The following is a 41,798-nucleotide window of genomic DNA, read 5'->3' as shown; positions in this document are numbered from 1 at the left end:
AGGGCCTAGTACTTTTGGAATGGAAATACTTTCCAACACCAAAAATTCTAGACCCGTAAATGACAAACGTTGCTATAACAGCGTCTGTCATTTTTTTATTTGCTGTAAAACGCCCTGACAGGCGGATCTGTTTTGCACAAATTTTGCACTATCTTGACTACTGATGTTAATTAATAAAAACTGCCAAATAATGTTTCAGAGAAACACTTTGGCAGTTTTTATATCATGATTATATTGTAATGCAGTTATTATTGGTAACTGTTGCTAACGACATTCCAAGAAGCACCTGCATCAGGGGATTTTAATAATTGACCTTGACTGTTGACTTTGAACCAGCCAATTGTTGGAGAAGTATTAGGGTCAGCACCTTGGTTTTGCATGTTGGTGCTTTGATGATTTTCTTTTACTTGAATCAATAACTCACCATTTTGATCTTTATTCATAGTATAAGTTAAATCACCAGTTTGGTAATTGCCATCTAAATAACGAGCAACCCAATTTTGTACTTGTTGTGAAGTCAAATTTTGTGCATTAGCAGTTGTTTGATTGCTGGTTTGCTGTTGTGTCTGACTTTGACTAGTGGCTGAATCACTGGTACTAGAAGTTTGTTTACTACTAGAAGCATCACTAGTTGTTTTGTCAGAACTTTCTGCAGCAGCCGTTTTTTTACTAGTATTGGAACTTGCCTGTTTTGATTGAGCATTTTTGCTTACTTGGCTTGTTTCCTGCTTTGTTGACTGCTGTGTTTTGCTACTGTTATTACTTTGACATCCCGCCAGTGTTAAGGTAGCAACACTAACTAATAACACACTGAAGACTTTTTTCATACTGGTGTACCCCTTCCATTTTTAGCTACCTATCATTTGCTATTCTAACAAATAAGCGATACTGAACTCAAGATTTACTCAGTTAGCTGATTAGATAAAGGCTGCTAAAGTGTTGTTTAAAATGTGTAGTAAAATTGATGCTTTTAAATTTTTAGTGTGATTATACACTAAGACTAAAATGAAGCCTAATAAAATTTTTGAAAGCCAGTAAATTGGATCAATTTGTCCGTTGGTAAAGTCGACGTGAAATGTCCCAAAGATAAGTGCACTCAGTATCATACTAATGTTGCGGTGTCCAGTAAAAAACCAATTTAAAAATAAACCGCGAAACAACACTTCTTCTAAAACTGGGCCAATAAAGGCAATGAAAAATAGCATAAAAAACAAAAAGCTTTGCAGCAAACTCAGTAAACTGTTGACGTTGCCGTTACCCGTTGTTTTGATAAATGGAACTGTTACTAGATTGATAACCACCATGGCGCCAAAACCTAAAGCAATCATCAACCAATCAGCTTTGTGTAAAGGCTGTTGGAATTCATTATGATTATCATGAACAGCTTTTAAATAAACTTGCCAAAATAAAATGGCGATTAAAATGGTGATGCTTAAAAATAAGCTACCTATAAGAAGAACTAGCTGATTTTGGCCTTGTTTAATAAAAAGACTGGCTAAACTAAGACCAGCTAGTGGTAATTGTTCTGCAATTAATAGACCAATAAAATAACATAAGTGGCGCACAAGTGCCCACTTTGAATTTTTGACATTGATAACGGTCACCTCGTGAATGAAAGTAAACTCATCATAACACGGAATAGCCGGTTGTTATTAATTTTTAGCAATAAGGCTATCTTTTTGCTTGCAATCCGATACTAACACCTTTATAATGACATATTGTCATTTAAACGACAAGGTGTCATAATTGAAGGAAGGTGGTACTAAATGCCGACTAAGACCTTTTTTAATTTGTCGCAGGCAAAACAGCAACGTTTATTAAAAGCCGCGCGACAAGAATTTTCACGTGTGCCATTATATGATGCGTCGATTAATAAAATTATTGCGACTGCTGGTATTCCGCGAGGGAGCTTTTACCAGTATTTTAAAGACAAAACTGATCTTTATTATTATTATTTTGAAAAATTGAATCAGGAGCATAAAAATTTGTGGTTAAAAACCTTAAGAGATAATCACGGCGACTTATTTATTTCTTTTCGCCAGTATTTCTCCAGATTGATCGGTGAAATTACCGCTGGGCAAGATGCACCATTTTATCGTAATCTTTTTTTGAATATGAGTTACAAAAACGGCCATAAAATGAGTTTTGCAAGTCATAAAGCTCATCATGATCGTGAGTTTTATTCTTTGGTTGATACGTCATGCTTGCGTATTACTAATGAGCATGAATTGAAAATGCTGATGCGGATCTTGATGGCGACAGTTTTTCAAACTTTAGGTTCTTATTATTTTCGTCAGCAACAAGGTCAGAAAGTCTCGGTTACGCAATTAAAGCATGAATTTACGCGTACTTTGGATTGGTTAGAACATGGTGTTGCGGTTAGACCAGCAAACCAGCATTAATTTTAAATTTGGGAAGTGAGTAAATGCTTAAAATAGCACGTGGGCGGATGTCCATTTGGGCAGTTATTGGTGCCTTTTTATTTATGATTTTGCAGGTGATCAGTAACTTAAATTTGCCCAGTTTGACCGCTAATATTGTTAACAATGGTGTTGCTAAAGGCAACATTAATTACATTTGGGAAGTTGGCCTAGAAATGATTGCCTTTGCGCTACTGAGTGTTGTTGCAGCAGCGGGAAATGTTTTCTTAGCTGCTCGTACATCACAAGGCTTGGGCCAAAAATTACGTTCAGATATTTATCGTAAAATTATCAATTTTTCAAATGATGAATTTGATCAAATTGAAACGTCGTCATTGATTACTCGGACCACAAATGACGTGGTGCAAATTCAAAATGTGGCGATGATGGCGCTACGAATGATGATCATGGCACCGATTATGTTAGTTGGTGCGAGTTTTTTAGCTTATAACAAAAACCATCAATTAACGATGATTTTCTTGGTAGTATTGCCAGTTTTGGCCATCTTCATCGGTTTAATTATGCGTTTTGCCGTACCGTTGTTCCGGGCGATGCAAACTAAGACGGATCGAATTAATTTAATTTTTCGTGAAGGTCTAACAGGGGTGCGGGTGATCCGTGCTTTTCGGCGTGATCATTTTGAACAGCAGCGTTTCGAAGACGCTAACCAAGATTATACAAAAAATGCCATTAAAGTTTTTAGCATTATGGCGTTGATGTTCCCGATTATGACATTGATGATGAGTGTCACTAATATTGGTATCACTTGGTTTGGTGGTAAATTAATCGCTGATTTTTCAATGCCAGTAGGGAATTTGATTGCCTTTATGACTTACGCTATGCAAATTTTGATGAGTTTTATGATGCTATCCATGGTATTTGTCTTTATTCCTCGAGCACAAGCTTCGGCTTTGCGGATCCAGGAGGTCTTGGCGTTAAATTCTAAGTTGAAAGAGCCAAAAACAAAAACAGCATTGCCTGCTAATTTTGATCACAGTCAACTTGATTTTCAACACGTTGATTATCGTTATGCAGGTGCTGAAAAAAAAGCATTGCAGGATATTGATTTTAGTGCAAAAAGTGGACAAACCGTGGCTATTATCGGAGGAACTGGTTCTGGTAAAACGACACTTGTTAACTTATTACCGCGCTTTTATGATGCAGAGTCCGGTAAAATTATGTTAAATGACACAGATATTCGACAGTTTAGCCAACATGATTTACGTGCCGCTGTTTCGTTTGTGCCGCAGACTGCAATTCTTTTCACCGGCACTATCCGCGAGAATATGCAGTATGGCGATCCTAATGCTAGTGATGATGCCATTTGGCATGCACTGCGAATTGCGCGGGCAGATAAATTTATTGCCGCAGAAGATGGTTTAGATACTTATGTTGAACAAGGCGGCGGTAATTTTTCTGGTGGTCAGCGGCAACGGTTGGCCATTGCCCGGGCTTTGGTTAAGGATGCAGCTGTTTATGTGTTTGATGATTCATTTTCCGCATTGGATTTCAAAACGGACTCGCAGTTACGACAAGAGTTACGCGAAGATAGCCGCATTCAAAACCGAATTGTGGTTATTGTGGCACAAAGAATTGCGACTGTTGCCGACGCTGATTTAATTCTCGTCTTAGATGACGGTAAATTAGTTGGCAAAGGCACTCATCAGGAACTGAAGGCACACAATCCAATTTATCAGGAAATTATGGCGTCACAATTAGGAAAGGGGGAGCAACATGAGTAAAAAACCAACCAATCAGCCCGCGGTTAATCACGGCCCAGGTGGTGGGCACGGTGGTTTAGTTGAAAAGCCGCATAACTTTTGGCGAACCACTAATCGTTTGCTGCGCTATATGTCTAATCGCTTATGGGCGGTAGCTTTTGTTTTGATTCTTGCGATTGCTTCCGTTATTTTTCAAATTCGCACGCCTAAAATTTTAGGGGAAGCAACGACAGAGATTTTTAAAGGCGTGATGCAAGGTGCTGCAGCCAAAAAAGCTGGCGTTACCTTAAATAAACTTCCCATTGATTTCGATAAAATTAAACAAATTATTTTGATTGTCTTTTTGATGTATTTGGCTGCTGCAGTCTTCAGCTTTTTCCAGCAGTTTATTATGACAAGAGTTTCCCAGCAAACAGTTTATCAACTTCGTCGTGAATTAAAACAAAAAATGCAACGCGTTCCTATCAGCTACTATGATACGCATACCAATGGTGATATTATGTCACGGGCAGTAAATGACATGGACAATATTGCCAGCACGTTGCAACAAAGCTTAACGCAGGCAGTTACAAGTATTGTCACGTTTGTTGGAACATTGTGGATGATGCTGACAATTAGTTGGAAGCTGACATTAATTGCACTAGTGACAATACCGTTAAGTTTAGTGGTAGTCGGCTTTGTGGCACCTAAATCACAGCGTTTCTTTGCCGGACAACAACGTAGTTTAGGCTTGCTCAATGATCAAGTAGAAGAAAATTATAGTGGTCATGTTGTTTTAAAAAGTTTCAATAAGGAACAAGAAGCAATTGCAACTTTTGAAAAACAAAATGGCAATTATTATCAATCAGCTTGGAAAGCACAATTTATTTCTGGAATTATTATGCCATTGATGATCTTCTTGAATAATATTGGTTATGTTTTTGTGGCAATCATTGGTGGTATTCAAGTTACTCACGGAACAGTAACATTAGGTAATGTCCAAGCCTTTTTACAATACATGAATCAATTTTCACAACCTATTTCACAATTGGCTAACTTGCTAAATACAATCCAATCAACGATTGCTTCAGCAGAAAGGATTTTTGAAGTGTTGGATGAACCAGAGATGAATCCTGAACCAGCAAAACAACCAGTACTGCAATCAAACCCTACTAATTTGGTTACCTTTGACCACGTTCAATTCGGTTATGAGCCTGATCAACCGTTGATGAAGGATTATAATTTGAAGGTTAAAAAAGGCCAACGCGTGGCGATTGTAGGACCTACTGGTGCCGGCAAGACCACTATCATTAATTTGTTGGAACGATTTTATGATGTCACTGGTGGTACTATTCGCTTGGCTGGTGTTGATACAAAACAATTGAAACGGGAATCGTTACGGAGACATTTTGCGATGGTGCTACAGGATACTTGGCTATTTAGCGGTACCATCTATGATAATTTGAAATATGGTCGAGAAGACGCGACCCATGACCAAATTATTGCAGCAGCTAAAGCCGCTCATGTGGATTCTTTTGTTCGCCGGTTGCCCAATGGTTACGATACTGTTTTAAATGAAGCAGCATCTAACATTTCACAAGGACAGCGGCAATTGATCACTATTGCGCGTGCATTTGTTGCTGATCCTGAGATTTTAATTTTGGATGAAGCAACTAGTTCAGTTGATACGCGAACTGAAGTTCACATTCAGCATGCCATGGAACGATTGTTGGCTAATCGGACAAGTTTTGTTGTCGCTCATCGCCTGTCAACAATTCAGGATGCGGACAATATTATTGTGATGAATCACGGATCAATTGTGGAGACTGGGACACACGCTCAATTGATGGCCAACCATGGTTTTTATGCTGATTTATATAACAGTCAATTTACTGGCAACGTGGCAATTTGATGATCAGTTGTATTAGTTTTAAAACGATAATTGATTAAAAGTGCTATAAAATGATTAGTTTTTGAATAATAGCCGAAAAATTAAGGGACAATTCACGTGAGTGAGTTGTCCCTTAATTTTTGTTGTATGTCAGATATTAAACATACTGTTAGCTGTTCTCGTGGCTGTTATTTAATCTTGACAGACTAAATATTGATTGTCTTGTTAAATTGTTGCGATCCTTTTAGAATAAAGCTTAGCGAGTCAAATTGGAGTGGACATGATGTATGCTAAAACGCAGCAACAAATTAAAGCATTAGTTACGAATAAAATAGTTCCCGGTGTTAGTTACGGTTTTATTGATCACCAGCAAACTTTGACAAATTACGTTGGCGCTAGTCAATTAATACCAACATGCCAGCCACTTTATGCCGGACAATTGTATGATTTGGCTTCTTTAACTAAAGTTATTGCGACTACAACATTAATTTTAAAATTAATAACGCAGCATCAGCTGGCACTTGATGACCCCATCCAAAAATTTTTGCCGACATTTAAAGATCAACGCGTGCAGATTCGTCATTTACTGACGCATACCGTTAATCTAGTTGGTTACATCCCACACCGAAATCAATTAACAGCACCAGAGCTTAAACAAGCATTGTTAAATTTATCGGTGGGGCCTAACTTTGGTAAACAAGTACATTATAGTGATACTGAATTTCTCTATCTAGGCTGGATTATTGAGCGATTATTACAACGGCCAGCCCAACAGGCCCTATTTAACGAAGTGATCCGACCGTTGCATTTAACGACTATGACTTTTCATCCAGACGCTAAGCGTTGCGTTCCGGCCAGTTACCAACCTCATGGCAGAGGCTTGATTAAAGGCGTTGTTCATGATCCCAAAGCTTATGTTTTAGGCGAACATGCTGCTTCAGCCGGATTATTTGCTAATTTAACTGATGTTTTAAGCTTTTGTCGTTTTATGTTAGGTGATTGGCAATTGACTGAGCCACTGCTTGATCGGACAACGATTCAACAATTATATCACGATTATACGGGCTGCAATGGTCAGCGTAGCTTAGGTTGGGATTTAAAAATAGGATCTAACGGCCAGTATTGGTTGTATCATACTGGCTACGTTGGACATTTAATTTTAATTAATCAGCAAGCACACCAAGCGTTTGTTTTATTGTCAAATCGGATTCATCCTACTGAACCAAATACTATTTTTTTAGGTTTACGTGATCAAATTGCAGCAACCTATTTAAAAGAAGCAGCTGTACTCTAAATCCTGAAAGCGGTAAGATAATGAGTGTACGATAATAATTATTAGTGTAAATAAATGATGGCAAATCGGCATCATTAAAGATTGAATTTTAACAAGGAGTGGTATTTTGGTAGAACCATTATTTTTAAAACCATATTTTCGAGAAAAAATTTGGGGAGGAACTAAGTTACACGACGAATTTGGTTACCAGTTGCCTAGCGATCGTACTGGTGAATGCTGGGCTATTTCTGGACATCCCCATGGGCCTAGTACGGTTGCTAATGGCCCTTACACAGGAGAATCTGTTATTGACTTGTGGCAAAATCACCGTGAACTTTTTGGCAATGCTAAGGGAGATGTCTTCCCGTTACTGACTAAAATCTTAGATGCTGAGGCTGATTTGTCTGTTCAAGTTCATCCAGATGATGCATATGCAGCGACTCATGAACATGAATTAGGCAAAACAGAATGCTGGTACATCATCGCCGCTGAACCAGGTGCAAAGCTAATTTATGGACATCATGCGCAATCTCGTGCTGAACTAGCGGACATGATTCATTCTGAACAATGGCAACAATTATTCCGGTACGTTCCTGTAAAAGCAGGTGACTTCTTTTATGTGCCAAGCGGAACGATTCATGCTTTGGGAAAGGGCATTATGGCGTTGGAAACGCAGCAAAGTAGTGACACAACTTACCGGTTGTATGATTACGATCGAGTAGATGCCAAGACTGGGAAAAAACGGCAGCTGCACATTCAGCAGTCAATTGATGTCACTAATGTACCGTTTACTACGCCGCAACTATCAGTTACCAGTCAACAATATGGTGATTCTAAAGTTACTTGCTTTGTGAAGGCACCTTATTTTAGTGTTTACGAATGGCAAGTTAAGGGAGAACTTGCATTAACTAGGCAAGCGGCACCTTACACATTAGTTTCTGTCTTAGCAGGAACAGGCCAATTAGAGGTAGCAGGTAAAACCTATTCACTTGAAAAAGGACAACATTTCATGTTGCCATTTGCAATCAAAGAATGGCGCTTAACCGGTGACCTACAAATTATTGCTTCTGAACCAGGACAAAGGGCCTGATCTAATAGTTTTGAACAAAAGCATTACTAATTTTGACAATTAGTAATGCTTTTTTATAAATTAAATTAGTGAAAAAAATTCAATTTAAATCACTGTCTAATCAATAATTTTATTTAATTTTAGTTTTATTTGTGAATGTTTTATCAAATTTCTATTGTGATTTATTGGTAGACATTTTATAATGAGTGGTGAAAGCGTTTGTGCTAAAGGAGGAGATCTGAAATGAAAGCTGCCGTTGTTCGGGAAAATGGTGATGGGTATGTTGATGTCAAAGACGTTAAGCTAAGATCATTAGAACATGGAGAAGCATTAGTTGATGTTGAATATTGTGGACTCTGTCACACAGATTTACATGTTGCCGCAGGTGATTTTGGCGCTGTACCAGGTCGAATTATTGGTCATGAAGGTGTGGGGATTGTTTCCAAAATTGCACCGGATGTGACCAGTTTGAAAGTAGGGGATCGGGTTTCCATTGCATGGTTCTTTAGTTCTTGTGGTCATTGTGAATACTGCTTGACGGGACGAGAAACTTTATGCCGTAATGTGAAAAATGCAGGTTTTACAGTTGATGGGGCAATGGCACAACAAGTGATTGTCGATGCTGATTATGCTGTAAAAGTACCAGCCGAATTGGATCCTGTTGAAGCGACTTCTTTAACTTGTGCCGGAGTGACTACTTATAAAGCATTAAAGGTTGGCCACTTAAAGCCTGGACAATGGACTGAAATTGTTGGTGCGGGCGGTTTAGGTAATGTAGCAATTCAATATGCTAAGAATGTTTTCGGTGCCCATGTTGTTGCTGTTGATGGTAATCATGATAAATTGAAAGCCGCCAAGGATCTTGGAGCAGATTTATTGATTAACCGACATGACCCAGACGTGGCTAAGCAAATTCAAGAAAAAGTTGGCGGCGTTCACAGTTCTATTGTAACAGCTGTCACCACTGCCGCTTTTGATCAATCTGTTAATGCGTTACGTCCGGATGGGCGTTTAGTTGCAGTTGCTTTACCACAAGGAGATATGAACTTAAATATCGGCAAAACTGTTTTGGATGGCATTCAGGTTGCTGGATCGTTAGTAGGTACTAGACAAGATTTAGCAGAAACTTTCCAATTTGGTGCTGAGGGGAAAGTCCATCCGATTGTTCAAAAAGTACGCTTAGCTGACATTAATGATGTTATTGATGAGATGAAAAACAATTCAATTGTCGGACGGATGGTTTTTGATTTTACGCAAGAATAAGCATTAATTTTACATTGGCAAAGAAGGCTGACCTTAACACTAGCTAATTTGTTAAAGTCGGTCTTTTTTATTTAAACTATAAATGTTAAATAAAGCGTTTTCATTTATGGTGAAATGAGCTAAAATAGATTTGTGTAACAACAAAAAAATTATGGGGAGGCAACGATAATGGCAGAACGTTTAGCAGGAAAAGTTGCGTTGATTACAGGTGGTACTAAGGGAATTGGCTTAGGTTGTGCCCAACACTTTGTTGCTGAAGGGGCAAAAGTCGTGATTACTGGGCGTAATCCTGATACAGGGAAAAAGGCGTTGGCTGACATTAATGCACCAGAAGCTGCAGTTTTCATGCAGCAGGATACTTCAGACGACCAGCAATGGCAGCAAATTATTAAAGCTGTGCAAGACAGATTTGGTCATTTAGATATTCTAGTTAACAATGCGGGTATTTGTTTTTTCAAAGACGTTGAGCATACCACAACTGAAGAGTGGCGCAAGTTATTGGGAATTAATTTAGACGGTGTTTTCTTTGGCACTAAGTATGCGATGATCGCAATGAAGGAACATGGCGGCTCAATTATCAATATGTGTTCGATTGAAGGACTGATTGGAGAACCGATGCTTGCTGCTTATAATGCTAGTAAGGGTGGTGTGCGATTATTTTCTAAATCTGCTGCACTTTATGCGGCTAAACAAGGTTACAATGTACGCGTTAACACCGTTCATCCGGGCTACATCCATACACCATTAGTTGACGTTGCACCAGATGTAGTGGAACATGAGGAACGTTTAACGCCGATGGGACATTTAGGAGAACCTAGCGATATTGCTAACATTTGCGTTTATCTTGCTTCAGATGAAGCTAAGTTTGCAACTGGTTCGGAATTTGTCGTCGATGGTGGTTACACCGCACAATAAAAATAGTTTGCCCATTCATTAAAAATGGACCAATAAACAGCGTTCAAAGTTTAATTAGACTGAATTAAGCTTTGCAAAATCACTGTTTATTGGTCCATTTTAATTGGAAGAATGGTAACGGCACAGTTATTTAAATGTGCCTGATTAATGTTTCCGATTAGCCGCTGCAATGAAGCCTTGAGCAGCTAATTTTTCTCGTAATTGTAGAACAGCAGTGTAAGTGGCGAGCACATAAACTTGTTGGGTAGGTAAGTTCTTAATTTTTTCCGCGACTTGGTCTAAATCTTTAATTTGAATCAAACTGTCTTTTGGCACACCCGCAACTTGCCAGCGAAAAGCAATGTCAGTCACTCGTTCGCCACCTGCAATGTAACAAGGTAATTTCTGTGCTGCCATTTTTTCAAAATCACTATCCCAAATCCAACTTGTATCAATACCGTCTGCATAATTAGCATTTAATAATGTAACTAATGAAAACGGCTTGTGGTTTAATGAAATTAAATTAAAGACTTGATTCAACCCAACTGGATTTTTAACTAAGATTAACGTCACAGCCTTAGTACCTACTTGAATCACTTCTTGACGACCAAAGACTTTTTCATCTGCGTCTAGTGCTTGGGCGATTTTATCAGGAGCGATATCAAAATAACGGCCCACGCTATAAGCTGCTAAAGCATTATAAATGTTATAAGTTCCGCCGATATTAATTTTAAGTGCTTGTTGATCCACAACAAATTGTGATTGTGTTGGCGTTAAATGAGTTAATGCGGTGACGCTGTGTTGTAATTTAGGCCGAGAAAAACCACAATGGGGGCAATAATACTTACCTAAATTACTGTAGATCAAAAATTTATAATGCAAAATATGGTTACAAACAGGGCATAACACACCGTCAGTGTTGTAAGGCGCTTTACGTTCACCATCTTGCTGGTGGTTAAAGCCATAATAAATGATTGGATTAGGTAAAGACTGGGAATTAAAAATCGGTGCATCACCATTAGCAATGATAGTAGCATCAGGTGCTTTGGCAACCCCAGCGAGAATTTTTTTATAGGTAGTATAAAGTTCCCCATAGCGGTCCATTTGATCACGAAAAATGTTGGTGAAAACAAATGCAGTGGGTTTGATGTATTTTGTCACTTCAATGACGTTAGCTTCGTCAACTTCCAAAACGGCAATTTTTTTACCGCTACGGCCTGTTTTATGGGTCAAAAAAGCAGTGATAATGCCTTGTTTCATATTGGAGCCAGTTGGATTAGTTAAAATGTTGTGGTATTTAGCTTGTAGCACTTTTACCGTTAAGGCAGTGGTCAAAGTTTTACCATTGGTACCCGTGATAATGACCACTTCATAATCACGGCCTAGAGTTGCTAAAATATCTGGATCGATTTGGTTGGTCAGTTTCCCAGGCAAAGAACTACCACCCTTCATAAAGGTGTGTAAAAACCAATAGGAACTGCGGCCAACTGCGACTGCAAAAGAACTTTTAACTGACATAAGTTTGCTCCTTTTATTTATTGACCAATTTATCAATATGAATTGAATATAACACAGTTAAATTATAAAATAGATTAAAAATGTGCAAAAATCATGTGTTGTAGTTTTTGCAATGATTTGCAGATGAATTTTTCACTAAAATCGATTATACTGAATAAGAGTGTTTATGAAAAGGGGTATTAACGCGTATGGCCCAGTTGTTCTTTCACTATGGTGCAATGAATAGCGGTAAAACGATTGATATTTTAAAGGTTGCTCATAATTATGAAGAGCAGCATAAAAAAGTGATTATTATGACTTCCGGGTTGGATACCCGGGATGGGGTAGGCTATGTTTCCAGCCGAATTGGTTTACGGCGACAAGCACAGCCTATTTTTGCCAAAACAAATGTTTATCAATTTGTTAAGCAAAGCGCACCAGATGTGGCTTGTATTTTAATTGATGAAGCCCAGTTTTTACAAAAGCACCATGTGGTTGAGCTGGCTAGCATTGTGGATGAGTTAAACATTCCGGTGATGACTTACGGTTTAAAAAATGATTTCCGTAATGAGCTGTTTGAAGGCTCAAAGTATTTATTATTATATTCTGATAAAATTGTCGAAATTAAAACAATTTGCTGGTTTTGTAATAAAAAAGCATTGATGAATCTGCGTTTTGCTAATGGTAAGCCAGTTTATCATGGAGAACAGGTCAAAATTGGCGGTAATGAAGCTTACTATCCGGTGTGCCGCAAACATTATTTTCACCCCTTATTAGACCGTTTAAAATAAGTAAACGAAAGGAAATCAATCATGGATGAAATGTTTGAACAATTACAAGCAGTGGTTGATCGCCATGAAGAGTTAGAAGGCTTGTTATCTGATCCTGAAGTGATCAAAGATACTTCACGGTTTATGAAGCTATCAAAAGAAGAAGGCGAAATCCGCGAAACTGCAGCAAAATACCAGCAGTATAAAGAAATTAACCATCAAATAGCTGAAAATGAACAGCTGCTACGTGAAAAAGTTGATCCTGAAATGGAAGAGATGGTTAAACAAGATTTAGAAGATTTAAACCAAAAGAAAGCTAAATTAGAAGATATCATGACAAAACTAATGCTGCCTAAAGATCCTAATGATGATAAAAATATCATCATGGAAATTCGCGGTGCAGCAGGTGGGGATGAGGCCAGTCTATTTGCTGGCGATTTGTTAGATATGTACATGCGTTACGCAGAAAAACAGAATTGGAAAGTTGAAACTGTTGATGAGACGCCCACAGAAGTTGGTGGCTTTAAAAACGTCGTTATTATGATTTCAGGTGAAAATGTTTATTCTAAGCTGAAATTTGAAAATGGTGCACACCGGGTACAGCGTGTTCCCCAAACAGAATCCCAAGGTCGAGTGCACACTTCAACGGCAACAGTTGCAGTGATGCCAGAGTATGATTCAGTGGACATCGAAATTGATCCAAAAGACATTAGAACTGATGTCTATCGTTCCTCTGGCGCTGGGGGACAACACATTAACAAAACATCCTCTGCTGTTCGGATGACGCATATGCCAACTGGAATTGTAGTTGCCATGCAAGATCAACGTTCACAACAACAAAACCGCGAAAAGGCCATGCGAATTTTACGAGCACGTGTTTATGACTACTATGAAAGTCAAAATCAAGACCAATATGATCAAAACCGTAAAAATGCTGTTGGTACCGGTGATCGTTCGGAACGGATTAGGACCTATAATTATCCGCAAAACCGAGTGACGGATCATCGCATTGGGTTAACGTTAAATAAATTAGATCGCATTATGAACGGTGACCTAGAAGAAATTATTGATGCGTTGATCTTACATGATCAAACTGTTAAATTGGAACAATTACAAAATGGCTAATCCAACTTTTTTTTCAGCTTTACGTTGGGCAACGCATTTTTTGGCACAACACCAGCAAGAAGATGCAGGTCGTTTTTTGCTATTGGCGCGGCAGGGATGGACGACAACACAGTTGATGCTGCATTATCGGGATTTAATGCCCGATCCAGTCTGGAAACAATTTCAAGCTGATGTTCAGCGGTTGGCAAAGCATGAGCCAGCGCAGTACATTATCGGGTACGCGCCATTTTTTGGCCACGATTTTAAAGTCACACCAGCAACCTTAATTCCCCGAGTTGAAACGGAAGACTTGGTGGAATGGTGTTTAGCGTTAAGCTCTACGCGCCATTTAAAAGTATTAGACTTAGGCACTGGCAGTGGTGCAATTGCAGTTAGTTTGAAACTTGCGCGCCCGCAATGGGAAGTTTGGGCCAGTGATATTTCCAGTGCTGCTTTAAAGGTTGCCACGACTAATGCGAAACGCTTAAAAGCGCGGGTTCGCTTTTACCAAAGTGATGTATTTGCGGCTTTTCAAAGTGAAAAATTCGATCTGATCATCAGCAATCCACCGTATATTGCACCTGCTGAACGTGCTGTGATGGATACAAGTGTTTTGCAATATGAACCGAGTCTAGCTTTGTTTGCGCAAAACCAAGGGCTTGCAATTTATCAACAAATTTTTGCGGACTTGGCCTCACAGTTGGTGTCTGGCGGCTGCTTTTTTGGTGAATTTGGCTATCAGCAGCGTCCTGCATTAGCTAAATTAGCAACTCAGATATTGCCCCAGGGTCAAGTTACTTTTCGGCGTGATTTAGCTGGGCACGAACGCATGTTGAGAATTAAATTATAGTTTGGAAGAAGGAGTTAAGTTGCAAACAAAAGTTTTTAAGGCAAGTCAATTGCCAGCAGCAGCTGCAGCATTGGTAGCTGGTGAGTTGGTTTCTTTTCCGACTGAAACAGTTTATGGCCTAGGTGCTGATGCTACTAATGAAGCAGCGGTTAAAAAAGTTTATCAAGCGAAGGGACGGCCGAGTGACAATCCCTTGATTGTACATGTTGCTGATGTTGCAACTGTAAAAAAATATGTTTCAAATTTTCCAGAAACGGCGGCAAAATTAACTGCTGCTTTTTGGCCCGGTTCCTTGACACTAATTTTACCTTTAAAACCGGGTGCGTTTTCTAAAACTGTTACTGGTGGGCTCAGTACTGCTGCCTTTCGTAATCCAAATAATCAAGTGACATTAGATTTAATCAAACAGGTTGGGCACCCACTTGTCGGACCTTCCGCTAACACATCAGGAAAGCCTAGTCCCACCTTGGCGTCTCATGTACTACATGATTTATCTGGGAAGATTGCTGGTGTTGTTGATGATGGGCCAACTGGCGTTGGATTAGAATCAACGGTTTTAGATTTAAGTACGGCTACTCCGGCTATTTTAAGACCTGGTGCTGTCACACAAGCCCAAATTGAAAGTGTGATTGGGCCAATTGCGACTAATCATCATCAAGTTAAAGCTGATGAAGTTCCTAAAGCACCGGGGATGAAATATAAGCACTACGCACCAAACGCTCAAGTTTACATTACACAAGCGAAAGATTTTGAAGCAGCTGTTAATTGGGCACAAAAAAAGCAACAGCCTTTTGGCTTATTAGCAACGGATGCTGTTTTAGCTCAATTTACTTCTTTGCCGGACAACTACCGGTTTTCATTAGGTGATTCGATTGTTAGTGCTAGCCAGCATTTATTTGATGGATTACGGCATTATGATCAATTGCCAGAAGTCAAACTGATTTTGGCGCAGGCTTTTCCTGCTGAAGGCCTAGGTGTCGCTTACATGAACCGGTTGGGTAAATCAGCTGGACAGGCGCATTTTAAAGCTGATCGTTAACGATATTGTTAAATATGGTTTAACCACAATGATTGTTTATTAATCATTGTGGTTTTTTATTTAAAAATGTCAGCAGTAATTTGACAGCTGTGCTGTGCTATAATCTAAGTCATATTGATTAAAAGGGGGGGGCTGGTCAATGGATTTTCAGGTGCGTGATCCAGAAGTTTGGCAGGCAATACAACGGGAAGTAAAGCGGCAAGAACAGACGATTGAGTTGATTGCTTCAGAAAGCATTGTGTCTGATTCAGTACGTGCTGCTCAAGGAAGTGTTTTAACTAATAAGTATGCAGAAGGTTATCCGAAACACCGCTTTTATGGTGGGTGCACCTACATCGATCAGGTAGAACAATTAGCGATTAAACGAGCAAAGCAATTATTTGATGCAGAATATGCTAACGTTCAACCGCATTCAGGCTCGAATGCGAATATGGCAGTTTACGCGGCACTTTTAGAACCGGGAGATCATGTTTTGGGGATGAATCTTGCAGATGGTGGGCACTTAACCCACGGTGCAGCAATTAGTTTTAGCGGGCAAACCTATCAGTTTAAAGGTTATGGTGTCGATCCAAAAAGTAGTTACATCGACTATCAGCAGGTCCGACAGTTGGCGCATACTTTTCATCCGCGCTTAATTGTTGCTGGTGCTTCGGCGTATAGTCGGCGGATTGATTTTAAAAAATTCCGCCAAATTGCAGATGAAGTTGATGCTTATTTAATGGTAGATATGGCCCACATTGCTGGTTTGGTAGCTGCGGGATTGCACCCTAATCCGGTGCCTGAAGCGGATGTTGTAACCTCTACGACACATAAGACATTACGCGGTCCACGCGGTGGTTTAATCTTAGCTAAAGAACAATACGCTAAAGCCATTAATGCAGCTGTTTTTCCAGGAATTCAGGGTGGTCCGCTTGAACATGTCATCGCTGCAAAAGCAATTGCGTTTAAAGAAGCACAGCAAGCGATGTTTAAAACTTACATGCGACAAGTTGTAAAAAATGCTCAGGCAATGGCAGCAATCTTTAATCAAGAGAAGCGGCTGAAAGTTATTTCAGGCGGGACTGATACTCATTTGTTATTGGTGGATGTGACTGGTTTTGACATTACCGGCCGAACTGCGCAAGATTTATTAGATACAGTTAACATTACTTTAAATAAAAATGCGATTCCTGAAGAGCAAAATGGGCCGTTTAAAACTAGCGGTATTCGTTTAGGAACACCTGCAATGACAACTCGCGGTATGAAGGAATCGCAAGCTGAGGCAATTGCAAAACTTATTATTCAAACTCTTAAACACCATGAAGACCCACTGGCGCTTGCGCGGATTAAACAACAAGTGATCGAAATAACAAAACGGTTTCCAATTAATGCAAAAAGTTTTGAAATACACTAGCCAATGTAGATTTAATTAGGTAAAATATAGGTAATCAAATTGATGAAGGCGGGACACATTGAAATCAGTGTGTGCCGTTTTCTACAGTCTGGTGACTATATCAAATAGGGGAGCGAAATCATGGGAGAACTACACGTAATTGATCATCCATTAATTCAGCATAAGCTGACGATTATTCGTGATAAGCGAGTCGGTACGCAGCAATTTCGGCAGGTAGTCAATGAAATTGCAACGTTAATGGCGTATGAAGTGACACGAAATATGGTAACGGAAGATGTTGTGGTTGAAACACCGATTGCAAAAACCACACAAAAATCTTTAGCAGGTAAAAAAGTTGCCATTATTCCCATTATTCGTGCCGGTTTGGGAATGGTCGATGGTTTCTTAGAACTAATTCCAGCAGCTAAAGTTGGACATATTGGTATGTATCGGGACCAAAAAACTTTAAAGCCAGTTGAATATTTTGTTAAAATGCCTTCTGACATTGAACAGCGTGAATTATTTGTCGTTGATCCGATGTTAGCAACTGGTGGTTCTGCCATTATGGCAATTGATGCTTTAAAGAAGCGCGGTGCTAAAAAAATTCGGTTTGTTGGGTTAGTTGCCGCACCTGAAGGCGTCAAAGCAGTCCAAAAAGCGCATCCTGACGTTGATATTTACGTTGCCGGATTAGATGATCATTTGAACAAAGATGGTTATATCGTTCCTGGTCTTGGCGATGCTGGTGATCGGTTGTTTGGGACTAAATAATTAAATTGGCGGGCCCAGCTTAATTGTGTTGCTGCCTTTAAGCTGGGTACCACTATTTTTTATTTGATATTTCGGTTAATTCTTAGTTTAAATTAAATGGTGATTTAAGCATTGTGGACATTTAATATAAAAAATAAATTTAACTGATTTTCTTTCGTGAAAATGCTTTGATATCAGGTTGATCGCGGTGAAAAATTTAATGTTTTTGCTGACACAAAATTTTGTATTTTTGACTTATTGGTGGTATCATAACTTTTGTATTTTAGGCGGACGCGGATAGTGATTTTTCGCTTAAAATCTTTCTGCAAATGTGTTTTGATGCGGCCCAATATCTATGATACACTCTGATTATGACAGCTCGGTGTACATAAATTACCGTGCAACACTGTAGAAGCAATTAGTCGCGAAAAGAGGTGAGATTCTGTGAATGAAGAGAGTTTCGTTGTAAAGTTTTTAGGGCTTACCTTTAACCTTACAAACGTTGTCTCCGGATTGGTGGCAATGATTATTGTCTTCTTCTTAGTGTGGTATTTATCGCGTAATTTAGCATTAAGACCTAAGGGCAAGCAAAACGTGCTTGAAGCAATCATTGATTTCACTAATGGGATTGTTTCGTCAAATATCCCGGGCGAGCAGGGAAAACGGTTCAATTTACTGGCTTTTGTACTGTTCCTGTTTATCTTTGTTTCCAATCAATTGGGTCTAATGATTGAGTTCATTATCGGCGGGAAAACATTGATTAAATCGCCGACATCGGACGTCATGGTTACAATGTCATTGGCATTGATGGTATTATTGCTATCGCATTATTTTGGTGTTGTTGTCTTTGGCGCAAAAGGTTATTTGGTTAATTCCTATCTCAAACCAGTAAGTTTTATGCTACCAATAGAATTAATTGAGGAATTCACTAACTTCTTAACGTTAGCATTCCGTCTGTATGGTAACATTTTTGCCGGTGAAGTTTTGTTGACTTTAATCGGTGGTGTCGCAAAGTCTCACGGGTTGCTAACCGAAGTGGTCGCATTGCCACTTGCACTTATTTGGCAAGGCTTCTCAGTCTTTATTGGTAGCATCCAAGCTTATGTATTTGTTACATTATCCATGGTCTATATTTCACGTAAAGTTGAAGTGGAAGAATAGATTAAACAAAACCCTAGGGAGGAAATTTTATTATGAATTTTATTGCAATAGCTATTATCGCCGCAGTTGCAGCCTTTGCTGCTAGTTATGGTAATAGTAAAGTTATCTCAAAAACACTTGAAAGTATGGCTCGTCAACCTGAATTAGCTGGTCAATTACGTAGTACAATGTTTATCGGTGTTGGTTTGATTGAAGCCCTCCCGATTATCGCTATCGTTATTGCCTTCCTGTTGATGTAGTGTTAGTCGCTCTAGGCAGCATTAAGTCTGCCTTTTTTAATTAAGCGAAAAAGAACATATTATGAAGGAGGTGTCAATAGATGCTTTCACAATTTGTTATTGGTGCAGCTGGTGGCTTGTATATTGGTGATTTACTATTTTATGCCATTTCGTTTATTATTTTGGTTGCGTTGGTCAAGCATTTTGCTTGGGGACCGATAACTAAAATGATGGATAAACGGGCAAATAAAATTTCTGGTGACTTAGATTATGCAGAAAAATCCCGTAATGAAGCTGAACAATTAGCTGCTAAGCGACAGTCAGAATTAGATAAATCGCAAAGCGAGGCAACTAAAATTGTCAGCACAGCGCGCCAAAACGGTGAAAAACAACGGCAGACGATTGTCACGCAAGCACAAAGTGATGCAGACAATTTAAAAGACAAGGCTCAAAAAGACATTGCCCAGGAACGGGCGGATGCCTTAAAGGGTGCTCAAAAAGATATTTCTGCCTTATCTATTGAAATTGCTTCTAAGATCATTCAAAAAGAATTAAATGCTGCTGATCAAAAAGCATTGATTGATTCTTATATCGAAGGGTTGGGGAAGCAAAATGGCGCTAGATAAATATATGATCGGGCAACGTTATGGCACGGCTTTATTTGATCTGGCGACTGAGCAAGATACAGTAAGTACCGTTTATGCCGACGTTGCTGCGTTACAAAAAATCTTTGCTCAAACACCTGCAGTTGGTGCTGCGTTAACTAATGTGACATTGTCAAAGTCACAAAAGCAAGCAATCTTAGCTAATTTAAAGCAAGGGGCTTCCGCTAGTGTTCAAAACTTGATTCAAATGGTTTTTGATTATGGGCGGATGCAAGAAATGCCTGATATTTTAGCGGCATTTATGCACCAGTATGATTTAGCAAATGGGATTGTACGTGCCGAAGTGACTTCTGCTGTTGCACTAACTGAAGCGCAACAAGAAAGTTTAGCTACTCAATTAGCCACTCGACTAGGTGTTAAGCAAGTTAAAATTAAAAATAACATTGATAAAACAATTATTGGCGGTGCAATTGTTAAGGCTAATAATTTAATTATCGATGGTAGTGTTCAGAAGAAATTATTAGAAGTACGGCAGCTTTTATTAGGATAGCTGTTGTTAGTTAAGTGATTTTAAAAGAGGTGAACCCTATGAGCATCAAGGCTGAGGAAATCAGTTCTTTGATTAAACAACAGTTAAAAGATTATTCAGATGATCTTTCTGTTGAAGAAGTTGGTACCGTTACTTATGTTGGTGATGGTATCGCAAGAGCACACGGTCTTGACAATGCCATGGCTAACGAGTTATTAGAATTTCAAAATGGCTCTTACGGTATGGCACAAAATTTGGAAACAAATGATGTCGGGATCATTATTATGGGTTCATTTGACGATATTCGTGAAGGCGATACTGTAAAGCGTACCGGCCGGATCATGGAAGTCCCAGTTGGGGAAAACATGATGGGTCGTGTCGTTAATTCGTTAGGCCAGCCAGTTGATGGCCAGGGTGAGATTAAGACTGAACAAGCCCGGCCAATCGAATATAAAGCTCCAGGCGTTATGGATCGTCAGTCCGTCAATGAACCACTACAAACCGGTTTAAAAGCGATTGATTCATTAGTTCCGATTGGTCGTGGCCAGCGTGAATTGATTATCGGTGATCGTAAAACCGGTAAAACCTCCGTTGCGATCGATACAATTATTAATCAAAAAGATCAAAATATGATCTGTATTTACGTTGCAATTGGGCAGAAGGAATCTACTGTCCGGACACAGGTTGAAACTTTGCGTCATTATGGTGCGATGGATCATACTATTGTGTTAACTGCCGGTCCGTCAGAGCCAGCACCAATGCTTTATTTAGCACCTTATGCTGGTGCAGCGATCGGTGAATATTTCATGTATAAAGGGCAAGATGTTTTGATTATTTATGATGATTTATCAAAACAAGCGGCTGCTTATCGTGAAATTTCGCTATTACTTCGGCGTCCACCGGGCCGTGAAGCTTATCCTGGTGACATTTTCTACACGCATTCTCGTTTGTTGGAACGTGCCGCTAAATTGAGTGATAAGTTAGGTGCAGGCTCAATGACTGCATTACCGATCATTGAAACACAAGCTGGTGACGTTTCAGCTTACATTCCGACTAACGTTATTTCCATCACCGATGGACAGATTTTCTTGGATAGTGATTTATTCTATTCTGGTACACGGCCAGCAATTGATGCTGGGACTTCTGTTTCTCGTGTTGGTGGTGACGCTCAGGTTAAAGCAATGAAAAAAGTTGCCGGGACTTTGCGTGTTGACTTGGCTTCTTACAATGAGTTGGAAAGCTTTGCACAATTTGGATCCGATCTAGATGCTGCCACGCAAGCTAAATTAAATCGTGGTCGGCGGACAGTTGAGGTATTAAAACAGCCTGTCCACAAACCGCTACCAGTTGAGAAACAAGTATTGATTTTGTTTGCGCTACGACAAGGATACCTCGATAGTGTTGCGGTCGATGATCTATCCCGTTATGAATCTGAATTATTTGATTTCTTTGATGGCAATCATGCAGATGTGTTAGCTAATATTGCTAAAACAGGTGAACTACCAAAGGATCATGCGCTAGAAGCAGGAATTAAAGAATTTGCAGCAACATTTAAAGCTAGCAAAACTGCATCAACAGCGAACTAAAAGGAGATGAGATTATGGCTGAATCATTAACTGAGATTAAACGCCGGATCGATTCGACTAAAAGTACAGAAAAGATTACGCAAGCGATGCAGATGGTGTCTGCGTCTAAACTCAATCAGATTGAGAAAAAATCGACTGCTTATCAGCTGTATTACTCCAAGATTCGCGAGATTGTTACTCACATGGCGGCAGCACAATTGTTGGCATTGGATAATGCAAAAAAATTAGCTGAAAAGGATGCGGATGAAAAGCAGCCTAAAGGCAAAATTGAAGTTAGCAGTTTAATGCAGCAACGGCCGATTAAAAAAACAGGCTATTTAGTTATTACTTCTGATCGTGGTTTAGTCGGCAGTTACAATAGCAATGTGATTAAAGCTGTTACAGATATGATTACATCAGATCACAAATCATCTGATGAGTACGTCTTCATGGCCGTTGGCGGCACTGGTGCAGATTTCTTTAAGAATCGGGGCATGAATATTGCCTATGAATATCGTGGTGTCAGTGATGTACCAACGTTTAATGAAGTTCGCGAAATTGTGACAACTGCTGTTTCAATGTATGATTCGGGCGTTTTTGATGAATTGTATGTTTGCTACAATCATCACGTTAATTCATTACGTTCTGAATTTCGTGCAGAAAAAATGTTGCCGATCAATGATCTCGATGTTTCTGAAGTAAAAAATAAAAATATTGAATACATTGCGGATCCTTCTAAAGAAAAAGTGCTTGATGTCATTTTACCGCAATACGCGGCTAGCTTGATTTTTGGTGCATTGATGGATGCTAAAGCAGCGGAACACGCAGCTGGAATGACAGCAATGCGTAGTGCGACTGACAATGCCAATGATTTAATCGATAAATTGACATTAAATTATAATCGGGCGCGTCAGGGTGCAATTACGCAAGAAATTACTGAAATTACTGCTGGTGTCAGTGCTTTAGAATAACTGTAATGGGATCAATATTTTTGATAGTAACAGTTGTCTTTTGATTTTTTGATTATGAATGACGGGAGGAACAAAACAATATGAGTTCAGGAAAACTTGTCCAAGTTATGGGCCCTGTTGTCGATGTTTCGTTTCCTTTAGATGATTCACTCCCTGATATTAACAACGCACTGCTTGTCCGTAAAAGCAAGGACGAAACAGTAACGCTGGAAGTTGCTTTGGAATTAGGTGATGGCGTTATGCGGACCATCGCAATGGAATCAACTGATGGTTTGCAACGTGGCATGACTGTCGATGATACTGGTGGTCCGATTTCGGTCCCAGTTGGCAAAGCAACCTTAGGGCGTGTCTTTAATGTCTTAGGCGAAACAATCGATTTTGGTGATCAATTTCCTGCAGATGCTGAACGCAGTAGTATCCATAAGGACGCACCAAGTTTTGAAGATTTAAGTACATCTTCAGAAATTCTTGAAACAGGTATTAAAGTAATTGATTTATTAGAGCCGTACCTTCGTGGTGGTAAAATTGGCTTGTTCGGTGGTGCCGGTGTTGGTAAAACTGTTTTGATTCAGGAATTGATCCATAACATTGCCGAGGAACACGGCGGAATTTCTGTTTTCGCTGGTGTTGGTGAACGTACGCGTGAAGGTAATGATTTGTATTATGAAATGAAAGAAACGGGTGTTATCAACAATACGGCCATGGTCTTTGGTCAGATGAACGAACCGCCTGGTGCCCGGATGCGAGTTGCCTTAACTGGTGTCACATTAGCCGAATACTTCCGTGATGTCGCCGGCCAAGACGTACTTTTGTTCATTGATAACATTTTCCGGTTTACACAGGCCGGTTCTGAAGTGTCTGCCTTACTTGGCCGCTTACCTTCAGCTGTTGGTTATCAGCCAACATTAGCGACTGAAATGGGCCAATTACAGGAACGGATCACATCGACTAAAAAGGGTGCGATCACTTCAATCCAAGCCGTTTATGTGCCAGCCGATGACTATACGGACCCAGCACCAGCAACAGAATTTGCCCATTTGGATGCCACAACTAACTTGGAGCGTTCATTAACGCAGCAAGGGATTTATCCTGCTGTGGATCCATTAGCTTCTTCTTCCAGTGCATTGGATCCTAGTATCGTTGGTGAAGAACATTATCGCGTTGCGACTGAAGTACAACACGTTTTGCAACGTTATCGTGAATTGCAAGACATTATTTCAATTTTAGGGATGGATGAATTATCTGATGAAGAAAAAATCGTCGTTGCACGTGCTCGTCGGATCCAATTCTTCTTATCCCAAAACTTTAGTGTTGCGGAGAAATTTACTGGTCAGCCTGGTTCTTATGTTTCCGTTAAAGATACAGTTAAAGGCTTTAAAGAAATTTTAGCTGGTAAATACGATGATCTACCAGAAGATGCTTTCCGTAACGTTGGTAAAATTGAAGAAGTCGTTGAAAAAGCCAAGAAAATGGGTTATGGCCAAGACGAGTCAACGACAAAACCGAAAAAAGCAGCAGCTAATTAGGAGGTGTGCAAATGGCTGACAAACCAGTTTTGACAGTTAATATTGTCACTCCTGATGGCATTATCTACGATCATAAAGCAACCATGTTAATCGTGAAAGCATTGGATGGCCAATTAGGTATTATGGCTAATCATTTGCCGCTTGTAGCGCCCTTGCAGATTGATGAAGTTCGGGTTAAACGGGCGGATAATCCTGAAAAAGAAGATGCAATCGCCGTTAATGGTGGTTTTATGGAAGTATCAGATAATGTTGCATCTGTTGTTGCCGATTCAGCTGAACGTGAACGCGATATTGACGTTTCACGGGCAGAATTGGCAGAACAGAAAGCTGAAAAACGGATTAAAGCGGCTAAAGCTAAACATGATGCGGATGAACTTGCACGTGCACAAATTAAGCTACGGCGTGCTTTAAACCGGATTAAGGTTGCTAAACATTAATTTTTCGTTAAGAAGTCGGTTGGAAGACTGATAGTAATCAGCCTTCCAACTGGCTTCTTTTTTATTTATTAGACGATCGCTTGCTGACACTGGGTCTCTCACAGCACTCAACCTAAAGATGAACGTCGGAATGATTGTTCGTGAATTGACTGACAAGTTAACAAGACTATGTTAAAATTAAAATTAACCAAAACTTATTGGATGCAATGCTGTTTTTGGCTTGCATCCATTTTTGCGGATTGAATTAGATTGATCAATTAAAGGAGCCGTTTTTGTGCAAAATATCGGTATTCAGGCACTTATTACGTTGGCATGTTACTTTGTTTTTACCGGTGTTTCTTTTTGGGCCTTGCAAGCCGTGCGTTTTGATCAACTATTAAGGCGGGGACATGTTCCGCAAGCACAAACACTGTTTATTATCTTAGCTGCGGTTTTAGGTTATTTATGCAGCAGCTTTTTCTTGAATTTTATTGATAATACCCGTAACTTGATTTTCTTGTTGCGCTAATTTAGCCAGTTCGACGGAGGGAAACTTTTATGGAAAAATTGATCGTGCGCGGTGGGCAAACGTTAAATGGAACGGTGGAAATTGAGGGGGCTAAAAATGCGGTTTTGCCAATTTTAGCGGCAAGTATTTTAGCTTCAAAAGGACAAATGGTTTTAGACAACGTTCCCATTTTGTCTGATGTTTTCACAATGAATGAAGTTCTCAACGTTTTACAGGTTAATTTGGAATTTAACCAGTTACATAAGTCCATTGTGCTAGATGCAACTGGAAAATTATCTTCAGAAGCACCTTTAGAATATGTTTCTAAAATGCGGGCTTCAATTGTGGTTTTAGGACCATTGTTAGCACGTTTAGGCCACGCACGAGTGGCAATGCCAGGTGGTTGTGCAATTGGAACGCGGCCCATTGATTTGCATTTAAAGGGATTCGAGGCTTTAGGTGCGACAATTAAACAACATGCGGGTTACATCGAAGCAAGTGCGCCTAAATTGGTGGGTAGTCATATTTATTTAGATTTTCCTAGTGTAGGTGCGACGCAAAATATTATGATGGCTGCAACTTTAGCGGAAGGAACAACGGTGATCGAAAACGTTGCGCGTGAACCGGAAATTGTTGATTTGGCTAATGTCTTAAACAAAATGGGTGCTAAAGTTGTTGGCGCTGGGACGGATACTGTTCGTATTGAAGGTGTTAAATCACTACATGGTTGCCGTCATAGTATTATCCAGGATCGAATTGAAGCAGGAACCTTTATGGTAGCAGCTGCTGTTGCCGGTGGGGATGTTTTAATCAAGGATGCGATTAAGGAACACAACAAACCATTGATTTCAAAGTTAGAAGAAATGGGTGTTCAGGTTAAAGAAACAGATGCTGGCGTACGAATTAAGCGGCGACAAGCACTAAAGCCGGTAAGCGTGAAAACCATGCCACATCCAGGTTTTCCGACAGATATGCAAGCGCAGATGACTGTTTTACAATTAGTTGCAACTGGTACTAGTTTGATGACAGAGACAGTGTTTGAAAATCGATTTATGCATTTGGAAGAATTACGGCGCATGGACGCAGACTATAAAATTGAAGGTCGTTCTGTCCTGTTGTATGGGCCGACTAAGTTTAATGGTGCGGAAGTGGCTGCTTCTGATTTACGTGCCGCTGCTGCCTTAGCCATTGCTGGTTTAGTTGCGAAGGGCTATACTCGAGTTGTCAATCTTCAATATTTAGATCGTGGTTATTATCATTTTCAACAAAAATTACGGGCACTTGGTGCTGAAATTGTTCGAGTTACTGAACCGGCTAACCAAGAGATTTTAAATGAAGCTGCCTTCAACAAAGAACTTGCTTATCAACAAGCACAAGACCAAGATTTAACTGTAACTGTTAAGCAGGCGTAATGTTTTCTAAACTAATCTGAAATTATTAGTTAATTAAGGTTGACGGTTGCTAAGTCAGTTAATGCAGCGAATGATTCACATTGTGGATTATTCGCTGTTTGCAGTTTAAGGTTGTTTAACGTGTTACAGGTTAAATAGCGGCGTATTTTAAAATCATAAATAGACTTTGGTAAAATCTTTACTTTTAAATTCGTAATTCCACGGGAGATGTAGTTTTCCTCCCTGAGAAGTTATGCTATAATTCAATATTGATTGGGCTAGCGGACTGGCTCGAAATCAAGTAGTCACAAGCTTGATTTATGTGAGAGGAGAAATAGTAATATGGCGAAAGATATCGGCATTGACCTTGGCACTGCTAACGTTTTAATTCACGTTGAAGGTAAGGGCATTGTGCTTAATGAACCTTCAGTTGTTGCAATTGATACAAAAAGTGGGAAGGTACTTGCCGTAGGTTCAGCGGCATACAAAATGGTTGGACGGACACCGGGTAATATCCGTGCGATCCGGCCATTAAAGGATGGTGTGATTGCAGACTTTGATATTACTGAAGCCATGCTGTCTTACTTTATTAATAAATTGGATGTTAAAGGATTATTATCCAAACCCAATATTTTGATCTGCTGTCCCACGAATATTACTTCCATTGAACAAAAAGCGATTATTGAGGCAGCAGAAAAATCTGGTGGCCGCAATGTTTATCTAGAAGAAGAACCAAAAGTAGCAGCAGTTGGTGCTGGCATGGATATCTTTCAACCACAAGGTAATATGGTCATTGATATTGGTGGTGGTACTAGTGATATAGCGGTTTTATCCATGGGTGATGTTGTTACCAGTCAATCATTACGTTTAGCTGGTGATAAGATGGATGCGGAAATCGCCGCTTTCGTTAAGCGGGAGCATAACCTTCTAGTTGGTGAGCATACTGCCGAAAAGATTAAAATAGAAATTGGCGAAGTTTATGGTCAGGATTCCGGTAAATCTTTGGATATTCGCGGCCGAGACATGGTTACTGGTTTACCACGGACAGTGACTATCACTGCTAAAGAAGTTGAAAGTGCTTTGCACGATACGATGATGGTAATCGTGCAGGCAGCAAAGGATGTTTTAAATCAAACACCGCCAGAATTATCAGCTGATATTATTGATCATGGTATCATGTTAACCGGTGGTGGTGCGTTGCTACACGGTGTCGATCAATTATTTACGGATAATTTAAAAGTACCTGTGATCGTAGCCGAACAGCCTTTAGACGCAGTTGCGATTGGAACGGGAATCTTATTGGGTAACATTGAAAAGAAACGGTAATTGAGGTGACCCGTATGAATAATAATTCCAAACGTTTCGATATTTTTATAAAACCAATTTTAATTCGCATTTTATTGGTTGCAGTCGCGATGACGGTGGCAATTATTATTGGTGCGATGGTTGGTTATGGTATTGGTGGTGGAAATCCGCTACGTGTCTTTTTACCCAGCACTTGGGGACATTTATTAGATTTTGTCCGTTAGTAAGGAGCTGAGCACCAGCTTAGCTTCTTTTTTTCATTGGAAGTTAATGCGGATTTGCTGAAAGGAAGAGTTAAGTGCGTTTTGTAATCCAACAGATGATTAAGCTGTATCAGCGTTTTTCTCGTCATTTACCTCAACATTGTCGTTATTATCCAACTTGTTCGCATTATACTCAGATAGCAGTGCAGCGTTTTGGTGTTTTTGGTTTACTGATGGGTTTAAGTCGGATTTTGCGCTGTCAGCCGTTTGCTCGAGGCGGCTTTGATCCAGTGCCGCAGCACTTTAGCTTACGGCGAAATCAAGATAAAATTGCGATAATGAAAGTGAGTGAAAAATATTATGGCCAAACAGCCCAACAAAATCAAATTAAACATTGAAGAAGAAAAGCAAGCTGGTGCTACTGTAAATGTTGTGTATGACGGTAAGCGTCAAATTGGTAGTATTCAGGAAGCGGATGCGCAATTTATTGTTAAATTGACAAATGGTGCCACTTACCACACTAAATCGTACGATGAGGGCTTAAATGAATTAATTATGCAATATCATTTGCATAAATAAACTGATTTTTTGAGAGAGGTGAGTGGATGAATCGGCAAACAGCACGTGAAGCACGTGACAGTTCCCGGATTGATTATGGCATTATCTTTCCAGTGATGGTATTAGCATTAATCGGTTTGGCTTCAATCTATGTTGCTGCCAGTCACGATACGAAAAGTGTGAATATCGTCCGTATGGTAATTACGCAAGTGATCTGGTACATTGTCGGGGTTGGCATTGTTGCGGTTGTTATGCAATTTGATTCTGAGCAGTTATGGAAAATTGCACCTTACGCCTATGGTTTTGGCATTTTTTTAATGATTGCGATTCTATTTTTCTATAGTCGTGCTTATTTTATTCAGACTGGTGCAAAGAGTTGGTTTGCATTGGGACCACTGACTTTTCAGCCATCTGAGGTGATGAAGCCAGCGTTTATTTTAATGGCAGCTCGGGCAGTGCGAACACATAATAGTCAATATCCACAACATACAGTACGTTCTGATGGTTTATTAATTGGTAAGTTAGTGCTATGGGTCTTGCCGATTTTGCTATCCTTACATTTTCAAAATGATTTAGGAACAATGTTGGTCTTTTTAGCAATTGTCGGTGGCATTATTTTAGTGTCTGGCATTACTTGGAAAATTTTAGGACCATTAATTGCGGCTGCAACTGCAATTGGTGGGACTACTTTAGCGTTAGTCACCACTACTTGGGGACGCAACTTTTTAACTCATATTGGCTTTAAGGCTTATCAATTTGCTCGGATCGATGCTTGGATGGATCCTTCTAATGATACTGGTAGTGCAAGTTATCAGCTTTGGCGCAGCATGAAGGCAATTGGCTCTGGGCAAATTTTTGGTAAAGGATTTAATAATATTGAAGTTTATGTACCAGTCCGTGAATCTGACATGATTTTTTCGGTAATTGGTGAAAACTTTGGCTTTATTGGCGCGACTTTATTAATCTTTATGTATTTTCTTTTAATTTACCAAATGATTCGAGTGACTTTTGATACTAAAAATGAATTTTATGCTTATATTTCTACTGGTGTTATCATGATGATTCTCTTCCACACTTTTGAAAATATTGGAATGAACATCGGTTTATTACCGCTAACTGGGATTCCATTACCGTTTGTTTCTCAAGGTGGTTCTGCTCTGATTGGGAATTTAATCGGTATCGGGATGATTATGTCCATGCGTTTCCATTATCGTAGCTACATGTTTAGCGCCGATAATGAGCAATTTAATTAATTTTCTAATCTACTTGACATTGTTTTATAATCTAACTATAATGATAGCTAATTTATCACGATGAAGGAAAGACGTTAGACGCGGCAATTACAGCGAGCTGCTGAATTGGGTGCAAAGCGGCATTGCGGTTTAACGAAATGGTTCTGGAGTGACGTTAGATTAAAACTCTTGCGCGGGTAGTTCCGGTATGGACTAAGTGAATTTAGTTCACTGAGGTTGGTTATCTTAATCGATAAATAAAGGTGGTAACACGGAAAGATTAGCTTTTCGTCCTTGACATAATTTGTCAGGGGCGGAAAGCTTTTTTTATTCGCAGACTAAATGGGAGTGGTGATGGTAAATGATCAGTATGACAGGCGTAAGTAAAATTTATCCTGGCAAGCAAAAACCTTTAGTAGCTGTAGATAATGTTAATCTTAAGATTGACGCAGGTGAAATCTATGGCATTGTAGGTTATTCAGGAGCAGGTAAAAGTACCTTAGTCCGTATGCTCAATGGCCTGGAAAAACCTAGCGATGGTCAGATTGAGATTAATCAGCAGATAATAAATAATTTAACTAGAAAACAATTGCGTGGTGCGCGTCAGAAAATGGGTATGATTTTTCAATATTTTAATTTATTATGGTCGCGAACTGTTTTAGCAAATGTGACCTTTCCTCTAGAGATTGCAGGGGTGCCAAAGCAACAACGTGAAGTGCGCGCCCGCGAACTGCTGCAGACGGTAGGCTTGGAAAACCGCCAGTATGCGTATCCTAGCGAGCTTTCTGGCGGACAAAAGCAGCGTGTTGCAATTGCACGCGCTTTGGCTAATCAACCGCAAATTCTGTTGGCTGATGAAGCGACTAGTGGGTTAGATCCGCAAACCACGGATGAAGTATTGGATTTGTTATTAAAAATCAACCGGAAACTAAAACTGACTATCGTGGTGATCACTCATGAAATGCATGTTATTCGCAAAATTTGTGATCGGGTTGCGGTGATGGATAGTGGCAAAATTGTTGAAACAGGCAGTGTTTTTGATATTTTCCGGCACCCGCAAAAGTCAATTACGCAAAAATTTGTCAATCAAGAAGAAACACCTCAGTTTGCGGAAACTAATGTTGTGCTGCAGGAGTTATTGCAACAAGTACCTAAAGGTAAAATTACAAAATTAACTTTTCATGGCAATCAAGCCAAGTTACCCATCATTTCTGAAATGCTACGGCAGTTTCCTAATGTAGATTTAAATATTGTGGCAGGTAACATTCACCGAACACAATCAGGGGCGATTGGTACATTATATCTACAATTATTAGGCAACGAGAAAGAAATGCTGCAGGCGATCGAGTATTTACACATTATGCGCGTTGAAACGGCGGTGATTCGCAATGAATGAGACAACAGGATTTTCATCTTATATCCACTTTACACAAGTAGATTGGGCTAGTATGTGGGCAGCAACAGCCGAAACATTGTGGATGACGATTTTTTCGTTAATTGCAGTAGGAATTTTAGGCATTCTTTTAGGGCTAATTTTGTTTGAAACTAGTGCTAGTCAGCATTTAGGCGCACGATTGCTGCATAAGCTTACCGCACTTTTTGTTAATGTTTTTCGTTCGATTCCATTTATCATTTTAATTGTTTTGTTACTACCACTGACAAAAGGCCTGGTTGGGACCATTATTGGTCCTAAAGCGGCTTTACCCGCACTAATTATTTCAGCGGCACCATTTTATGCCAGAATGGTAGAACTTGCTTTTCACGAAATTGATTATGGTGTAATTGAAGCAGCATTGGCTATGGGAGCCACACGGTGGCAAATTGTTTATAAAGTATTATTACCAGAAAGCAGTCCCGCGTTAGTTTCTGGCTTAACTGTTACTGGGATTTCATTGATTGGTTTCACTGCAATGGCTGGCGTTATTGGTGCTGGTGGTTTAGGTAATTTGGCTTATTTAGATGGCTTTCAAGCTAATAACAATACCATTACATTAGTGGCTACGATTATCATTTTGTTAATTGTTTTTGTTTGTCAAGCTTTAGGCGATTTTATTGTTAAACGGTTAGACAAACGAATCGCAAGTTAAATTGATGGGGAGGAACTAACATGAAAAAGCGTTTATTAGGAGTGATTGCTTTAATCTTTGGTGGCTTAGTTTTGGGTAGCGTACAACCGGTTAAAGCTGCAACTTTAAAGGTGGGTGCCACTAAATCGCCGCATGCTGTTATTTTAAAACACGTTCAGCCTAAATTAAAAGCACAAGGAATTAATTTGAAGATTACAGTATTTCAAGATTATGCTTTGATTGATCAGGCATTGGTTGCTAAAAATTTAGATGTAGCTTATTTTGCACACAAACCCTATTTACAACAGGAAATTAAACAAAAGGGCTATAAAATTGCGGATGTGGGGGCGGTCCATCTAGAACCCATCGGTGCTTATTCAAAAACAATCAATCATTTAAGTCGGATTAAATCTGGCGCTACGGTCTTGGTGTCAAATAATCGGCCAGATTATGGTCGGGTTCTAAAGCTTTTAAAGGATGCTAAATTGATTACTTTGAAAAAAGGCACTAAACTTAATCAGGCTGATTTTAAAGCCATTGCTAAGAACCCTAAACACTTGAAATTTAAGTATCATTATGATCCTAAATTAATGCCGGAATTGTATAAAAACAACGAAGGTGCGGTTGTTTTTATCAACGCTAATTTTGCAGTTCAAGCAGGTTTAAATCCAAAAAAGGATGCCATTGCGCTGGAGAAAAAATCGTCGCCGTATGCCAATATTTTAGAGGTCCGGCAAAGTGATCGGCAAAAGCCGGCCATTAAAAAGTTAGTTAAAACACTGCGATCAAAAGCGACGCAAAAATGGATCGGCCGGCATTTTAAAGGTGCCGTTTTACCAGTTAAATAAAACTTTAAGGTCAAATCATTCACTTTTCGGTGGGTTGTTTGACCTTTTTTGTGTTAAATGAGTGTTTTAAATATTTCTATTTTAGTGATGCTGATTAGTTTGGGGTTTATGAAAATAAATTGTAATTAAATGAAAAATAATTAGATTTTAAATGTGCAAAAAATCACACGGTAGCGCTTTAATAAAAATGGGCATTTATTCCGTGATTTAGCGTCAATCCAATCATGACAGGATTTAAAGGCAAAAAATATTTCAAATAAGTGGGGACAAGTCATTGAAAAAGATTCTCAATTAAGTTAGAATGAATAATGTTTGATAGTGAAAGCGATTTTTTGTAAAATTCGTTTTCACTGCTAAAATTTGTCATTCCTGATAACGGAGGAGAGCATATGTCAAAGTTAGAAGTTAAGAATTTACATGTTGCGGTAATGGACGAAGAAGATAAAGGACAACCCCAGCAAAAAGAAATTTTGAAAGGGGTTAATTTAACCATAAACACTGGCGAAATCCATGCTGTCATGGGGCCAAACGGTACTGGTAAATCCACATTGTCACAAGCAATTATGGGTAATCCGGCTTATAAAGTGACTGAAGGCGATGTACTATTAGACGGTAAGAGTCTTTTAAAATTACCAGTTGATGAACGGGCGCGGGCTGGTCTCTTTTTAGCGATGCAGTACCCTGCAGAAATCGCTGGTATCACCAACGTTGAGTTTATGCGCGCGGCAATTAATGCACGGCGTCCAGAGAATGATCAAATTCCAGTGATGGACTTTATGAAGTTGTTGGATAAAAACTTAGCCTTGTTGGACATGTCAGATGATATTGTTGAACGTTATTTGAATGAAGGCTTTTCTGGTGGTGAAAAGAAACGGAATGAAATCTTACAGTTGATGATGATTCAACCTAAATTTGCCATCTTAGATGAAATTGACTCTGGACTTGATATCGATGCCTTAAAAGTCGTTTCAAAAGGGGTTAATGCATTACGTGGGCCTGAATTCGGTTCTTTGATCATCACGCATTATCAACGGCTATTGAACTACATTATTCCAGATGCTGTTCACATTATGATGGATGGGCAAATCGTCGAAAGTGGTGGTCCTGATTTGGCTAAGAAACTAGAAGCAGAAGGCTATACTGGTTTACGGAATGATTTAGGGTTAGATGTTAAATTGACGGATGAAATTTAAGGAGGCGTAATTATGGAGACAACAAAGGCAGAAATCGAATTAAAACCAGCGGTATCAGCCTTTTCTGCAGCGCACGACGAACCTGCATGGCTGCGAGATTTACGCCTAAAAATGCTTGAACAGTATCCGAAATTGGCGTTGCCTAAATTTGATAAAATCAGCTATAAAAAATGGCCGTTGACGGCGGCAACCAAGCCTGTCGTACAAGAATCTGCTGCATCAGCATTAGCAGATTTGTCGCTAGATCGTGCGAATGCTAAAAATGTACTGGTCATGCTGGGCCAAACCGTGATTAAGGCCAAATTAGATCCAGAATTAGCGGCTAAAGGTGTTATCTTTACTGACATCTTCACCGCAGTACGGGAACATCCAGAGTTAGTTAAACGGTACTTTATGACAACTGCAGTTAAAGCAGATGCTAATCGTCTGACTGCTTTTCATGCGGCTTTCCTCAATGGTGGTGCATTCTTATATGTCCCGAAAAATGTGGTCATTAAGGATGCCATCCAAAGCTACTACATTCAAGACAGCACACGTGATCAAGACTTCGTTCACCATGTTTTAGTTGTAGCCGATGAAAATAGTGAAGTGACTTATTCAGAAAATTACGCTACTGTTGGTGATAAACCTAATTTAGCTAATGTAATTGCTGAAGTGATTGGTAAAGCCAATAGTCACATCCATTTTTCTGCAGTGGATCAATTAGCGCAAAATACAACTGGCTATGTCAGTCGGCAAGGACGTCTAGCTGAGGACGCTCGGGTAGACTGGGCAGTCGGTGCGATGAATGATGGCCACGCAATTGTTGATTTCAACACTGATTTAATTGGCCGTGGGTCACATGCTGAAGTGAAAGTCGTTGCCGTGACCACAGGTGAGCAGTTACAAGGGATCAACACACATGTGACAAATATTGGAAAACACACGATTGGTCACATTTTGCAGCATGGTGTTATCCTTGAAAATTCTGCGTTGATCTTTAACGGTGTTGGTCACATTGTTAAGGGTGCGCAAGGATCAGATGCTCAGCAAGAAAGTCGGGTACTGATGTTGTCGACGCACGCACGTGGCGATGCCAATCCGATTTTGTTAATTGATGAAAATGATGTTACTGCCGGCCATGCGGCTAGTGTTGGCCGGGTGGACGAATCACAAATGTATTATTTGATGAGCCGGGGAATTGATAAAAAGATGGCAGAACGCTTAGTTATCCGTGGTTTCTTAGGAAATGTTTTAACAGAAATTCCGGCCAAAGAAGTTCGCCAGCAATTAACGGCGACGATTGAGAGGAAGTTGGAGAATGGGCAAAAGTCTGAATGATGTTCGTGCTGATTTTCCAATTTTAAATCAGCAAGTTAATGATGAATCATTAGTTTATTTAGATAATGCAGCCACCACGCAAAAGCCAAAAGCGGTCGTTGAAGCTTTGGAACATTATTATTATCATGATAATGCCAATGTTCACCGGGGTGTTCATACTTTGGCTGAACGGGCAACGGAAAAATTTGAAGCTGCACGTGAAAAAGTGCGTGCGTTTATCAATGCCCGTTCAACTAAGGAAATTTTGTTTACTCGGGGAACCACCACGAGCTTAAATTGGATCGCAGCAAGCTATGGTGAAGCAACCATTCAAGCTGGCGATGAAATTGTTATTTCATACATGGAGCATCACAGCAATTTGGTGCCTTGGCAACAATTGGCATTGCGCAAACATGCCACGCTTAAGTACATTAAAATGGCAGCTGACGGTACATTAGATATGAACGATGCTAAACAGCAGATTACTGCGAAAACAAAAATTGTGGCTATTGCACAAGTCTCTAATGTGCTCGGAGTTGTTAATCCGGTTAAAGCTTTAGCAAAACTTGCACATCAAAATGGTGCTGTCATGATAGTCGATGGTGCACAATCCTTACCACACATGCCAGTGGACGTTCAACAGTTAGATTGTGACTTTCTGGCTTTTTCTGGACATAAAATGCTGGGCCCTACTGGAATTGGTGTTTTATACGCTAAAGAAGCAATTTTAACTGAAATGCCACCGATTGAATATGGCGGGGAAATGATTGATTTTGTGAATTTGTTTGACAGTTCGTGGACGGAGTTGCCTTGGAAGTTTGAAGCAGGGACACCTAATATAGCTGGTGCAATTGGTTTAGGTGCTGCAATTGATTATTTGAACCAGTTTGGTATGGCAGCAATTCATGAGCATGAACAACGACTGGTCAATTATGTGTTGCCTAAATTACTGGCAATTGATGGGTTGACGGTTTATGGTCCGCATGATCCAGCAAAGCATACTGGTGTCATTGCTTTTAATTTAGATGATTTACACCCTCATGACTTGGCAACTGGGCTAGACATGGAAGGTGTCGCTGTGCGTGCGGGGCATCATTGCGCGCAACCGCTAATGAAATATTTGAATGTGCCGGCGACTGCCCGGGCTAGTTTCTACCTTTACAATACTAAAGCAGATGCAGACCGCTTAGTGGCTGCCATTATCGCAACAAAGGAGTTCTTTAAAAATGGCACTGTCTAAATTAGATAATTTATACCGGCAGGTAATTTTAGACCATTCTGCTCATCCGCACCACCATGGTCATTTGCAACAGGCCACTAATCAAATTGAATTACGTAATCCAACTTGTGGTGATGTTTTGCAAGTTGAAGTTGCTTTAGCTGATAATAAAATTAGTGATATTGCCTTTTCAGGTGATGGTTGTACAATTAGTCAAGCATCAGCGAGTATGATGACGGATGCCGTATTAGGAAAAACACCGGCGGAAGCTGAAGAAATGGTTCAAGTTTTTTCAGAAATGATCATTGGTGATCAACCCAAGTTAGATACAACAATTTTAGGTGATGCGGCAATTCTAAATGGTGTGGCAAAGTTTCCTGCACGGATTAAATGCGCAACTTTAGCTTGGAAAGCCTTGAATAATGCGTTGACAAATGGTGATGGTAAAGGCCAGGCCCATTTGTTGAGTCAGCATCAAGATCGCGATAGTGAATAAAGAAAAGGAGGAACGCTTATGCCAATGCCAGAAACTGAAAATACTAAAAATAATGTATCAATTGCTAGCAGTGTCGATGAATTAGGCCTAGATAAAGATTATGATTTTGGTTTCCATGATGATGTTAAGCCAGTATTCTCAACGGGACACGGTTTAACTGAGGATGTTGTGCGGGCAATTTCTAAAGAAAAAGGTGAGCCTAAATGGATGTTAGATTTTCGTTTAAAGGCTTACAAACTTTATAAAAAAATGCCAATGCCAAAATTTGGACCGGATTTATCTGATTTAGATTTGGATAATATGTTGTATTACCAAAAAGCAACAGATAAAAAATACCGGGATTGGGAAGATGTTCCGGATGAAATTAAAGAAACATTTGATCGCTTGGGTGTTCCAGAAGCTGAACGTAAATATTTAGCTGGATCCTCAGCTCAATATGAATCTGAAGTGGTTTACCACAATATGCGGGATGAGTTTAATAAGCTGGGAATTATTTTCACTGATACTGATACGGCTTTAAAAGAATATCCAGAATTATTCCGTAAGTGGTTCTCTAAATTGGTTAAACCAGGTGACAATAAATTTGCAGCGCTAAATTCTGCCGTCTGGTCAGGTGGTTCCTTTATCTATGTGCCAAAAGGTGTTAAAACTGACATTCCAATTCAATCTTACTTCCGGTTAAATGCTGAAAATTCTGGTCAGTTTGAACGGACATTAATCATTGTTGACGAAGGTGCCAGCATTCAATATGTTGAAGGCTGTACCGCACCTAACTATTCTTCTGATAGTTTGCATGCAGCCGTTGTTGAAGTCTTTGCGCAAAAAGATGCTTACGTTCGTTATACCACGATTCAAAACTGGTCTAATAACGTTTATAGTTTGGAAACTAAACGTGCTCAAGCTATGGACGATGCAACGGTTGAATGGGTTGACGGTAATTTAGGTTCTAAGATTACAATGAAATATCCAAGCGTTTATCTAGACGGTGAAGGGTCAACAGGCACAATGCTGTCAATTGCTGTTGCCGGTAATAATGTCGACCAAGATGCCGGAGCGCGGATGATTCACAATGCCAAAAACACGTCATCATCCATTGTTTCTAAATCCATTTCAAAAGATGGTGGGGCGGTTGACTATCGCGGGACTGTCCGCTTTGGCCGCCATTCTGATGGTTCGAAGGCCCACATTGAATGTGACACCATCATTATGGATGAAAAATCGAGCTCAGATACCGTGCCTTACAACGAAATTTTAAACGGTAATGTTTCAATGGAACATGAAGCTAAAGTATCGAAGATTTCAGAAGCACAATTGTATTACTTGATGAGCCGCGGTATTTCAGAAGCTAAGGCCACTGAAATGATCATCATGGGCTTTGTTGAACCGTTTACTAAAGAACTACCGATGGAATATGCAGTTGAATTAAATCGACTCATAGGCTACGAGATGGAAGGGACCGTAGGGTAACTTCTAAACAAGCAGCTAAACTCCTTGATATCAGGGGATTTAGCTGCTTTATTTTTTTGTCAAAAACTTTTGAATGCCATATTGAATGCCATTGGTTTTGAATCTAAAAATTCATGTATGTTGCAAACATTTGACCAGTAGCTGCCGTAGAGTCTTGAGTAACATGAGTATAGATATTCATGGTTGTTTTAATATCTTTGTGTCCTAACCGATACATAACATCTTTTAAAATTGATTCACCAGCTATATTTTGGCTACGGGCTGCTTCAAAAAGTAAGCTTGCTTGTGTGTGGCGAAACCCATGAGGAGTTAATCGATGATATTTTTGCTGATATTTTTTTAGCTGTTTTTGCAGATCAGTTGCTTCAGTCTGCAATTTTCGCTTGGCTATTGTATCTAGGCTTTTATCATCTATTAATTTTGTAACTTTAGCTAGGCGCGTGTTTGCTGCCTTTGCACGTTTAGCATATTCAGCATCAATCATATCGTAAATCTGATTGAGCCACTCGTTTACAACTTGCGGGTAATAAAGCTCGTTTTTTAGATTGGTAAATAAATACTGTTCGGATCCATCGCTAATATTGCCAAGGATGGTGTTAACCTTACGTTGTGACATCAGCCACTGCTTTAAAGTATTCATAGTTTTACCGTCGAGATCGATAGTCCGCACGGAGTTTTCAGTTTTCGGCGGTTGCACAACAACTTTATAAAACTCGTCCTGAGCGATTGTCTTACCAATACTGATAGTTTTGTTTTTAAAGTCAATATCCCGCCATTGTAGAGCAAGAGCCTCAGATTTTCGCATTCCGGTAAAGCCGAGCAAGCGGAAAAACGTATATAACTTTCCTGGGGAGCGTGTAGGATATTGCTTTGTCCAATTTAAAAAATCTTCTAATTCTTCTCTTGAATAATAATTGATTCTATGTTGTGGCTCTTTAGGTCGCGGCATAATAATTTTTTGCATTGGATTACTGGGAATTAATTCTTGAGAAACTGCATAGCGTAAAATTTTTTGGACTTCTTTCTTTAAAAAGGCGTATTGGCGGTATTGCTGGTACCACTCGCGTACAACTTTTTGACAATAGTTAACTGTAATTTTATCCAGCCTTAATTTACCAAATTTCGGCAAAATCTGATTGCTAGCCCAACGAATGGTTAGTGCTACAGTTGAAGGCTTTACAGATAAGCGATATTGGGCTAACCAATCTGTATAAAGTTGTTGAAAAGTTACGATTTTTTTCTTAGATTTTAGCCCATTTTCATCAATGTTGTGTAATAGTTTGCGTAGCTCACGTTGTGCTTCTTTTTTAGTAGTAAAACCACGTCTAGTAGTTTTCACTCTTTTTTCAGTTACTGGATCGACTCCGAGATAAGCCTGAAATTGCCAAGCTATTTGTCCATTCTTTTTCTTATATTTTCTATAGTTTGCCATTTTCATTTTCCTTTCGTATCGGAGCACACCGAATTTCGAAAGTAGGCTAGGCACCACCTCCTTAAATTGTTATAATCGTGTATGTAAAATGACCATGTAAAGATGGTTATTTAGTTAGCACATCCGTAGCTTTGGTCGGTGAGGGATGTGCTATTTTTATTGGTTAAACTCTAAGTATGTTTTAAATTATTGCTGTTCCATGCTGCCATCTGAATGGACCATCACGCTCATAGCCGTGCCTGTCATGGTATTTGCGCTTTTTGAGATTGCTTTGACAAAATAAGATCCATTTTCTGAAAATAAGCAAGACCATGTCCAATCGCCGTTGTTGTTGCCGTAGGTGGACTGTGCCAGCGCTATTGCTTCAGCTTCGTTATTTACGGCGCTTGCATTAGTATTTTGCTGTTGCGCCTGCTGCTGTGCGGCTGCTTGGGATGATTGCACCGCAGCTTGCGAACTTTCAGCAGCTTGCTGAGCTTGTTGCGATGATTGTGCAGCAGCTTGGCTTTCGCTGGCTGCTTGTGCTTCAGATTCGCTCTGTGCCTTTGCTTTACTCTCAGATTTAGATTTTTCCTTAGCCTTGCTGCTTTCTTTAGTCTTAGATTCAGACTTTTCTTTGGCCAAAGATTCCTTTTTAGCTTTAGATTCACTATTCTTTTTAGCGACACTCTCAGATTTTGCCTTACTGGATGAGCTATCCTTTTTAGCAGAATTATTGTTTCCGCAAGCACTGAGAGTTAGTGCGGCTAAAGTGATAACACCCAGATTAATAAACTTCTTCATAAGTTCCTCCCAGATGATAATGCATTAATTTTTCTTGTTTTTACGATTAATTAGATAATGCCAAACAAAGAAGCCAACACCAATAATAAATGCTAACCACGCCCAGACAGTTAAGTCACCGTAACTACCAGCGCCACTAATGCCCATAAGCCAAACCAGTAGAAGAATAATTAAGTTGACTATGTCGCCACTAAGTTTATTGGATTTATGGACAACAATGTAAACAATGCCAGCTATTAAATAACCAATTGCAGCGATAACGCCGGCGCTACCACCAGATTCGTTATTATTAGCAAGTGCGTTTCCCATACCTGCAACTGCTGACTGAAAGAAAATAAATACTGCCAGAATGATCATCATAATTCCAGCCACTAACTTTGTAGTTTTCAAAAAACTACCTCCTTAAAAATTCAGCTTTTAACGTCTTCAGTGTTTGGACAAATTTTATAGACGCCTATTCACTAAAAATTATAGCTAATTTATTAGTTACCTGATGTTCGAGATTTTGCGGGATGCCAAACACCTCCATAAATTCAACCGGATTAATGTCGTTGACAATAAAATTATCGCAGTAATATTCAGCTAATAGTTCAATTGCCGTCGAATTGGCAGCGGCTTCAATTTTTGACTTGAAGGAAAAAGCTGTGTAATAGAGCACGCCGTCGTCATGATTGAGTAAGTGACTGATTTCATGGGCAATCTGGAACGGCAATTCCTTTTGGTTGTGCCAGTTTAGATTGATAATGATTTTGTGTTGATCAGCAATCACTAACGAAGGCGTTTCGGATGACAATGCACGAGTAGCTTCGATATTAATATGATTTGCTAGGGCTAAATTTAGTAAGTAAGTAATAATTTCAGGTAGCGTCAAGAATCTTGTGTAAATGAAATGCCTTCGTACATATAATATGTATC

General features: G+C 39.6%; 43 protein-coding genes. 36 read left to right on the top strand and 7 right to left on the bottom strand.

Annotation, left to right across the window (positions count from 1 at the left end; all coding sequences use genetic code 11):
• Window positions 1-248: 248 nt before the first annotated feature.
• Window positions 249-827, bottom strand: coding sequence for a hypothetical protein (locus tag FC24_RS04945; protein WP_057873776.1), 579 nt, complete (start codon window positions 825-827; stop codon window positions 249-251).
• Between the two features lie 90 nt (window positions 828-917).
• Window positions 918-1,565: a CPBP family intramembrane glutamic endopeptidase gene (locus FC24_RS04940; protein ID WP_235807319.1), complete on the bottom strand. Its 648-nt coding sequence runs from the start codon at window positions 1,563-1,565 to the stop codon at window positions 918-920.
• A gap of 201 nt (window positions 1,566-1,766) precedes the next feature.
• On the opposite strand from FC24_RS04940, the gene FC24_RS04935 reads away from it, so the two are divergent.
• The 7 genes from FC24_RS04935 to FC24_RS04905 all read left to right on the top strand — a co-directional run bounded on the left by FC24_RS04935 (window position 1,767) and on the right by FC24_RS04905 (window position 10,531).
• The gene (locus FC24_RS04935; RefSeq protein WP_057873774.1) at window positions 1,767-2,402 is read left to right on the top strand and encodes a TetR/AcrR family transcriptional regulator; all 636 of its coding nucleotides are present in this window, start codon (window positions 1,767-1,769) and stop codon (window positions 2,400-2,402) included.
• A 23-nt stretch (window positions 2,403-2,425) separates the two neighbouring features.
• Window positions 2,426-4,162, top strand: a complete 1,737-nt coding sequence (locus tag FC24_RS04930) for an ABC transporter ATP-binding protein (RefSeq protein ID WP_057873773.1) — start codon at window positions 2,426-2,428, stop codon at window positions 4,160-4,162.
• Window positions 4,155-6,032 (top strand): ABC transporter ATP-binding protein, encoded by a 1,878-nt coding sequence (locus FC24_RS04925; protein ID WP_057873772.1) that lies wholly within the window; start codon window positions 4,155-4,157, stop codon window positions 6,030-6,032. The genes FC24_RS04930 and FC24_RS04925 overlap by 8 nt, the downstream gene beginning before the upstream one ends.
• A gap of 262 nt (window positions 6,033-6,294) precedes the next feature.
• Window positions 6,295-7,305, top strand: coding sequence for a serine hydrolase domain-containing protein (locus tag FC24_RS04920; RefSeq protein WP_057873771.1), 1,011 nt, complete (start codon window positions 6,295-6,297; stop codon window positions 7,303-7,305).
• A gap of 106 nt (window positions 7,306-7,411) precedes the next feature.
• On the top strand, window positions 7,412-8,374 hold the full coding sequence (gene manA / locus FC24_RS04915; RefSeq protein ID WP_057873770.1) for a mannose-6-phosphate isomerase, class I: 963 nt from the start codon (window positions 7,412-7,414) through the stop codon (window positions 8,372-8,374).
• A 222-nt stretch (window positions 8,375-8,596) separates the two neighbouring features.
• The gene (adhP, locus tag FC24_RS04910) at window positions 8,597-9,616 is read left to right on the top strand and encodes an alcohol dehydrogenase AdhP (RefSeq protein ID WP_057873769.1); all 1,020 of its coding nucleotides are present in this window, start codon (window positions 8,597-8,599) and stop codon (window positions 9,614-9,616) included.
• A 168-nt stretch (window positions 9,617-9,784) separates the two neighbouring features.
• A complete protein-coding gene (locus tag FC24_RS04905; RefSeq protein WP_057873768.1) occupies window positions 9,785-10,531 on the top strand; it encodes an NADP-dependent (R)-specific alcohol dehydrogenase in 747 nt (248 codons plus the stop codon).
• A gap of 144 nt (window positions 10,532-10,675) precedes the next feature.
• On the opposite strand, the gene FC24_RS04900 is transcribed toward FC24_RS04905, so the two are convergent.
• Window positions 10,676-12,028, bottom strand: a complete 1,353-nt coding sequence (locus FC24_RS04900; protein ID WP_057873767.1) for a Mur ligase family protein — start codon at window positions 12,026-12,028, stop codon at window positions 10,676-10,678.
• Window positions 12,029-12,216: 188 nt separating this feature from the next.
• Here FC24_RS04900 and FC24_RS04895 point away from each other — a divergent pair, with 188 nt between their 5' ends.
• From FC24_RS04895 to sufB, 29 genes are all read left to right on the top strand, one after another.
• Entirely contained in the window at window positions 12,217-12,798 is a 582-nt protein-coding gene (locus FC24_RS04895) for a thymidine kinase (RefSeq protein WP_057873766.1), read from the top strand.
• Window positions 12,799-12,819: 21 nt separating this feature from the next.
• Window positions 12,820-13,902, top strand: a complete 1,083-nt coding sequence (prfA, locus tag FC24_RS04890) for a peptide chain release factor 1 (protein ID WP_057873765.1) — start codon at window positions 12,820-12,822, stop codon at window positions 13,900-13,902.
• A complete protein-coding gene (prmC, locus tag FC24_RS04885; protein ID WP_057873764.1) occupies window positions 13,895-14,731 on the top strand; it encodes a peptide chain release factor N(5)-glutamine methyltransferase in 837 nt (278 codons plus the stop codon). The genes prfA and prmC overlap by 8 nt, the downstream gene beginning before the upstream one ends.
• A 19-nt stretch (window positions 14,732-14,750) precedes the next feature.
• Window positions 14,751-15,770 carry an L-threonylcarbamoyladenylate synthase gene (locus FC24_RS04880; RefSeq protein ID WP_057873763.1) on the top strand — a complete coding sequence of 340 codons (1,020 nt, stop codon included), beginning with the start codon at window positions 14,751-14,753 and terminating at the stop codon, window positions 15,768-15,770.
• 139 nt (window positions 15,771-15,909) lie between these two features.
• On the top strand, window positions 15,910-17,163 hold the full coding sequence (locus tag FC24_RS04875; RefSeq protein ID WP_057873762.1) for a serine hydroxymethyltransferase: 1,254 nt from the start codon (window positions 15,910-15,912) through the stop codon (window positions 17,161-17,163).
• Window positions 17,164-17,283: 120 nt separating this feature from the next.
• Window positions 17,284-17,913 (top strand): uracil phosphoribosyltransferase, encoded by a 630-nt coding sequence (upp, locus tag FC24_RS04870; RefSeq protein ID WP_057873761.1) that lies wholly within the window; start codon window positions 17,284-17,286, stop codon window positions 17,911-17,913.
• A 423-nt stretch (window positions 17,914-18,336) separates the two neighbouring features.
• Window positions 18,337-19,053: a F0F1 ATP synthase subunit A gene (gene atpB, locus FC24_RS04865; RefSeq protein WP_057873760.1), complete on the top strand. Its 717-nt coding sequence runs from the start codon at window positions 18,337-18,339 to the stop codon at window positions 19,051-19,053.
• A 32-nt stretch (window positions 19,054-19,085) separates the two neighbouring features.
• Window positions 19,086-19,292, top strand: a complete 207-nt coding sequence (gene atpE / locus FC24_RS04860) for a F0F1 ATP synthase subunit C (RefSeq protein ID WP_057873759.1) — start codon at window positions 19,086-19,088, stop codon at window positions 19,290-19,292.
• 80 nt (window positions 19,293-19,372) lie between these two features.
• The gene (gene atpF / locus FC24_RS04855) at window positions 19,373-19,897 is read left to right on the top strand and encodes a F0F1 ATP synthase subunit B (RefSeq protein ID WP_057873758.1); all 525 of its coding nucleotides are present in this window, start codon (window positions 19,373-19,375) and stop codon (window positions 19,895-19,897) included.
• Entirely contained in the window at window positions 19,884-20,426 is a 543-nt protein-coding gene (gene atpH / locus FC24_RS04850) for an ATP synthase F1 subunit delta (RefSeq protein ID WP_057873757.1), read from the top strand. Before atpF ends, atpH begins: the two co-directional genes overlap by 14 nt.
• A 38-nt stretch (window positions 20,427-20,464) precedes the next feature.
• Window positions 20,465-21,991 (top strand): F0F1 ATP synthase subunit alpha, encoded by a 1,527-nt coding sequence (atpA, locus tag FC24_RS04845; protein ID WP_057873756.1) that lies wholly within the window; start codon window positions 20,465-20,467, stop codon window positions 21,989-21,991.
• A 14-nt stretch (window positions 21,992-22,005) separates the two neighbouring features.
• The gene (locus tag FC24_RS04840) at window positions 22,006-22,941 is read left to right on the top strand and encodes a F0F1 ATP synthase subunit gamma (RefSeq protein ID WP_057873755.1); all 936 of its coding nucleotides are present in this window, start codon (window positions 22,006-22,008) and stop codon (window positions 22,939-22,941) included.
• Between the two features lie 80 nt (window positions 22,942-23,021).
• Window positions 23,022-24,467, top strand: coding sequence for a F0F1 ATP synthase subunit beta (atpD, locus tag FC24_RS04835; protein WP_057873754.1), 1,446 nt, complete (start codon window positions 23,022-23,024; stop codon window positions 24,465-24,467).
• A gap of 11 nt (window positions 24,468-24,478) precedes the next feature.
• Window positions 24,479-24,904: a F0F1 ATP synthase subunit epsilon gene (locus FC24_RS04830; protein WP_057873753.1), complete on the top strand. Its 426-nt coding sequence runs from the start codon at window positions 24,479-24,481 to the stop codon at window positions 24,902-24,904.
• Window positions 24,905-25,178: 274 nt separating this feature from the next.
• Window positions 25,179-25,412 carry a DUF1146 family protein gene (locus tag FC24_RS04825; protein WP_057873752.1) on the top strand — a complete coding sequence of 78 codons (234 nt, stop codon included), beginning with the start codon at window positions 25,179-25,181 and terminating at the stop codon, window positions 25,410-25,412.
• Between the two features lie 29 nt (window positions 25,413-25,441).
• Complete coding sequence (murA, locus tag FC24_RS04820; protein ID WP_057873751.1) at window positions 25,442-26,803, top strand: UDP-N-acetylglucosamine 1-carboxyvinyltransferase; 1,362 nt, start codon at window positions 25,442-25,444, stop codon at window positions 26,801-26,803.
• A gap of 321 nt (window positions 26,804-27,124) precedes the next feature.
• Window positions 27,125-28,108: a rod shape-determining protein gene (mreB, locus tag FC24_RS04815; protein ID WP_057873750.1), complete on the top strand. Its 984-nt coding sequence runs from the start codon at window positions 27,125-27,127 to the stop codon at window positions 28,106-28,108.
• Window positions 28,109-28,122: 14 nt separating this feature from the next.
• A complete protein-coding gene (locus FC24_RS04810) occupies window positions 28,123-28,311 on the top strand; it encodes a DNA-directed RNA polymerase subunit beta (RefSeq protein WP_057873749.1) in 189 nt (62 codons plus the stop codon).
• Window positions 28,312-28,406: 95 nt separating this feature from the next.
• On the top strand, window positions 28,407-28,688 hold the full coding sequence (gene yidD, locus FC24_RS04805) for a membrane protein insertion efficiency factor YidD (protein WP_420805250.1): 282 nt from the start codon (window positions 28,407-28,409) through the stop codon (window positions 28,686-28,688).
• Entirely contained in the window at window positions 28,651-28,869 is a 219-nt protein-coding gene (locus FC24_RS04800) for a DUF2969 domain-containing protein (protein ID WP_057873747.1), read from the top strand. Before yidD ends, FC24_RS04800 begins: the two co-directional genes overlap by 38 nt.
• Before the next feature lie 26 nt (window positions 28,870-28,895).
• The gene (locus FC24_RS04795) at window positions 28,896-30,101 is read left to right on the top strand and encodes an FtsW/RodA/SpoVE family cell cycle protein (protein ID WP_057873746.1); all 1,206 of its coding nucleotides are present in this window, start codon (window positions 28,896-28,898) and stop codon (window positions 30,099-30,101) included.
• Window positions 30,102-30,441: 340 nt separating this feature from the next.
• Window positions 30,442-31,476 carry a methionine ABC transporter ATP-binding protein gene (locus tag FC24_RS04790; protein WP_057873745.1) on the top strand — a complete coding sequence of 345 codons (1,035 nt, stop codon included), beginning with the start codon at window positions 30,442-30,444 and terminating at the stop codon, window positions 31,474-31,476.
• Window positions 31,469-32,167 (top strand): methionine ABC transporter permease, encoded by a 699-nt coding sequence (locus FC24_RS04785; RefSeq protein ID WP_057873744.1) that lies wholly within the window; start codon window positions 31,469-31,471, stop codon window positions 32,165-32,167. Before FC24_RS04790 ends, FC24_RS04785 begins: the two co-directional genes overlap by 8 nt.
• 20 nt (window positions 32,168-32,187) lie before the next feature.
• A complete protein-coding gene (locus tag FC24_RS04780; RefSeq protein WP_057873743.1) occupies window positions 32,188-32,994 on the top strand; it encodes a MetQ/NlpA family ABC transporter substrate-binding protein in 807 nt (268 codons plus the stop codon).
• A 389-nt stretch (window positions 32,995-33,383) separates the two neighbouring features.
• Window positions 33,384-34,187 (top strand): Fe-S cluster assembly ATPase SufC, encoded by an 804-nt coding sequence (gene sufC, locus FC24_RS04775; RefSeq protein ID WP_057873742.1) that lies wholly within the window; start codon window positions 33,384-33,386, stop codon window positions 34,185-34,187.
• Between the two features lie 12 nt (window positions 34,188-34,199).
• A complete protein-coding gene (sufD, locus tag FC24_RS04770) occupies window positions 34,200-35,507 on the top strand; it encodes a Fe-S cluster assembly protein SufD (RefSeq protein ID WP_057873741.1) in 1,308 nt (435 codons plus the stop codon).
• On the top strand, window positions 35,488-36,726 hold the full coding sequence (locus FC24_RS04765; protein WP_057873740.1) for a cysteine desulfurase: 1,239 nt from the start codon (window positions 35,488-35,490) through the stop codon (window positions 36,724-36,726). The genes sufD and FC24_RS04765 overlap by 20 nt, the downstream gene beginning before the upstream one ends.
• Complete coding sequence (sufU, locus tag FC24_RS04760) at window positions 36,713-37,201, top strand: Fe-S cluster assembly sulfur transfer protein SufU (RefSeq protein WP_057873739.1); 489 nt, start codon at window positions 36,713-36,715, stop codon at window positions 37,199-37,201. Before FC24_RS04765 ends, sufU begins: the two co-directional genes overlap by 14 nt.
• 24 nt (window positions 37,202-37,225) lie before the next feature.
• Complete coding sequence (gene sufB / locus FC24_RS04755) at window positions 37,226-38,668, top strand: Fe-S cluster assembly protein SufB (RefSeq protein WP_057873777.1); 1,443 nt, start codon at window positions 37,226-37,228, stop codon at window positions 38,666-38,668.
• 103 nt (window positions 38,669-38,771) lie between these two features.
• Here sufB and FC24_RS11895 read toward each other — a convergent pair whose 3' ends face one another.
• The 4 genes from FC24_RS11895 to FC24_RS04735 form a co-directional block, all read right to left on the bottom strand.
• Window positions 38,772-40,100: a site-specific integrase gene (locus tag FC24_RS11895; RefSeq protein WP_057873738.1), complete on the bottom strand. Its 1,329-nt coding sequence runs from the start codon at window positions 40,098-40,100 to the stop codon at window positions 38,772-38,774.
• Window positions 40,101-40,286: 186 nt separating this feature from the next.
• The gene (locus FC24_RS04745; protein ID WP_057873737.1) at window positions 40,287-40,883 is read right to left on the bottom strand and encodes a hypothetical protein; all 597 of its coding nucleotides are present in this window, start codon (window positions 40,881-40,883) and stop codon (window positions 40,287-40,289) included.
• Window positions 40,884-40,907: 24 nt separating this feature from the next.
• Window positions 40,908-41,273, bottom strand: coding sequence for a hypothetical protein (locus FC24_RS04740; protein ID WP_057873736.1), 366 nt, complete (start codon window positions 41,271-41,273; stop codon window positions 40,908-40,910).
• Window positions 41,274-41,337: 64 nt separating this feature from the next.
• The coding region (locus FC24_RS04735) for an ImmA/IrrE family metallo-endopeptidase (RefSeq protein ID WP_157059087.1) at window positions 41,338-41,798 on the bottom strand (461 nt) is incomplete at its 5' end.

Source organism: Loigolactobacillus rennini DSM 20253 (assembly GCF_001436505.1).
GTDB classification, from domain to species: Bacteria; Bacillota; Bacilli; order Lactobacillales; family Lactobacillaceae; genus Loigolactobacillus; species Loigolactobacillus rennini.
The sequence above is the reverse complement of the archived record's forward strand: the minus strand, read 5'-3'. Positions and strand labels throughout refer to the sequence as shown.

What these genes read in the sequence shown, in the direction of transcription:
- FC24_RS04945 (WP_057873776.1), bottom strand. Translation starts at nt 827, where the DNA reads ATGAAAAAAGTCTTCAGTGTGTTATTAGTTAGTGTTGCTACCTTAACA.
- FC24_RS04935 (WP_057873774.1), top strand. Translation starts at nt 1,767, where the DNA reads ATGCCGACTAAGACCTTTTTTAATTTGTCGCAGGCAAAACAGCAACGT.
- FC24_RS04930 (WP_057873773.1), top strand. Translation starts at nt 2,426, where the DNA reads ATGCTTAAAATAGCACGTGGGCGGATGTCCATTTGGGCAGTTATTGGT.
- FC24_RS04925 (WP_057873772.1), top strand. Translation starts at nt 4,155, where the DNA reads ATGAGTAAAAAACCAACCAATCAGCCCGCGGTTAATCACGGCCCAGGT.
- FC24_RS04920 (WP_057873771.1), top strand. Translation starts at nt 6,295, where the DNA reads ATGTATGCTAAAACGCAGCAACAAATTAAAGCATTAGTTACGAATAAA.
- adhP (WP_057873769.1), top strand. Translation starts at nt 8,597, where the DNA reads ATGAAAGCTGCCGTTGTTCGGGAAAATGGTGATGGGTATGTTGATGTC.
- FC24_RS04905 (WP_057873768.1), top strand. Translation starts at nt 9,785, where the DNA reads ATGGCAGAACGTTTAGCAGGAAAAGTTGCGTTGATTACAGGTGGTACT.
- FC24_RS04900 (WP_057873767.1), bottom strand. Translation starts at nt 12,028, where the DNA reads ATGTCAGTTAAAAGTTCTTTTGCAGTCGCAGTTGGCCGCAGTTCCTAT.
- FC24_RS04895 (WP_057873766.1), top strand. Translation starts at nt 12,217, where the DNA reads ATGGCCCAGTTGTTCTTTCACTATGGTGCAATGAATAGCGGTAAAACG.
- prfA (WP_057873765.1), top strand. Translation starts at nt 12,820, where the DNA reads ATGGATGAAATGTTTGAACAATTACAAGCAGTGGTTGATCGCCATGAA.
- prmC (WP_057873764.1), top strand. Translation starts at nt 13,895, where the DNA reads ATGGCTAATCCAACTTTTTTTTCAGCTTTACGTTGGGCAACGCATTTT.
- FC24_RS04875 (WP_057873762.1), top strand. Translation starts at nt 15,910, where the DNA reads ATGGATTTTCAGGTGCGTGATCCAGAAGTTTGGCAGGCAATACAACGG.
- upp (WP_057873761.1), top strand. Translation starts at nt 17,284, where the DNA reads ATGGGAGAACTACACGTAATTGATCATCCATTAATTCAGCATAAGCTG.
- atpE (WP_057873759.1), top strand. Translation starts at nt 19,086, where the DNA reads ATGAATTTTATTGCAATAGCTATTATCGCCGCAGTTGCAGCCTTTGCT.
- atpF (WP_057873758.1), top strand. Translation starts at nt 19,373, where the DNA reads ATGCTTTCACAATTTGTTATTGGTGCAGCTGGTGGCTTGTATATTGGT.
- atpH (WP_057873757.1), top strand. Translation starts at nt 19,884, where the DNA reads ATGGCGCTAGATAAATATATGATCGGGCAACGTTATGGCACGGCTTTA.
- atpA (WP_057873756.1), top strand. Translation starts at nt 20,465, where the DNA reads ATGAGCATCAAGGCTGAGGAAATCAGTTCTTTGATTAAACAACAGTTA.
- FC24_RS04840 (WP_057873755.1), top strand. Translation starts at nt 22,006, where the DNA reads ATGGCTGAATCATTAACTGAGATTAAACGCCGGATCGATTCGACTAAA.
- atpD (WP_057873754.1), top strand. Translation starts at nt 23,022, where the DNA reads ATGAGTTCAGGAAAACTTGTCCAAGTTATGGGCCCTGTTGTCGATGTT.
- FC24_RS04830 (WP_057873753.1), top strand. Translation starts at nt 24,479, where the DNA reads ATGGCTGACAAACCAGTTTTGACAGTTAATATTGTCACTCCTGATGGC.
- murA (WP_057873751.1), top strand. Translation starts at nt 25,442, where the DNA reads ATGGAAAAATTGATCGTGCGCGGTGGGCAAACGTTAAATGGAACGGTG.
- mreB (WP_057873750.1), top strand. Translation starts at nt 27,125, where the DNA reads ATGGCGAAAGATATCGGCATTGACCTTGGCACTGCTAACGTTTTAATT.
- FC24_RS04810 (WP_057873749.1), top strand. Translation starts at nt 28,123, where the DNA reads ATGAATAATAATTCCAAACGTTTCGATATTTTTATAAAACCAATTTTA.
- yidD (WP_420805250.1), top strand. Translation starts at nt 28,407, where the DNA reads ATGATTAAGCTGTATCAGCGTTTTTCTCGTCATTTACCTCAACATTGT.
- FC24_RS04800 (WP_057873747.1), top strand. Translation starts at nt 28,651, where the DNA reads ATGGCCAAACAGCCCAACAAAATCAAATTAAACATTGAAGAAGAAAAG.
- FC24_RS04795 (WP_057873746.1), top strand. Translation starts at nt 28,896, where the DNA reads ATGAATCGGCAAACAGCACGTGAAGCACGTGACAGTTCCCGGATTGAT.
- FC24_RS04790 (WP_057873745.1), top strand. Translation starts at nt 30,442, where the DNA reads ATGATCAGTATGACAGGCGTAAGTAAAATTTATCCTGGCAAGCAAAAA.
- FC24_RS04785 (WP_057873744.1), top strand. Translation starts at nt 31,469, where the DNA reads ATGAATGAGACAACAGGATTTTCATCTTATATCCACTTTACACAAGTA.
- FC24_RS04780 (WP_057873743.1), top strand. Translation starts at nt 32,188, where the DNA reads ATGAAAAAGCGTTTATTAGGAGTGATTGCTTTAATCTTTGGTGGCTTA.
- sufC (WP_057873742.1), top strand. Translation starts at nt 33,384, where the DNA reads ATGTCAAAGTTAGAAGTTAAGAATTTACATGTTGCGGTAATGGACGAA.
- sufD (WP_057873741.1), top strand. Translation starts at nt 34,200, where the DNA reads ATGGAGACAACAAAGGCAGAAATCGAATTAAAACCAGCGGTATCAGCC.
- FC24_RS04765 (WP_057873740.1), top strand. Translation starts at nt 35,488, where the DNA reads ATGGGCAAAAGTCTGAATGATGTTCGTGCTGATTTTCCAATTTTAAAT.
- sufU (WP_057873739.1), top strand. Translation starts at nt 36,713, where the DNA reads ATGGCACTGTCTAAATTAGATAATTTATACCGGCAGGTAATTTTAGAC.
- sufB (WP_057873777.1), top strand. Translation starts at nt 37,226, where the DNA reads ATGCCAGAAACTGAAAATACTAAAAATAATGTATCAATTGCTAGCAGT.
- FC24_RS11895 (WP_057873738.1), bottom strand. Translation starts at nt 40,100, where the DNA reads ATGGCAAACTATAGAAAATATAAGAAAAAGAATGGACAAATAGCTTGG.
- FC24_RS04745 (WP_057873737.1), bottom strand. Translation starts at nt 40,883, where the DNA reads ATGAAGAAGTTTATTAATCTGGGTGTTATCACTTTAGCCGCACTAACT.